At 35.8% G+C, this 57415-nt stretch carries 56 protein-coding genes (2 of these 56 only partly in view); 17 read left to right on the top strand and 39 right to left on the bottom strand.

The window, feature by feature from the left end; all coding sequences use genetic code 11:
* Positions 1-1496 carry the 3' portion of an ArnT family glycosyltransferase gene (locus tag GQR60_RS06320; protein ID WP_124992128.1) on the top strand. The gene continues 76 nt to the left of window position 1, outside the view, so only the last 1496 of its 1572 coding nucleotides appear in the window; its start codon lies beyond the left edge, outside the window; its stop codon occupies positions 1494-1496.
* A 194-nt stretch (positions 1497-1690) separates the two neighbouring features.
* Here GQR60_RS06320 and GQR60_RS06315 read toward each other — a convergent pair whose 3' ends face one another.
* Positions 1691-2152: a PaaI family thioesterase gene (locus GQR60_RS06315; RefSeq protein ID WP_124992127.1), complete on the bottom strand. Its 462-nt coding sequence runs from the start codon at positions 2150-2152 to the stop codon at positions 1691-1693.
* A 189-nt stretch (positions 2153-2341) separates the two neighbouring features.
* A complete protein-coding gene (locus tag GQR60_RS06310) occupies positions 2342-2812 on the bottom strand; it encodes a PPC domain-containing DNA-binding protein (RefSeq protein WP_124992126.1) in 471 nt (156 codons plus the stop codon).
* Between the two features lie 41 nt (positions 2813-2853).
* Between GQR60_RS06310 and GQR60_RS20190 the strand changes: the two genes are divergently transcribed.
* Positions 2854-2982 (top strand): hypothetical protein, encoded by a 129-nt coding sequence (locus GQR60_RS20190; RefSeq protein WP_262885094.1) that lies wholly within the window; start codon positions 2854-2856, stop codon positions 2980-2982.
* Between the two features lie 60 nt (positions 2983-3042).
* Here the strand turns inward: GQR60_RS20190 and GQR60_RS06305 are convergent, their stop codons facing one another.
* Genes GQR60_RS06305 through GQR60_RS06295 form a run of 3 tightly spaced genes read right to left on the bottom strand, consistent with a single transcriptional unit; the run spans position 3043 to position 6278 of the window.
* Positions 3043-3996, bottom strand: a complete 954-nt coding sequence (locus GQR60_RS06305; protein ID WP_124992125.1) for a glycosyltransferase family 2 protein — start codon at positions 3994-3996, stop codon at positions 3043-3045.
* 4 nt (positions 3997-4000) lie between these two features.
* Positions 4001-5584, bottom strand: a complete 1584-nt coding sequence (locus tag GQR60_RS06300) for an ArnT family glycosyltransferase (RefSeq protein WP_124992124.1) — start codon at positions 5582-5584, stop codon at positions 4001-4003.
* The gene (locus GQR60_RS06295) at positions 5547-6278 is read right to left on the bottom strand and encodes a phosphatase PAP2 family protein (RefSeq protein ID WP_124992123.1); all 732 of its coding nucleotides are present in this window, start codon (positions 6276-6278) and stop codon (positions 5547-5549) included. Before GQR60_RS06295 ends, GQR60_RS06300 begins: the two co-directional genes overlap by 38 nt.
* A 388-nt stretch (positions 6279-6666) precedes the next feature.
* Here GQR60_RS06295 and GQR60_RS06290 point away from each other — a divergent pair, with 388 nt between their 5' ends.
* Complete coding sequence (locus GQR60_RS06290; protein ID WP_124992122.1) at positions 6667-7416, top strand: phosphatase PAP2 family protein; 750 nt, start codon at positions 6667-6669, stop codon at positions 7414-7416.
* Between the two features lie 204 nt (positions 7417-7620).
* Here the strand turns inward: GQR60_RS06290 and GQR60_RS06285 are convergent, their stop codons facing one another.
* The 10 genes from GQR60_RS06285 to GQR60_RS06235 all read right to left on the bottom strand — a co-directional run bounded on the left by GQR60_RS06285 (position 7621) and on the right by GQR60_RS06235 (position 16829).
* Positions 7621-7890 carry a sodium ion-translocating decarboxylase subunit beta gene (locus GQR60_RS06285; protein ID WP_124992121.1) on the bottom strand — a complete coding sequence of 90 codons (270 nt, stop codon included), beginning with the start codon at positions 7888-7890 and terminating at the stop codon, positions 7621-7623.
* Between the two features lie 225 nt (positions 7891-8115).
* Positions 8116-9453: a DUF1593 domain-containing protein gene (locus GQR60_RS06280; protein ID WP_124992120.1), complete on the bottom strand. Its 1338-nt coding sequence runs from the start codon at positions 9451-9453 to the stop codon at positions 8116-8118.
* A gap of 438 nt (positions 9454-9891) precedes the next feature.
* Positions 9892-10860: a toll/interleukin-1 receptor domain-containing protein gene (locus GQR60_RS06270; RefSeq protein ID WP_124992119.1), complete on the bottom strand. Its 969-nt coding sequence runs from the start codon at positions 10858-10860 to the stop codon at positions 9892-9894.
* A gap of 9 nt (positions 10861-10869) precedes the next feature.
* Complete coding sequence (locus tag GQR60_RS06265) at positions 10870-11094, bottom strand: hypothetical protein (RefSeq protein ID WP_124992118.1); 225 nt, start codon at positions 11092-11094, stop codon at positions 10870-10872.
* 2 nt (positions 11095-11096) lie between these two features.
* A complete protein-coding gene (locus tag GQR60_RS06260) occupies positions 11097-12194 on the bottom strand; it encodes a radical SAM/SPASM domain-containing protein (RefSeq protein WP_124992117.1) in 1098 nt (365 codons plus the stop codon).
* 43 nt (positions 12195-12237) lie between these two features.
* Positions 12238-12420: a hypothetical protein gene (locus GQR60_RS06255; RefSeq protein ID WP_124992116.1), complete on the bottom strand. Its 183-nt coding sequence runs from the start codon at positions 12418-12420 to the stop codon at positions 12238-12240.
* 81 nt (positions 12421-12501) lie between these two features.
* On the bottom strand, positions 12502-13050 hold the full coding sequence (locus GQR60_RS06250) for a toll/interleukin-1 receptor domain-containing protein (protein ID WP_124992115.1): 549 nt from the start codon (positions 13048-13050) through the stop codon (positions 12502-12504).
* Position 13051: 1 nt separating this feature from the next.
* Positions 13052-13951, bottom strand: a complete 900-nt coding sequence (locus GQR60_RS06245; RefSeq protein WP_124992114.1) for an SLATT domain-containing protein — start codon at positions 13949-13951, stop codon at positions 13052-13054.
* Positions 13948-14340 carry a TIR domain-containing protein gene (locus GQR60_RS06240; RefSeq protein WP_124992113.1) on the bottom strand — a complete coding sequence of 131 codons (393 nt, stop codon included), beginning with the start codon at positions 14338-14340 and terminating at the stop codon, positions 13948-13950. Before GQR60_RS06240 ends, GQR60_RS06245 begins: the two co-directional genes overlap by 4 nt.
* Positions 14341-14696: 356 nt before the next feature.
* Positions 14697-16829 (bottom strand): KAP family P-loop NTPase fold protein, encoded by a 2133-nt coding sequence (locus GQR60_RS06235; protein ID WP_124992112.1) that lies wholly within the window; start codon positions 16827-16829, stop codon positions 14697-14699.
* 714 nt (positions 16830-17543) lie between these two features.
* Here GQR60_RS06235 and GQR60_RS06230 point away from each other — a divergent pair.
* Positions 17544-18254: a DNA-binding domain-containing protein gene (locus GQR60_RS06230; RefSeq protein ID WP_124992111.1), complete on the top strand. Its 711-nt coding sequence runs from the start codon at positions 17544-17546 to the stop codon at positions 18252-18254.
* On the opposite strand, the gene GQR60_RS06225 is transcribed toward GQR60_RS06230, so the two are convergent.
* The 3 genes from GQR60_RS06225 to GQR60_RS06215 form a co-directional block, all read right to left on the bottom strand.
* Complete coding sequence (locus tag GQR60_RS06225) at positions 18219-18485, bottom strand: hypothetical protein (protein WP_124992110.1); 267 nt, start codon at positions 18483-18485, stop codon at positions 18219-18221. The genes GQR60_RS06230 and GQR60_RS06225 overlap by 36 nt on opposite strands.
* Positions 18486-18666: 181 nt before the next feature.
* Positions 18667-19914 carry a 2-oxoglutarate dehydrogenase complex dihydrolipoyllysine-residue succinyltransferase gene (gene odhB, locus GQR60_RS06220; RefSeq protein WP_191991594.1) on the bottom strand — a complete coding sequence of 416 codons (1248 nt, stop codon included), beginning with the start codon at positions 19912-19914 and terminating at the stop codon, positions 18667-18669.
* A gap of 91 nt (positions 19915-20005) precedes the next feature.
* Positions 20006-22861, bottom strand: a complete 2856-nt coding sequence (locus GQR60_RS06215) for a 2-oxoglutarate dehydrogenase E1 component (RefSeq protein WP_124992108.1) — start codon at positions 22859-22861, stop codon at positions 20006-20008.
* A gap of 248 nt (positions 22862-23109) precedes the next feature.
* On the opposite strand from GQR60_RS06215, the gene GQR60_RS06210 reads away from it, so the two are divergent.
* Genes GQR60_RS06210 through GQR60_RS06195 form a run of 4 tightly spaced genes read left to right on the top strand, consistent with a single transcriptional unit; the run spans position 23110 to position 29854 of the window.
* Positions 23110-23778 carry a YiiX/YebB-like N1pC/P60 family cysteine hydrolase gene (locus tag GQR60_RS06210; RefSeq protein ID WP_160463429.1) on the top strand — a complete coding sequence of 223 codons (669 nt, stop codon included), beginning with the start codon at positions 23110-23112 and terminating at the stop codon, positions 23776-23778.
* 41 nt (positions 23779-23819) lie between these two features.
* On the top strand, positions 23820-26690 hold the full coding sequence (locus tag GQR60_RS06205; protein ID WP_124992106.1) for a PD-(D/E)XK nuclease family protein: 2871 nt from the start codon (positions 23820-23822) through the stop codon (positions 26688-26690).
* A 45-nt stretch (positions 26691-26735) separates the two neighbouring features.
* Complete coding sequence (locus GQR60_RS06200; RefSeq protein WP_124992105.1) at positions 26736-28682, top strand: OmpA family protein; 1947 nt, start codon at positions 26736-26738, stop codon at positions 28680-28682.
* Between the two features lie 11 nt (positions 28683-28693).
* Positions 28694-29854: a cysteine desulfurase family protein gene (locus GQR60_RS06195; protein ID WP_124992104.1), complete on the top strand. Its 1161-nt coding sequence runs from the start codon at positions 28694-28696 to the stop codon at positions 29852-29854.
* Positions 29855-29968: 114 nt separating this feature from the next.
* Here GQR60_RS06195 and GQR60_RS06190 read toward each other — a convergent pair whose 3' ends face one another.
* On the bottom strand, positions 29969-30511 hold the full coding sequence (locus GQR60_RS06190) for a hypothetical protein (protein ID WP_124992103.1): 543 nt from the start codon (positions 30509-30511) through the stop codon (positions 29969-29971).
* Positions 30512-30984: 473 nt separating this feature from the next.
* Between GQR60_RS06190 and GQR60_RS06185 the strand changes: the two genes are divergently transcribed.
* Positions 30985-34095: a glycoside hydrolase family 3 N-terminal domain-containing protein gene (locus GQR60_RS06185; protein WP_124992102.1), complete on the top strand. Its 3111-nt coding sequence runs from the start codon at positions 30985-30987 to the stop codon at positions 34093-34095.
* On the opposite strand, the gene GQR60_RS06180 is transcribed toward GQR60_RS06185, so the two are convergent.
* From GQR60_RS06180 to GQR60_RS06170, 3 genes are read right to left on the bottom strand one after another with little or no spacing between them, the layout of a single operon-like run.
* Positions 34066-34524: a CYTH domain-containing protein gene (locus tag GQR60_RS06180; RefSeq protein WP_124992101.1), complete on the bottom strand. Its 459-nt coding sequence runs from the start codon at positions 34522-34524 to the stop codon at positions 34066-34068. The two genes, GQR60_RS06185 and GQR60_RS06180, sit on opposite strands and share 30 nt — an antisense overlap.
* 18 nt (positions 34525-34542) lie before the next feature.
* Entirely contained in the window at positions 34543-35310 is a 768-nt protein-coding gene (locus GQR60_RS06175) for a type III pantothenate kinase (RefSeq protein ID WP_124992100.1), read from the bottom strand.
* 51 nt (positions 35311-35361) lie between these two features.
* Entirely contained in the window at positions 35362-36324 is a 963-nt protein-coding gene (locus tag GQR60_RS06170; RefSeq protein WP_124992099.1) for an NAD(P)-dependent oxidoreductase, read from the bottom strand.
* Positions 36325-36523: 199 nt separating this feature from the next.
* Between GQR60_RS06170 and GQR60_RS06165 the strand changes: the two genes are divergently transcribed.
* On the top strand, positions 36524-37693 hold the full coding sequence (locus GQR60_RS06165; RefSeq protein ID WP_124992098.1) for an ATP-grasp domain-containing protein: 1170 nt from the start codon (positions 36524-36526) through the stop codon (positions 37691-37693).
* Positions 37694-37825: 132 nt separating this feature from the next.
* The gene (locus GQR60_RS06160; RefSeq protein ID WP_124992097.1) at positions 37826-38224 is read left to right on the top strand and encodes a GNAT family N-acetyltransferase; all 399 of its coding nucleotides are present in this window, start codon (positions 37826-37828) and stop codon (positions 38222-38224) included.
* A gap of 14 nt (positions 38225-38238) precedes the next feature.
* Here GQR60_RS06160 and GQR60_RS06155 read toward each other — a convergent pair whose 3' ends face one another.
* Entirely contained in the window at positions 38239-38790 is a 552-nt protein-coding gene (locus GQR60_RS06155; RefSeq protein ID WP_124992096.1) for a GNAT family N-acetyltransferase, read from the bottom strand.
* A gap of 289 nt (positions 38791-39079) precedes the next feature.
* Between GQR60_RS06155 and GQR60_RS06150 the strand changes: the two genes are divergently transcribed.
* Positions 39080-39535 (top strand): cold-shock protein, encoded by a 456-nt coding sequence (locus tag GQR60_RS06150; RefSeq protein ID WP_124992095.1) that lies wholly within the window; start codon positions 39080-39082, stop codon positions 39533-39535.
* 85 nt (positions 39536-39620) lie between these two features.
* Here GQR60_RS06150 and GQR60_RS06145 read toward each other — a convergent pair whose 3' ends face one another.
* The 4 genes from GQR60_RS06145 to GQR60_RS06130 form a co-directional block, all read right to left on the bottom strand.
* Positions 39621-39812 (bottom strand): cold-shock protein, encoded by a 192-nt coding sequence (locus tag GQR60_RS06145; protein WP_101260024.1) that lies wholly within the window; start codon positions 39810-39812, stop codon positions 39621-39623.
* Between the two features lie 466 nt (positions 39813-40278).
* Positions 40279-40470 (bottom strand): cold-shock protein, encoded by a 192-nt coding sequence (locus GQR60_RS06140; RefSeq protein WP_101260022.1) that lies wholly within the window; start codon positions 40468-40470, stop codon positions 40279-40281.
* Positions 40471-40824: 354 nt separating this feature from the next.
* Positions 40825-41580 carry a DUF4197 domain-containing protein gene (locus GQR60_RS06135; protein WP_124992094.1) on the bottom strand — a complete coding sequence of 252 codons (756 nt, stop codon included), beginning with the start codon at positions 41578-41580 and terminating at the stop codon, positions 40825-40827.
* 120 nt (positions 41581-41700) lie between these two features.
* Positions 41701-42588: a hypothetical protein gene (locus GQR60_RS06130; protein WP_124992093.1), complete on the bottom strand. Its 888-nt coding sequence runs from the start codon at positions 42586-42588 to the stop codon at positions 41701-41703.
* A gap of 360 nt (positions 42589-42948) precedes the next feature.
* Between GQR60_RS06130 and trhA the strand changes: the two genes are divergently transcribed.
* Positions 42949-43632 (top strand): PAQR family membrane homeostasis protein TrhA, encoded by a 684-nt coding sequence (trhA, locus tag GQR60_RS06125; RefSeq protein ID WP_124992092.1) that lies wholly within the window; start codon positions 42949-42951, stop codon positions 43630-43632.
* A 113-nt stretch (positions 43633-43745) separates the two neighbouring features.
* Here trhA and GQR60_RS06120 read toward each other — a convergent pair whose 3' ends face one another.
* Both GQR60_RS06120 and GQR60_RS06115 read right to left on the bottom strand, forming a co-directional pair.
* On the bottom strand, positions 43746-44072 hold the full coding sequence (locus GQR60_RS06120) for a hypothetical protein (protein ID WP_101309332.1): 327 nt from the start codon (positions 44070-44072) through the stop codon (positions 43746-43748).
* Between the two features lie 222 nt (positions 44073-44294).
* Positions 44295-45674, bottom strand: a complete 1380-nt coding sequence (locus GQR60_RS06115) for a tryptophanase (RefSeq protein ID WP_124992091.1) — start codon at positions 45672-45674, stop codon at positions 44295-44297.
* A 484-nt stretch (positions 45675-46158) separates the two neighbouring features.
* Between GQR60_RS06115 and GQR60_RS06110 the strand changes: the two genes are divergently transcribed.
* The 3 genes from GQR60_RS06110 (at position 46159) to GQR60_RS06100 (ending at position 48907) form a co-directional block, all read left to right on the top strand.
* Positions 46159-47796: a DUF3078 domain-containing protein gene (locus tag GQR60_RS06110; RefSeq protein WP_124992090.1), complete on the top strand. Its 1638-nt coding sequence runs from the start codon at positions 46159-46161 to the stop codon at positions 47794-47796.
* Positions 47797-47910: 114 nt separating this feature from the next.
* Positions 47911-48378, top strand: a complete 468-nt coding sequence (locus tag GQR60_RS06105; RefSeq protein ID WP_101309329.1) for an HAD family hydrolase — start codon at positions 47911-47913, stop codon at positions 48376-48378.
* Positions 48379-48472: 94 nt separating this feature from the next.
* On the top strand, positions 48473-48907 hold the full coding sequence (locus GQR60_RS06100; RefSeq protein WP_124992089.1) for a rhodanese-like domain-containing protein: 435 nt from the start codon (positions 48473-48475) through the stop codon (positions 48905-48907).
* On the opposite strand, the gene GQR60_RS06095 is transcribed toward GQR60_RS06100, so the two are convergent.
* Positions 48904-49401: an O-acetyl-ADP-ribose deacetylase gene (locus tag GQR60_RS06095; RefSeq protein WP_124992088.1), complete on the bottom strand. Its 498-nt coding sequence runs from the start codon at positions 49399-49401 to the stop codon at positions 48904-48906. The two genes, GQR60_RS06100 and GQR60_RS06095, sit on opposite strands and share 4 nt — an antisense overlap.
* 239 nt (positions 49402-49640) lie before the next feature.
* On the opposite strand from GQR60_RS06095, the gene GQR60_RS06090 reads away from it, so the two are divergent.
* A complete protein-coding gene (locus GQR60_RS06090) occupies positions 49641-50735 on the top strand; it encodes a 6-phosphofructokinase (RefSeq protein ID WP_124992087.1) in 1095 nt (364 codons plus the stop codon).
* Positions 50736-50807: 72 nt separating this feature from the next.
* Here GQR60_RS06090 and GQR60_RS06085 read toward each other — a convergent pair whose 3' ends face one another.
* From GQR60_RS06085 to pheT, 9 genes are all read right to left on the bottom strand, one after another.
* Complete coding sequence (locus GQR60_RS06085; protein ID WP_124992086.1) at positions 50808-51230, bottom strand: thiol-disulfide oxidoreductase DCC family protein; 423 nt, start codon at positions 51228-51230, stop codon at positions 50808-50810.
* Positions 51231-51273: 43 nt separating this feature from the next.
* Positions 51274-52311: a permease gene (locus GQR60_RS06080; protein WP_124992085.1), complete on the bottom strand. Its 1038-nt coding sequence runs from the start codon at positions 52309-52311 to the stop codon at positions 51274-51276.
* Positions 52312-52326: 15 nt separating this feature from the next.
* On the bottom strand, positions 52327-53031 hold the full coding sequence (locus GQR60_RS06075) for an aromatic aminobenezylarsenical efflux permease ArsG family transporter (RefSeq protein WP_124992084.1): 705 nt from the start codon (positions 53029-53031) through the stop codon (positions 52327-52329).
* 109 nt (positions 53032-53140) lie between these two features.
* Positions 53141-53608 (bottom strand): nitrophenyl compound nitroreductase subunit ArsF family protein, encoded by a 468-nt coding sequence (locus GQR60_RS06070; protein ID WP_124992083.1) that lies wholly within the window; start codon positions 53606-53608, stop codon positions 53141-53143.
* Positions 53609-53619: 11 nt separating this feature from the next.
* Positions 53620-53856 (bottom strand): thioredoxin family protein, encoded by a 237-nt coding sequence (locus GQR60_RS06065; protein WP_124992082.1) that lies wholly within the window; start codon positions 53854-53856, stop codon positions 53620-53622.
* A 93-nt stretch (positions 53857-53949) separates the two neighbouring features.
* On the bottom strand, positions 53950-54246 hold the full coding sequence (locus GQR60_RS06060; protein ID WP_124992081.1) for an ArsR/SmtB family transcription factor: 297 nt from the start codon (positions 54244-54246) through the stop codon (positions 53950-53952).
* Between the two features lie 334 nt (positions 54247-54580).
* Complete coding sequence (locus GQR60_RS06055; protein ID WP_124992080.1) at positions 54581-55324, bottom strand: hypothetical protein; 744 nt, start codon at positions 55322-55324, stop codon at positions 54581-54583.
* 680 nt (positions 55325-56004) lie between these two features.
* The gene (locus GQR60_RS06050; protein WP_124992079.1) at positions 56005-56550 is read right to left on the bottom strand and encodes a DUF4395 domain-containing protein; all 546 of its coding nucleotides are present in this window, start codon (positions 56548-56550) and stop codon (positions 56005-56007) included.
* Between the two features lie 211 nt (positions 56551-56761).
* Positions 56762-57415 carry the 3' end of a phenylalanine--tRNA ligase subunit beta gene (pheT, locus tag GQR60_RS06045; protein WP_124992078.1) on the bottom strand. It continues 1797 nt past the right edge of the window, so the window shows 654 of its 2451 coding nt (coding positions 1798-2451); its start codon lies off the right edge, out of view — the gene reads right to left on this strand; its stop codon occupies positions 56762-56764.

Below are 57415 nucleotides of genomic sequence, written 5' to 3'. Positions count from 1 at the left end.
CGGTATATTCCAGATTCACCATCCTGCTTGCCTTTCACCTTTTAATAGTCATACTCAGGATTTTATACGTGCAGTTGAGTTCTTTGGAAATTTATTCAGAAGAAGCACAATATTGGATCTGGTCTCGTCATCTGCAGCTGTCCTACTACTCCAAACCACCTTTAATAGCTTATTTAAACTGGTTCTCCACTTCACTTTTGGGGAATACTCCTTTAGGCATTCGGATCAATGCCATTCTTATTGGATTCGGCATTGCAATGACTTGCTATTATCTTACTTTGGAACTCTTTCACAATCGCAGGACAGCCGCAATCGCATCTTTTCTAAGTTATGTTCTGCCCTTTATTTGGCTTCCCTCATCTTTCTTTACAACCGATAGCCCTCTTCTGCTGTTTTGGCTTCTCTCTCTTTTTTTATTTTGGAGAGCTGTAAATAACAATTTCATGAAAAATTGGATTTATTTTGGCATCTGCCTTGGGTTGGGCATCATTTCAAAGTATTCCATTCTTTTAATACTGCCTTGTTTATTTGTATTTTTATTGCGAAGTCATTCTCATGTTTTTCGAAGCCGAAAGCTCTATGTTGGAGTGAGTATAGGCTTACTGTTTTTTTTGCCTGTTGTTATTTGGAATATAAAAAATGACTTTGTAGGTCTGCGTCACGTTCAATATCTTGCGGGAAATACGAAAGAAGCTGTCCAAATAGAGAAGCTGGCTTTTAATTTTTTGGAATATATTTTCGGGCAGATTGTCATTTTATCTCCATTCTTTATAGGTTTTTATATTAAAATCCTAAAATCATGGATCCATAAGCAGCTTTCAGATGAAATGGTATATCTTATCCTTCCGGGTATCATGGTATTCTTTGTTTTTATGCCCATTGCATTCGTCAGAAGATCGGGCGTTGAAGTAAACTGGCCCATGTTTGCCTACGCCACAATTCCGGTTGCTTTGGCTCATTGGGCTGTAACGGGAAAAAAAACCGGCAGATTAGGGGCGGGTGCTGCAGCAACTTTTATGCTGGTGTTACTCATTACCAATCTATCCGTTCTTGATAAAGTGGAAATTCAGAAAATCATCCCCGTTAAATTCGATCCGACAAGTAGGTTAGCAGGCTGGAAAAGCCTTGCCCAACATGTTGATTCATTGAAAAGAAGGATTCCTTCTACGAACTGTTTTGTATTTTCGAATAACTATCACATTAGCTCCGAGATGCAATTTTATCTTGAAGAACAACCAGCAACTTATTTTTTAAATTACAACAACCGCATGAATCAATTCAGCCTTTGGCCGGGACTGGAACAGTTTGTCAACAAAAAATATTATGGAATTTTCATCAGTACAACACCAATAAAGGACAAATTAAAAGATAGTTTTGAGGAGATGGGCTCCTTTACTACCCGAAAAACTCTCTATCGCGGAACAGAAATCAATAATTTCAATATCTATGTTTTAAAAGATTTCAAGGGATTTGAGGAGAACAACAGTCACTACTAACTCTTTGGCTCAGTTTTATTAGGCGGATGAATCTATTAAACGCTTTTAAAAGCGTGATTTTATGCCTTGCAGTCATCCCTGCTTTTTCGAAAAAATTTAAACTGTAATCAGCTTGCTTATCAGCCTGTTCAAAATTTGTTTAGCAATACGATTTTAAACTCCCTGTTAAAAAGTTTCTTTTCGGACAGTATTTTTTACTGCCCAAAATGATCGGGAACTAAAACTGAAACAACCTCGCCAACTACGCAAAGCACCCCGTTTGCAAACAGTTCCGCTTCCACAATTACTTTTCGCGCCCCAACTTCCTTAATTTTCCCTTTAATTACTATTTCGCCGCCAATGGGTGTGGGTTTTAAATATTTTACCTGCAACGAGGCCGTAACGCAACGGGGAGCGTTGGTTTCCGAAAGCTCAATTCCCTGTGCTTTAGCCAAGGCCAATGCCGCTGAGCCGGTTCCGTGGCAATCTATCAGCGAGGCCAGCAGTCCGCCGTATACAAAACCGGGAATAGCCGTGTGATATTCTTTGGGCACAAAGCGGGTAAGCGTTCCTTCACCCTCCCAAAAAGTTTTAATCTGATGTCCGTGTTCATTTAACCTGCCGCAACCGTAACAATGCGCAAAATGGTCCGGATAGTAATCCTGTATTCCTTTCATTGTAACTATTTTTAAAAACTTTTTTTGTTATCTGACATGAAGATACCAATAAGATCGGTATGCTGAAAAATTTGTTGGGAAATCCATGCCGTCACATGGTGATTAACACTGTATGCAAGCCTTTTTGGTCAGGGTATGACTTGATTCTAATCACTATTTTATAAGATGAGTTTTGATCTTAATTCGGTATTAGTTTCCCACAACTTCTAATTCGTAAAATGTTGTTTCAGGATCAACAACACGTGTAAAATTCAGGCCTTTATTATTGAGAAGCACGATTTCTGCAGTCGTGTAAATGATATTGCCATCTACCAGATGACCACCAATCGTATTGCCTGTGCTATCCGATACCGAGATATGAATATGATTGTTTTTACCATGGTCTGCAAATGTTCCGGTCAAAGAAACAATTTCGTAATGACCCTTTAAATGCAAAAGCTCTTTCTGATTTGCCGGCCGAATAATCAGTTCTCTCAAACTTCCCACACAAGTAGAAACCGATGCCGATTGCAGCTGATTGGTTTCAACAAATTGTGCCATTTCCTGTTTCAGATCCATCCCCGGTTTTAAGCGCAGGGCATACATTTCAACATTATTTTGCTGGCAGGAAACCAAACTGATAAAACCTGCAAGAAGGATAAAGGCATTTAATTTCAACATAGACATATTTTTAGGAAAATGTAAAATTAGAAAATATAAAAATGGTAAGAGCCAACAGGGAACTAAAAGTTTTCGCAAAAAAAGAGGGGGCAATGCCAATTGAAGAGAAGAATTTGCCAATGGAAGGGGCACCTAGGCCAATTGGAGGGTGGTACATGCCTGGGGGATAGTGTTTACAGGCATTTTGGTGAGAGTGTTCATATAATGGTGTCATTTTTTTTGTTCTCTTTCTATTTTACAAGCGAATTTGCTTTGCTTGAAACGATTCTTTTAATTTTAAAGGGACTTTTTTGCTGCGATTCGTAGTAGGTCCGCATTTGTATTTCGGATATGATACCAATGGTAATCAGTTGAATTCCCCCAAGCACCATAAGCAAGGCTAAAATAAGGATGGGTTTCCCCCAAATGTCTTCTCCCATTATTTTAAGGCTTAACAAATAAATATTTAGAATGGCTCCGATTGTAAATATCAGAATGCCCAAACCGCCGAAAATATGCATGGGTTTTTGCATGTATCTGGTAAGAAAAACCATTAAAATAAGATCGCTTGCAACTTTAAAGGTTCTTGATAAATTGTACTTTGTTTTTCCAAATTGCCGGGCATGATGCTTCACCGGTAGTTGAGTAATACTTGCCCCGTTCGAGCTGGCAAGAATAGGAATAAACCGGTGCAGTTCTCCATAAAGTCCAAGTTCTTTGGCAATTTCATTTCTGTAAACTTTAAGCGTACAGCCATAGTCCTTTATATTCACTTTAGTGAACAAACGAATTAGGTAATTGGCAATTTTGCTGGGAATTAAACGCAAAAGCAAGCCATCTTTTCTATTGCTTCGAATTCCTGCTACCAAATCCCAGTCTCCGTATTCGGCCAATTGCACCATCATGGGAATATCTGCCGGATCGTTTTGCAAATCCCCGTCAAGGGTGACAATGTATTCTCCCGTGGCCACCGAAATTCCGGCCGCCAATGCTGAGCTTTGTCCGTAATTTTTTCGAAGTTGAACCATTACAAAGCGTTCATCATTAATATTCAGAATGTTGTTTCGGGTTGCATCTGTTGAGCCGTCATCTACGAAAATAACTTCATATTCGTAATCGGTTAATGATTGAATAATTTTCTCGCTTAAAGGAGCAATATTTAGTTCTTCATTGTAAACACAGATAACAAGACTGAGTTTTTTCATGCTTTTAGTTCTTTGTGAGTTTATTCTTTAAGAGTACAGTGGTTCTGTTCTCGAAAACATCTTTTTGTTCAAATATTTTTACGGCAAATTCAGAGTAGTTTGCATCCTGCAGACTTTTACTTGTACTGATAACACAAGCATTAGGATGATTCTGCAGGAAATCTTTAATGCTTTCAATACTTTCCAGCTTTATAATTTTTTGCTTTAGATAAAAAGGATAGGAAGGATTGAATTTTTTATAGCAGGCAATGGGTTCATCTTTATTGATGTATGGCAGCGACAGGGTGACCGGGTTTTGTTTGGCAATTTGAAAAAAAACAATCTCCGAAAGGAAAAAGGAGAGAAGAATAAAAGAATAGCTGATTAGATGAATCGTGAAATTTAACGCTCTTTTTTTATGGAGTTTCAAAGCAAATACAGCTCCAATGATTCCGGGCAAAAGCAGTAATAGTTGTGGTTTTAAAAAAGTGTATTGTTTCTCAATATTAAGAGCGAAATAACCTGCTGTAACAATCAGAATGGCAACAATAAACAGCACAATGAGCTCCCACCTGTATACAGGCTGTTTTTGTTTGGCGAGCAAAGAACTAATAAGAATTGCAAAAAACGGGTAGGCAGGTGCAGTATAGTTTGGCAATCGAGTTGACGACAGACTAAAAAACAGGGTGACTGTAAGTCCGGCAACAAGAGCAAACAGCAATACATCCTTCTTTTTATTTCGATAAGCATGCGATAGGGCACGAACCAGAAATATTGAAAAAGGAAACAAACCCATCAGTACAAAACCAGATGCCATTAAAAAGCTTCCTCCATGACCTTCTTTGGTGCTGGCAAAGCGTTCCAGATTGTGTTCAAAGAAAAATCCATACGTCCATTCTCCATGAGTTTCCCGATGGACCAAAAGGTACCAGGGTAAAGCTATTGCAGCAAAAATGAGAAGTCCGGATATGGGTTTTAATCCCCAAATAGTAGAGAATTGTAATTTTTTGCTGAGCAGTAAATAGAGGAGCATAATGAATACGGGCAGTAAAACCGCAATAGGGCCTTTCGATAAAGCGCCCAGAGCCAAGCAAATATACATGCCCATTGCAGTAAATCTGTTTTTTTCCTGAAGAGATTCAAAAAACAGGAATAAGGAAGCGGTAAAGAAAAACAGGAGGTACGGATCGGGTACTGCCATGTGAAAGAAAACTCCAAAATGAAGGGAAGATATCAGAACCAATGAACTGAAGTAGGCTGATTTAATGCCCAGCCATTTTTTCACAAAAAAGTATGTGATTAGTAAGCTTAAGGCTCCAAAAACGATCGAAAAAAAACGTGCTGACCAGGATGAAACACCAAAAATTTTGTACGATAAAAGCATGAAAAAGTAGTGTAGCGGAGGTTTATCGGTGCGCAATTCATAATTGAACCCGGGAACAATATAATTTCCGCTTTCCATCATTTCGCGGGCACACTCAGCATTTTTGGCCTCGTCTAAAATATAAATTGAGCCGCTAATTCCAGCTGTTGCAACAATAACATACAAAAGCAGAATAAGAACAGGGATTTTAATTTTTGGGTGGATACTTATAAGGAAGCTTCTCATTACTTTTAGGATTTATGGATGGCAATGGAATTTTAGTTTTTGTGATAAGAAATGAATATAAGGATGAATTTAATTTGGTGTTTTGAAGCCGGTTTAATTTGGTTTCTACTATCCAAATGAAAAGAGCCGATTCAAGAACACCCAGAATAGCCCCAAAATACACATCGATAAAAAAATGCTGCAAAAGATAGACTCGTGAGATACAAACCAGACTTGCTATGGTTAAGGACATGTAACTAAGAAGGAATTTCCGATAAATCCAGATGATTAGGGTGGTTGCAGCAAATACGGTCATTGCATGACCCGAAGGGAATGAATTTTTATAGTAAAAATGAATTCCTTCGGGGATGTGAATTTCACTTTTCGACAAGTAAAACAATGGCCGCATTGAATTTACAAATATCATTTTTTTAAACAGATAGGAAATCAGACCTGAGGATATCAATAGCAGCACGCTAAGTATTGCGTAATAGTATTTTTTGAAAAGGAAAACAAAGGCAAGAACCAGAAGAAAGCTGCCATCTCCAAGCAGGGTGATCCAGAAAAAAAACTGATCGAGAAAAGGAGTATGGAGCGCATTAATAAATAAGGAGAATTCAATTTCGGAAAAGGCCAATAGAATATAGCCTCCGGATACAAGTAAGAGGCAGAAAATAAGCATGCTGTAAATTAGCTGTTTTGAAATAATCCTCATAAGATAAAGTGTTTTTCTACTTATGATATAAGCTGTTTGTTAGCGTTATTGAAGTAGCAATTGCACAAGTTTTTCGTTTTTATTCAAACGAACATGGCTTGAAATGCATTTATTTACATACAAGTTATTGTTTTTATTTGTTAAATAATCTAACTTGAAATTACTTTTTTCTATCTAATTTATTTTCTGTCATTTTGTTTGGTTCCAAATAAACAAGTAATTTCCAGATGCTTGGATGAAAAATACGACTGTAGGAATAAGATAAGCTTCAATCTTTCTTTAGATTTTTGGATTACATTTAGTTCCTAAATTGAGCAATTGGAATCTGCACTCTTAAAATAGTTGAGTTGGAGTAGAAGGATTCATTAACCTAAATTATAAAAGAATTATGCGATTCTATTTCCTTATTATTTTTCTTCTTCCTCTTCAGGTTCTGGCCAACTCTTCGGCAATAGATTCTTTGAATGCAAAGTCCGATGATAAATATGAGTACGGCTTGAACATTAAAAAAACAATTATCCCTATTTCCCTAATCTCTGTTGGTATAATTGGTTTTGAAAATAATGGTTTTGAGATCTTTAATGAGGAGATTCAGGAGGAAGTGGCCGAGAATATTGACAGGCGTTTTACGATTGATGATTTTATGCAGTATGCTCCGGCAGGTGTGGTTTATGCGAATAACTTACTGGGAGTAAAAGGAAAACACAGCTTTTCAAATCAGTTGTTAATACAAGGAACTTCTTTATTTATTATGGGAGCGGTAGTTAATACTTTAAAATATTCAGCCAAAGAGGAGAGGCCTGATCATTCCGGATTTACATCTTTTCCGTCGGGACATACTGCTATGGCTTTTGTGAATGCAGAACTCCTTTGGCAGGAATATAAAGATGTTTCAGTTTGGTATGGAATTGCGGGATATTCTATGGCAGCTTCAGTTGGGATATTTAGAGTTGTGAATAACAAACATTGGGTGACTGATATTGCTGCAGGAGCAGGAATTGGAATACTAAGCACAAAAATATCCTATCTGATTTATGAAAAAATACTTACCAGAAAAAAGAACAGAAAACAAACTGCTCTGATGATACCATTTTACAATACAAAGCAACTTGGTCTTAGCTGTTCAATTACATTTTAAGAATTTAAACAATGATTAAATTCTAAATTTCCTGTAAAATTTACAGATGTCCTCCTGGTGGCATCTCTGTCCATTGTACGATGTTCAAGTTTTTTTCTGCCCATTCTTTTGGAGGGTAATAATATGTCTTCTCAAAGTTTAATTCCAAATTTTTCATTGATTGTAGTTGTAACCGGCAAGCTTGTCGCTGCTATTCAGCGGAGTTTATTTTTTCTTCAAATGAGTCAGTAACAAGTATATTCCAGATATTATCTCCAGAGCAACCAAAACAACTATATACCAATTAATTTGTGATGATATAAATATTGCGGTTGGTCCATCTATTCCTCCAATAATTCCAATTGCTCCTGCTTCTTGTTTTATAAATAAATCAATCATATCTCGAAAAGGAAAAATATATGATATGATTAATAGCGAATTAATAATGAACAATATCCAAATAACATTTCCTATTTTAAAGTGTATTTTATTCATATTCTGTCTTGTTTCATATTTGTTTTTTGCTATTCTCAGAGTTTAATTCCAAATCTGTCATATGTAAACGTTCCGCTTCCGTGTTTTAATTTTCCGTTTTCGTACAATTACTCTTTCGGATAACTTAAATTCTTATCTAATTTAATAATGTAAATATAAAGGTGGTGTGAGAGGTGTATCCCGGCTATTCTAGTCGGGACCATCTACTCGATTGTGTGCTAGCATTTATTCTTCTTTATCTACATTTATTACAATTCGTCTATAACCAGTCAAAGCCGGAATACCTTTGTCTGTTATTTCTAAAATAAGATGAATTGTCTTTCCTGAAGCATCAGAAGGTACAAGTATTTTACATTTAGGGGAAGAATTCTCTTCTATAGTTATTGCACCTTTATATGTACTTGGTTCATTATAAACAAACCATTTATAATCTAATTGATTTCCATCAGGGTCTTTTGATTCAGTGGCATCAAAAATCAAAGCATTTCCAGCTTTAGCTCTTTTATATAAACATTTTAAAGAATTATCACCATCTACAATGGGTACAGGGTGATGGTTTACAGCAGAATAATCATCTGTAGTAGTCCATATCATACGAGCTGCAAAATTATTCCAGATATGTTGTTTCCATTTGTTTATGGCTTCAATTCCCTCTTCTGTACTGCCATACATGTAATAAGGGTCATATTGAGTTTCATCTTTACCACTTTTGACAATGAAACTCATGCCTCGAATTTCACTTTCTTTATTAGTGGAGAATCGTCCGCCCCAGCCACCATAGTCGATGTGGTCCGGAACGTTTAAACCATTGGCGTAAACATAAAGAAAAGAAGGAGAGTCGCCTTCTGTTGCCCAAATTCTATTTGGGTAATGCACACCAAAGGGCTTGATGTTCTGAATATTGTTCTTCGCCCAATCGTCAGATGGTGCCCATCCATAGATTTTTTTGTTGCGTATATATACAATGTCAGGAAAGTTTTTCGCAATCCAAGCACCCGCATCATCTTGCCCAAGCACGTCATAAAGTCGTATTTTCTTTACGAATGCGTTTAATGCTTTTTTGTTTCGGGTATTTTTTACTTTCCAGAGTGCTTGTGCAACAGTATTCATGCCACCCCATCCGGCAATCCATACCGTGCGGTTATCCCCTTTCTTGTCTACCGCTGAAATAATTAATTCTGACCCCTGAGAATCTTTACCCTCTCCCACGCCGGACATATTGGATTTTGCCTGCCCTTGCATTGTGATTGACCTTAAATAGTCGGCTTCCGGATAACCGGTTGCTTGTTTCTTCAAACAAGGTAACACTTCTTCATACCAATTGACAACTTCAATTATCTTTGCGGTTTTGTCTGGGTCGTCTACCCAAACCTGTGAACTTACAAGCCCTTCAATGTCAATCGCATTGGAACAGACCAAAAGGTGAATCATGGATTGGATATCATCGGGGTCACTACCACCAAGGTCTGTAGTGACAATGAGTCTTTGTTTGTCGCTCTTATTTACTTGCGCAGAAGAAAATTCTACGCATAAAAGAAATGTAAAAATTAGAATGTATTTCATTTTTTTAACTGTATAAAATTTTATTTACTCTCTTATTCGCTGTTGCTCTACTGACCATCTTGTGTAATGCTTGCACACAACGGCAGTCTGTCTAAAAACGAATCAAACTGTTCAATCGAATTTTAAATATAGCAGTTTTAAGGATACATAAAAATTGAAAATGCTTTAAGCGTAGCAAGGTGAAAGCTGTGAGATGGTTAAGGCGTATCTGTAATTGTTATCCCAATCTATTTTATCATTGGACATTAGGCTATCAGTTGACCTAAGATTGAATTGACTGCATAATAAGAGCCGTATGAAACGAAGTTCGGCGAAGCCAATTGAGAGATTTATTGCCTGTCCCGATTTTTTTCGGGATACGGTTCTGTGAGAAGTTAGGGGGGAATTGAAAATCGACGAAGTCAAATTCCCCTAGCTTACTCGACTACAGTGCGTTTTTTATGGTTTTATTTCATTTCCCAAACTATCAATTGCATGAATATAACAATTGAAGCTATTTTTTTTCCACCACTTAGAATCATTACCAAATTTGAGAAATGTTTTGCCCGGTTCAACAGGATTATCTTTTTTTAATAGATACTGACTGTAATCACCATTCTCTCCTGGAGCTTTAAGCCACTCCATACTGACAAAAAAATCACCTTCTGAGATGAAAATTTTATGCTCTGAAATATCAATTTCAACCCATTTATTACCATTGCCATCTTTACCTATAATATCAAATTTATTTAATTTTTCCCCTGGTCTATTATGAGAAACCTCATAAATATTTACTTTGAATTCGGTATTAGGTTCCTCATCATCAGTAACAAAGAATTTAACTTTTTTCAAATAGGCTGGTCGAACTATGGGACTTAGAAGTACAGCTATCTCACTACCTGCATAATTTGACCATGGAGCAATTCCATCAATGCAATTGTGATTGAGAGTTTCATTTAAACTTGAAAGTAGAATATAACTTTCCGAAGTTTTTGAGAATCTATTTTCTGATAGTGAATTTAAAGTCTTAAGAAGTTTGTTAAAACCATCTTTCTCAAAATATCTGATACAATGAAATCTTTCAAGTTCTTGCGGAATAGAACACTCTTCCAACATAACAGGAATAATATATGTTGCTCCAAAGGGTTTTTCTTTAGCACATTCAAGTGCATGCTTTATTTCTCTTTGGTAGAAACCTTCTTTATCTACAGATTTTTTTGAAAGACAGATAATTACCGCTTTAGAATTTTTGATTACTCTTGCGATTTTATCAGACCATTCTTGACCGCCGGTTAAACTTTCTCTATCAAACCAAACGCTTTGATTTTTTGCTTTTAATTTGTCGTATAACGTTTTAACAACAGATATGTCTTCTATAGCATAGCTTAGAAAGAATGCCTCATTTTTATTTTGGTTAGTTGAATTCATGAGAATTAATTAGTCTTTACATATTTTCAAGAATATATCATGTTTTAAAAATTCGTCTATAATTTCTTTTTCGTCAATTGGAAGAAAGGAATATTGTTTAAAGCCTTTAAACTCTGAAAGTAATTTGAATTGTACCTTATTTAAATAAAATAATTGTGAGTTATATTGAGCTATTCCCCCAAACAACTCTTCTCTAAAAATTACTTTTGTATTTTTAAACACTACATCAACCATCTTTAGCTCATTAATGGGTCAATCGCATTTATCTTGCCATAATAGCTGTACGCAGAAGCACGACATCCTCCTCGACAAATATGTACATATTTGCAATTTCTACACTCGTTCGGTAATAATTCTAATTTGCGTAAATTATCTAGGAAACTATTATTGTTCCAGACGCTTTTCAAGTCGTCACATAATAAATTTCCAAGTTTTTGGTTAAGGCAAACGCATGGTCGGATATCCCCATTTGGTTCAATAACTAATTGGTTTAATCCGGCATCACAATAGTTATTAATCATTCCAATAGTATCTTCATTAATTTTAGGTAAAACACACAAAGGGAACCCTCCGGTTAAAGAAGTACTTATACTAAAATCAGATTTTGCATTTAACAATTGTTGGAAGACTTGTTCAAATTCTTTTTTATTTATGACAAGACTTTTGTCTTTTGACATTTCTCCAGTTGCAGATGGCATTCCGATACTGAAATGTTTTAGATGAAGGGATTTTAAATATTTAGCCATTTTATAAACATCTGGAACGGTGCTTGGCAAAACTACCATGTTAACATTTACTGCTTCATCTCCAAATATTTCCAAAGCATTTCGAATTCCATTAACTGTACTTTTAAAAGCATTTTCATTAACTAAAGAATTATTGGTTGATTCATGGTAGTGATGTAAAGAAATTTGAATTGAATTCAATCCATTTTCTTTAAGAGTTTCTGCTTTTTTCTTTGTTAGAAGGATACCGTTTGTTATTAGTGAAGTCTCTATCTTTTTTTTAGACGCCTTTGAGATAAGGTCTTCTAACCAGCTGACGAGTAAAGGTTCTCCGCCTGAAAAAATTATGCTGAATATTTCATTGCTGATAATCTTATCAAGAATTTTAATTTGTACATCCTTTGTTGGGGGGCTTAATTTGGAGTTGGTTTCTTTCCAGACATTGTAACAAAATATACATTTTTGATTACATCCACTTGTTAATTCAAATTGTACAAAAAGTGGAGCTTTTAATTTTAAATACTTAACATCAGCCAAGATTGTCTTGACATAAGCAGAGTTATTTTTATTTGGGAATGACAAACTATCGTTTGATGCTTTTAAATTCATGGTAATTATTATTTCTAAGTTTGCGGGATTTTGGAAATGAGAATCAAATTTCCGCTTTCACTGTTTCAAACATCTTTTCAACTTCCTCTTTTTTTAGAGGTTGATGCTTGATTGAAATGTTATTACAAGCTTGACATTTACAAAATACCGTGGTCTCGGCGAAATCAACACCATTAGAGTTTTTCATCATTTTGATGCTTTTCAATTCATTTTTTAGATTTTTCATTTTGATAAAATTTGAATAATTAAAAGTTTATTGTCGGTTTCTTGTTTTCAAATGCACTATACCGCGTGTTACCACACGTTATTACTTTCTCATCCATTCATCTAACCAGAAGGCATTACCATTGGGGAAAAAAATACCCCAATCATTTCTTGTTTTATCTTTACTAGAACCTTCTTTAATATGTCCATATATTTCATAATATTCTTGTTCGTCCCAGGAGCTTGAATAATTTGTTACTGGGAGAATTGCAACGTTTTCATATTTTAGAAACCCATCGCCTAAACCGAGTTCCCATGGAATCCACTTGGATTCTTTACTATTGGGTGTTGCAAATAAAATCAGCTTATCAGACTGATTTATTCTTTGCCTTAGTATCCCTGCTGTTTCTGGACTTGGAGTATCAGGTAAAGACTCATCTAAATAATCGATGTAGACATTAACACCACGTTTCTTTAAAAAATCAACTAATGGAGCTACATATTTCTTATCTTTTCTTCGATAGGATAGAAATATTCGTTTTTCATATGAAGCAGAAATTCCACTAAGAGATTCATTTAGATTCTGAGCTTTACTGAAATATTCTGTAGACCTGTGTGTACTTGATAAATCATTAAAAGTTAAATATGCCATATTAATCTCCTATTTTTGAAACCCAAAGCTTATGCTCCCGACTAATTGATTTTTCTGTATCGTAAATTATTTCTTTAACTCGCACTTCGGAATTATCTAATAATAATTTTTTCTTAAAATCTTTTAACTCTTCAACTGCAACACTATATGTAGAGCTTAATTCTTCAAAGCGCTTTGTTTGCTTCCATGAAAACAAACTAGCGGATATTGTAGTAAATAGACCTAAATATGAAAATTCAGGAATAATGTTAGCTATTGTCAAAACTGTCAATAAAGCTCCTAAGCCCATAGCACCCACTCCGAACCAGAAATAGTTTAAACTTTGTCGGGTATTGTATTTAGTCTTTTTATAATAATATGCTTCTTGGTCGTTAATTCGTTCTCTAATATAAAATTCAACCTTGTCTTTTATTTCGATATCAAAATTATCCTTTATCCAAATCGGAGAATCATTATCATTAGATTTTTGAGTTACGAATTTTAGATAATCATCTACAGTAATTTCAGATTTCATTTCTTGAATTCTTTTATGAAATAAAGTCAAGGCATTATTCCAAGTACTATCATATATATCAATCTTAAATAAAAGTAACCATGAGCTACTCAAGATACTCTCCGCTAAAAATCTGGATTTTTGCCAACCATCCATATAATTTGACTTATACTGTACAATCATGAGTATTAACACTGTAAGAATAAGAACTAATTCTATAAGGTGTTTTATTTTAGTATAAATTTCAGGCAGTTCGGGTATTGAGGAAATGATTGCAATCGAAAGTAAAAGTATCAATTGCCATTTTAATATTAATAAATATCTAGCTTGACATAGTTTAGATAAATCATTGAAATATTCATAAGAATCTGGTCCTACTAATTTTCTATCGTAAGTTGTTTTTTTCATTTTGTTGCCAATTCTTGAAATCTTGCTTCGCTCCAATTATAGACTGATATTTTATTCTCTGTTAGCACCGCTGGTATTATTCCATTTGTGCCATTTAACCTAATAGCATAAACAGTTTTTTTGTTCGCAAGTGTCATTTCGACTTCTTCACGCACCCATCTGCTTAAGTATGTTCTTTCTCCAACGAAAACAATAGTCCTTGATGTACCTTGCATTGATGTTGTTATAGCTCTACGGATAACGCCAGAATCTTCAGTATTCCATCTTTTTAATAAGTCTTTAACACGGAAATTTAAATTGTAATAAAGAGAATTTACAGCTCTTCCTTTAGTTGTTAGAACAACTCCACGGTCAGCTTCAGTAAAGCTGAAAAATACTACATTAGGCATAATCTTTTGATTTTTAATTTGGTTAATAATTTAATTAATGAATTCAACAATTGTTGTCTTGTCTTTTTTAATTCTGACTAACGTCAAATTTTGTTATTAATATTCAGTGTTTTAAAAAATCTGCAAACTCATAATTTCAGCTTCTTTTTTCCTCACTATTTTTGACGTTAGCAACAGTAATTAATTGGTTACGCTGATGTGGTGAATGTGTGGTAACGGTAAATTGTATGAGTAGTGGCAGATTGCGTGGTACTTTCCTGTCAAACCGCTACGCAGTTTGAGCGAGTTACAAACCTTGATATTTGCCACATCACCTGCCATTACTTATACAAAATGTTAGCGTGTCGTTATTTATTTTAGAATTCAATTTCTTTGAGTTCAGTTGTGTAGTGATACCTTGGATTAAAAGCCTTTTCCTTTAGTTTTAAGAATATTGCTAAAAACTCTTTATTCGAGCCTTCATACTCATCAAGTACTGCATGACCTAAAGCTTTATCTAGCTTTTCAATAGTTAATTCAGGTAAGATGTATTTATCATTTTGAATTGAAAATGATACACCACCTGTTCCGGTTAAAATTGTTACCGAACAACGCAATAGAATTAAAGCTGTCTCAACATTAAGTAAATATTTTTCAATTACCTGCCTATATTTTTCTGCATCTTCTTCTTGAGTCAATCGCAATAAATTATTGATAACGTTTATGTCAATTTCTAACGGCCGTTCAAAATAATCATTTGAAAAATGGTCTAATGACAATTTAAATGATTTCAATACTTCATCTTTTTTCTCAGTTATAAGTTCTTCTGGAAAGAATTTAACTACCTCGATATTTGAACTACCGTTAACTCTATTTCTTAAAAACCCTTGTAAATAAAATCTTGAATAGCTTGTATTGCTCGACAATACTTCGTCTAAAAAGGTATTAAACCCAAATTTATTACCAATATCGTTTAGAAATGAAATTACAGTGTAAAGACCATTAAAACCTCTTTCATCTTGAATTAAATGCAATTCTTCCGAGTCAGCGTAATTGAGAATAAATTCGATTTGTTCATATGCCTTTTCTTCACTGCTCAAGCTGTAAAATACTCGTTTTAGAAAAAGTGATAGTTTAGTTTTCTGATATTCTTTTATTATTTCTAGCTTGTTAGCAGTTTCACTATTTAGAAATTTATTTACTACAATTTGAGGTATGTTGTTGGCGGAAATTTTAAATGAAAAATAGTGTTCAAAAAAGTCTTCGTGTGCAATTCTTTTTTCACTTTCCAGTTTTGCATAGTCAATTTTGTCATCACCAAAAGCGAAGCTAAATTCAGGGAAATGAATTGACTTAAAAATAAAATTAATTAGATGTTTTGTGCTAAGTTTGGAATTAAGTTCTTTATTCTCTAGAATATAATCAAGAAGACTTTGTTTTTCTTCACTTTCAATTCCCATTGGCAACAGAACCTCTACGTCTTTTATTAAGCTTTCTTTATTCTTATAAATCCATTCAAATGCATTATAGTCAAATATTCTGATAGCTTCAATAACGGAAAAATCAACGATATTTACATCGTCTTTGATTGCAGGAAACCTAATATCTAAAGCATTAAAATAACGATATATATGTCGCAAATTTGTGAAATACTCATTTAGTCCAGCATTCCAGACTCTATTAAATTCTTGATTAGAAAAATCAGACTTTTGTTTTACTGCCAACTGATTATAATTTTCCAAAAACAAGTTTTCCAAAATTTCAGATGATAATTTGGGGATAGAGTAATCAAGTTGTATAATTTTTTCAAGATACTGCTCTCCGTTAATTTTAAATTCTGTTTCTAATGCCTTTGTAACAACTTCTTTGTCATATGAAAGGAAGAAAAAAGTATTCTTAAAATTAGCGTTCAAATTAACAAGCCTAAAAATGTTTGCAATTTCACTTGGAATCAGCCTATCAATATCATCTATTACAACAAACACCTTTATGCTTGAATTTTCCAGAACATCATCAATACGTTTCTTTAGGTTTTGTAGAGATGGTTCATCACCTATTCGTTTCGCTATTTTTTGAATTATTTTACTACCACTTGAGATGAATTTTCTAGAAATTATATCAGGGTTGAGAACATTTGCGATTTCAATAATCGAAGAGATTAAAATTATATCCTCACCTAGTTTTTTTAATTCTGGATTTATAGACCGAAGATGTATTCCTAGTTGTGTCAAAAATGATTTTTGCAAATCAGCCTGCCCTGTAAATAACCATGGATTAAAGCGAAAAATAATATTTCGTGTTGTTTCACTAGCCGTCTGAAGCTCAAGTTCTGTTTCGATGAATTCTAAAATTGAAGATTTACCAGAGCCCCATTCTCCATTAATTCCAATTGCGATACTTTCTTGACCAGTATTAAAAGTGTTTAATAATCCTTTAACTATATCAATCGCAAAATCATAGCGTTCTAGTAAGTCATCTTCCTTTTTTTTGATTGGACTATCTGTTCTCATTTTTAATTAATTTACATGGTCATGGTTTTGTAATGCACGCTAACTTATTATATGTGCACCGGTGCACTTATTTCTACTATATCAAATGAAAAGGTGCACAATACATACCTATATGGGGTGTATTGTGCACCTTTTGGTTAAGTCTTGTTCCATAGTTCATCAAGAGGATTCACATTTTGTAGTTTTTCACAGTCACCTCTAAAAGTAAGCATAAAATATAAACAGAAAAGTAGCTTCGCTTATTAATTATCAATATAAATAGTGAAGAAAGGATTCGCAGTCAGGGGTTTGTGTCTTGTGTTGCCAGCTTGGCTTTATTAAGGAAAATTGATTTATTGAGGATTTAGTGTTGTTAGTCAGGAATAAATGTCTGTTTATGTGCTGTGAGCTGTTGTGGTGAATTTTTTAGAATCTGATAAATTTAACATTTTTTACAGTTTCCCTCAAAAGCCCTGCAAACAGAAAGTGTGCCGCGGGTTGAAGTATTTTATTAGCATAAAAATGGATCTGTTTTACCAATTATGGTTTTGATATGTGGGGATAATTAAATAGTTTCAGTCTGTTTTTGTTAAGAGGGGAGGGAGTTTGGCAACAAATAGCCGCCTTTTAACAATGCAAAAAAAACAGGCAACCCATTGGCCGAGCATCTTCAACTTTTGCGGGTAGGAAATGCAGCCAACGGACCCTGTCCCTTTTATATAATTTTTTCAAATTATGGCACTAAGGTATGGATTAATTCCCAATCATCTAACTGATGATCCTGATGATTACATGGGCATGGTAACCGATAACGAAACCATTGGCACAGAGCAAATTGTTGAGCAAATGATTGGCAAAGGCTCTACCGTAACCAAGGCTGAGGCCTTATCGGTAATCGAAGAATTTAATTACGCTGTGGTGCAGGCCGTGGCCAGTGGCAACAATGTAAACACCGAGCTGTTTAAGGTGTATCCGAGTATTTCGGGGGTGTTTGTTAACCAGAGCGATAGTTTCGATAAAACACGCCATTCTATTCGTTTGAAGCTGAATGCCGGCCATCGTTTGTCCGAAGCGATTGGAAATATCGAATTGCGTAAGGTGGAAATATCTGTAGTACAGCCAGTGATTCAACAGTTCACCGATTTAAAAACCAAAGCCGTAAACGAGACCTTTAGTCCGGGTCAGATTGCTTCCCTAAAAGGATCGCTTTTAAAATTTGATGAGGAAGATGCTGATCAGGGAATCTTTTTTATTGCCGGTGATGGTGCGGCAACCAAAGTAGTGAATGTGGTGAAAAACAAACCCTCTGAATTGTTGTTTTTTGTGCCTGAAGCCTTGAAAACAGGAAGTTTTCAGGTAGAGGTGAGAACAATTTTTAAGAACTATAAAAGTATGAGAGCAGGTCGTTTTTTAATAGATTTGGTTCCTGTAGGTTCGGGAGATTAAGTTGTACAATTTTACGGTGAAATTGTATTCAGGAGTCGATTCAAACGAATCGGCTCTTGTTTTTTCACGACTGTTGCAGTCGCAGTACCACGACCGTTGCAGTCGCAGCACCACGACTGTTGTAGTCGCAGCACCACGACCGTTGTGGTCGTAGTAGCACGACCGTTGTGGTCGTGGATATAGAAAAGGAAATGTTGGTTTGCGATCCTGACCAGAGGTTAGAAACTGCATAATGTTTCGATGTAGAGTGGGGTGGCATTGTTCCTGCGATTCTTACATCGCAGATATTCTTATAAAAGTGGAGAGTCCGACCTTAAAAATAAATTTGATCCCGATCACATTCACATCTTATAAATTTTCACACAAAAAAGGACACGCCATGGCGTGTCCCTGCGGTAAGGTATATTGTATTTTATATCTCCAATAACAATGAATCCGGATCTTTGCCTCCGAACAGCATTTTCTGAGGATTCTCAATCATCTCTTTAATCTTCACCAAAAATCCAACGGAATCTTTTCCATCAATTACCCGGTGATCGTAGGATAGAGCGATGTACATCATCGGGCGGATTTCTACCTTGCCGTTTACAGCAACCGGTCGTTCCACAATATTGTGCATGCCCAAAATACCCGATTGCGGCGGATTGATAATTGGAGTACTCAACAGCGAACCAAACACGCCGCCATTGGTAATGGTAAAAGTGCCGCCGGTCATTTCGTCCAGACTAATTTTACCCGAACGGGCTTTGTTGGCCAAATTCATCAGTTCCTTTTCTATTTCGGCTAAGCCCAAGGTTTCGATGTTTCGGATGACCGGAACCATCAAACCTTTTGGTGTTTGCACCGCAATGGCAATATCTGTGTATTCAGGACTTACAATTTCGTCACCATCCATCATCGAATTTACCGCAGGGTGTAGTTGTAAAGCCTCCGAAGCTGCTTTGGTAAAGAAGGACATAAAACCCAGTTTAATATCGTGGGTTTCTACAAATTTCTTTTGATACTTGCTGCGCAGTGCCATTACTGCACTCATGTCAACTTCATTAAAAGTAGTCAGCATGGCCGTTTCATTTTTTACGGAAACCAAACGGGTGGCCAGCTTTTTCCGAAGATTCGACATTTTTGTGCGTTTCACTTCTCTCGAAATGCTTTTGCTTTGCGCTGGAATTGCTGCCTGACTGCCCGGATTACTGACCACCGCCTGAATGTCTTTTTTCGACAAACGTTGAATGCCGGCAATTACATCATCAACCGAAAGGTGATTTTCTTCCATTAGTTTTTTAGCAATGGGCGAAATCTTAACATCCTTGTACGTTTCAGAATTTGTTGACTTAGATGCAGTAACAACTGCAGGAGCTGTTTTTTCAGCAGGAACTTCTTCTTTTTTTGCTTCTTTAGGAGCAGAGGAAGCAGATGCTTCTCCGGCAAAACTGGTGTCTATGCTGCAGGCAACCGATCCAACAGCAACTGTATCGCCTTCCTGCGCCATAATCTGAATTTTACCACCTTCATCAGCAATAAGAGTCAGAGTGGCTTTATCCGATTCAATTTCTGCAATTTCCTGATCCTTTTCAACAATATCACCATCTGCTACAAACCAGTTGGCTATTTCTACTTCGGAAATGGATTCTCCGGGACTAGGTATTTTTATTTCGATCATCTTTATTGTATTATTGTTTTATCATCGGGTAAAAGCAACTAAACCTGTTGCATGTCTTGATATTTTGTACTTTTTACTTGGGTCTTTTGATTTACATCAGCAATTTACTTTTCTTCTCTTCGAAATATTCGTGCTGAACGAGGATGTCTGCATGAGAACTGCCTTCCACACATTGTAATCCGCAATATTTCAATTTTCGATCGCAATTGCATTTTCGAAATACTTTGTTAATGATTTCGTTTTGCCCTGCCAGATGAATTTTATTCAATCCGGTTGCCGGACTGCCACTGGCCTGGCGTGCTACAGGAACCAATTTAATATCTTTGTTTTTAAAGTTGTAGTTGATAAACTGCCAGGCTCCCATGTTTTCCGGTTCTTCCTGAACCCATAAATGAAGAAGGGCATTTGGATATCGATTCAAAATCTGATCAATCTGCTTATCAGGAAACGGATACAGCTGTTCTACCCGAACCAAGGCAATATCCTGAGCAAACAGTTCCTCTTTTCGGGCCAGTAAATCGTAATAGATCTTTCCGGAACAGAATACAACGCGGCGAACTTCTTCTGCAATTATATTGTTGTCGTCAATCACTTCCTGAAACTGACCTTTGGCCATGTCATCAATTTTCGAAACACATTTTGCATGACGAAGCAGACTTTTTGGCGTAAAGCAAATTAACGGAACCCGTATGTCACGTTTCACTTGTCTTCGTAACATGTGAAACAGGTTGGCAGGTGTAGTCGGGTTGGTAATCTGCATGTTGTTGTTGGCACATAGGGTAAGGAAACGTTCCATTCTTGCGCTCGAATGTTCTGCGCCTTGTCCTTCATATCCATGAGGCAGATACATCACCAAGCCATTTTTTATGCCCCATTTGTCTTCGGCAGCACTGATGTACTGGTCGATAACTGCCTGAGCAACATTGTGAAAATCTCCAAACTGAGCCTCCCAAATGGTAAGGCCGGAAGGGTGTGCCAAGGCATATCCGTATTCAAATGCAAGTACACCATATTCACTAAGCAATGAATTGTAGATATGGAAAGGGGCTTGCTTGCTGCTGATGTTTTTCAGCGGGAAATATTTCTCGTCTGAGTTCTCAATCACCAAAGCTGCATGCCGGTGCGAAAAAGTACCTCTTTCCGAATCCTGTCCGCTTACACGAACACTGTTTCCTTCTTCCAGCAGACTGGAATAGGCAAGCAGTTCTCCCATGGCCCAATCCAACTCATCATTCGCGATCATGTTTTTGCGATCGGTCATTAACTTCCCAATCTTTTTGAAGAAAGTAAGGTCGCCGGGCAAATTGGTAATGTTTCCGGCCAGCTCAAGCAAAGTCTTTTTTGCAACTCCTGTTTTAGGAGAAGACTCAAAATCTTCCTGAGTTGAGTATCGGATGTCTTTATAGTAATCCTCCAGAAAAGGCTGTATAATTACCTTCTTAAATGTTTTAGATAATTCAAAATCTTTATCTAAAAGTTTGTTGTATTCGGAGTTAATCGCTGCAACTTCTTCTTTGGTATAAATTCCTTTTCCAATCAGGAATTCGGCATAAATATCCCGTGGATTTTTATGTTTGGCGATTTCTTTGTACAGAATTGGTTGGGTAAAACGGGGTTCATCTCCTTCGTTATGACCAAATTTCCGGTACGAAAGAATATCTATGAAAACATCAGAATTAAATTCCTGACGGTATTCCATAGCCAGCTTGATCGTGAAAATCAAAGCTTCCACATCATCACCATTTACATGAAACACAGGAGAACGGGTTACCTTTGCAACATCGGTACAATATGTACTCGACCGGGCATCCAGATAATTGGTTGTGAAACCTACCTGATTGTTGATGACCAAATGGATGGTTCCTCCGGTTTTATATCCTTTCAATTGCGACATTTGAATTGTTTCGTACACAATTCCCTGTCCGGCAACAGCAGCATCACCATGAATGATAACAGGAACCAATTTGTCCTGATCGCCGGTGTAGTCGTTATCAATTTTCGAGCGTGAAATTCCTTCAACAACAGCACCAACGGTCTCCAAATGCGAAGGGTTGGGTGCCAAATGAAGTTTTACTTTACTGCCATCATCTGTTTTTACCGTATTTCCATATCCCAGGTGGTATTTTACATCCCCCAAAGCAATGTCTTCTTCGAACTCTTCGCCCATAAATTCTTTGAAAATATTGGCGTAAGGTTTCTCTAAGATATTGGCCAGTACATTTAATCTTCCCCGGTGAGCCATCCCGAAAATAAATTCCTGAACACCAAGCTCAGCACCACGTTCAATCATGGCATCCAAAGCAGGAATTAAGGTTTCTGTTCCTTCGAGGGAAAAGCGTTTTTGACCGACAAATTTTTTGTGGATATAGTTTTCGAAACCAACGGCAAGCTTTAAATGATAGTAGATGTGTTTGCGTTGCTCATCGTTAAAGTCAGGAGTGTTTTTAGTGCCTTCCATCTTGTTCTGCAGCCATCGCATCATCTGAGGATGACGTACAAAAACATATTCTGCACCTATCGATTTGCAGTAGGTTTCCTGCAAATGGGAGACAATATCTTTTAATTTGGAAGCACCCAATCCTATTTCTGTGCCGGCATGGAAAACAGTTTCCAAATCTGATTCTGAAAGATCAAAGTTTTCGACGTCGAGTGTAGGGAAATATTTCCGTCGGGTCCGAACCGGATTTGTCTTGGTAAAAAGATGTCCGCGCTGACGATAGGCATGAATCAGATTCATAACATTGAATTCTTTACTCGTCGGACTTGCGGCTGGAATATTTTCGTTGGCCGTTTGTTCCTTAATTGGAAATTTGGCTGTTGCAAAATCAAATCCCTGGAAAAATTGTCTCCAACTTTCTTCAATGGATTCAGGATCATTCTTATAGGATTGGTAAAGTTGGTCGATAGATTCGATTTCACTGTTACCTAAAAAGCTAAATTTATCCATATAATTGTTCGTTGTACTTAGTCTGATTATCGTTGTTACTTAAACAAATGTATTAATTTTTAAGCCTTATGGTGATATCAAAAACAAATAATAGATAAAAAGATCATTTTTTTTACAGATATAGATATAGAGTTTTTCTATAAGATGTTTTGGTTTAACATTACTAAAAATAAACAGCACAATTCTTTTATTTGATGCCTGTTCGAATTACTTTAGTTTTTTTAAGACAAACATGTAAAATCTCACAGATGTATTTTCTCCGTATTTTAATTGTTTTGGCACTTGGTGCTCAATTCACGGCCTGTCATAATTTACAAAAAAAACCTCGGTTTACTCTCGAAAAAGGAGATCTTCTTTTTCAGGATCTGGATGCGGATTCTATTTCAGATGCGATAGAATCAGTAACAGGAGGAGCTAAGAATTTGAGCTTTTCGCATGTTGGGATTGTTGATATTCATAAAAACGGGGATACTATGGTTTTAGAAGCCATCTCAAAAGGAGTTACCTACACCAAACTCACTGATTTTTTGCAGCGAAGCACAACTGCTGACCAAAAGCCAAAAGTTGAGGTGGGAAGGCTAAAGCCTGAATTTACTGCTTTTATTGATAAGGCTCTGGAGTCGGGAGGGAAGCTGATTGGAAAACCATACGATGATATTTACATCATGGGAGACTCAACTTACTATTGCTCTGAGCTGATTTATGACCTATTTGCAAATGCCGGAGATTCTATTGAAATCTTCCGGTTAAACCCGATGACTTTTAAGGATGCTAAAACCGGTGATTTTCTTCCTTTTTGGATTGAATATTACAAAAACTTAGGGGTAGATATCCCGGAAGGAAAACCGGGTTTGAATCCCAATGGGATGCACGGGTCTCCGAATATCGAGATTGTATTTTCCTACTTGCGGCAATAATCTCACATCTTTCATCTCATATTTCAAATCATACTTAAACAATGAATTCATTCTTACGCGAATTAACCAGCGAACTGTACGAAAAATACGGCAGTAATTTATCCAATTGCATGTTGGTGTTTCCAAATCGCCGTGCAGGTTTATTCTTTTCAAAATATTTAAATGAATTGATTGAAAAACCTGTTTGGGCACCCAGAATTTTAACCATTAATGATTTTTTTAAAACTCATTCTCAGTTGCAGACCGAGGATAATCTGGGTTTGCTTTTCCGTTTGTATAAAATCTACATTCAAAAAATGGATGTGTCGGAAAGTTTCGATGAGTTTTACCATTGGGGAGAAATGCTTTTGGGCGATTTCGACGATTTGGACAAGTACCGGGTGAATGCAAAGCATTTGTTTCAGAATTTAGCGGAGGAAAAAGAGATTGATAATCTGTTCGATTACTTAACGGAAGAACAGATTGCTGCTATACAATCATTTTGGAGTACATTCCGTCCCGAGAAATATTCGGAGCATCAAAAGGAGTTTGTGAAACTATGGGAAAATCTGTATCCTATTTATTCTGATTTTCGGGATGTATTACAATCTGAAGGATTGGCATACGAAGGAATGGCTTCCCGAAAATTGGTTGATGAGTTGGAATCGGGGAAGATTGAAATCAAAGAAGATCGGGTCATTTTTATAGGTTTTAATGCATTAAACCGTTGCGAACAGAATTTGTTTGATGAATTGAAGAAGCAGGATAAAGCCGATTTTTATTGGGATTACGATGAATCCTATCTTCAGAATCCTTTTCATGAGGCGGGTTTGTTTTTACGCGAAAATATCAAACGGTTTCCGTCGCCAAAAACGAATATCAGGTTCGATAATATCAAGAATAATCAAACCAAAGTTGAATTTGTTTCACTTTCCTCGGAAGTGGGACAGGCGAAGTATGCCCACGCAGTGGTTGAAGAATTCTGCAGGAATTCGGAGGATGCCTTAGAGGAAACGGCTATTGTTTTGGCCGATGAGGAGTTGCTTCTTCCGGTATTGCATTCCATTCCTAAAATTGCAAAGAATGTGAATGTAACCATGGGATATCCAGCCAAAAATACGCCTGTGGCAAGTTTGCTGCGTTTGGTGATCGATCTGCAGAAAAGTGTGAAAAAATCCAATGGAGAGGTGTCGTTTCACCACAAACAGGTATTGTCTCTTCTAAATCACCAATATTTGAATTCTGTGAATCCTGAATTGGCACATTCTATAACACAGGATATTCTAACAACCAATAGAATTGAAGTTCCACAACGTTTAATTAAGGGTGATCCCGTTTTGGAAAAGCTTTTTTCTCCGGTGAGTAGTGTAGAGCAATTTTCAATATATCTGCTTGAATTGCTTCAGGGAATTTATCAGAAACTAGAAACTACTGATGAGGAAAAAACCTTGGTTGATAAAATTGAACAGGAATACATCTATCATTTGTTTTTGGCCATAAAGCGTCTCAATTCTTTACTGAATCAGCACAAAATTGAACTAAAGCAGGATACTTTTTATAAGATTCTGGATAAAATGATTCAGAGTTTGAGTATTCCATTCGAAGGAGAACCTTTGGCAGGTTTGCAGGTAATGGGAATTTTGGAAACACGATTGCTCGATTTCAAAAAGATTGTCGTGCTTTCGATGAACGAAGGGAAATTGCCTAAAACAGGAGCTGCAAATTCTTTTGTTCCCTATCATTTGCGTAAAGGCTTTGGAATGCCGACAATCGATCATCAGGATGCGATTTTCGCTTACTATTTTTACCGGTTGATTCAGCGTGTTGAAGATCTTAAATTGTTGTACAGCACTCAAAGTGACGGGATTCGCACTGGTGAAATGAGTCGTTTTTTGTATCAGCTGAAATACGAATCAGATTTTGAGATTGTTGAGAACAGTCCGTCCTACAATATTTCTTTGCAGGAAACCAAGCCGATTAGCGTGGCTAAAAACGAGCGAATTCAAACCTACCTAAGCGGGTATTGCGGTGATGGGATAAAGAGTTTTTCGCCGTCGGCCTTAAATACTTATATGAATTGCAGCCTGAGCTTTTATTTTAAATATTTAGCTGGTTTAAAAGAACCCGATGTGGTTTTGGAAGAGATCGATCCGCCAACTTTCGGGAATTTATTTCACTCGGTTTTGGAAGAATTGTACAAGCCTTTTAGTGGCAATACAATTCGGAAAGAAGATTTGGAGGGCTTGCGGAAAAACAAAGTTTTACTGGATCAGGTTTTAAAGGATGCTTTTCGAAACATCTACTTTCAGCTGAAAAAGGAGCAACCAATGGAAATTGGTGGAAGAAATCTTCTTGTTTTCGATATCCTGAAGAAGTTTATTGATCGGATATTGATTTTGGATCAGAAATTTGCACCCTTTGAAATTGTTTCTTTGGAGGGGAAATATAAAATTCAAATGCCAATAGGAGAGAAAGCCGATCGAAAGGTAAACATTAGCGGGTTGATTGACAGAGTAGACAAATTGAATGATACCATTCGTATTTTAGATTACAAAACAGGCAAGGCCGATCTGATTTTTAAGGATATCGCTTCTCTTTTCGAAAAAGAAGGGAAGAATAAAAATAAAGCGGCATTTCAAACTTTGCTTTATTGCTTGTTTTACGATGAAAATTACAATCCAGGTGCAGCAATTTCCCCAGGAATATACAGTCTGAAAGAGTTTTTTAACGATGGGTTTGATTGCACCTTAGCTCAAAAAGAGGGGCGCGGAAATGCCGTTCGTGTTGATGATTACAGAATGTTTAAAGCTGAATTTGTTGAAGGCCTGCAAGAATTACTGGAAGAGATTTTTAATCAGGATATTCCTTTTTATCAGGTAGAAAATAAAGATATTTGCCGAACTTGTGTGTATGCCGAAATTTGCCATCGGTAAGTTGTGGCTCATTTTGCACCTTAGAAATTGAATAATATCAATAAAATGTATCGATCAGTTATCTTATTCTTGTGTTGTTTGTTGTTTGGATTTACTTCCAATGCACAAAAAAAATACAGTATCAAGTCGAAGAGAGCCATCAAAAATTATGAGTTGGCTTCAGAGGCTTATCGGCAGATGGATAATTCCAAAGCTCTGAAATATTTAGATGTCGCAATTGAGCAAAGCCCTGATTTTATTGAAGCATGGCTTTTTAAAGCTGATGTTTTGCACGAAACGGGCAAGACTGAATCTGAAATTGAAGCTTATTTGGGGGCGATAAATATTGATGCCAATTTTTTTCCGAATGTGCATTTTAATCTCGGGAATGCTTACCTGAAAATAGGAGAATATCAAAAGGCATTAACGAAATATGAAGAGTTTCTATCCCTTTCAAATAGTTCCGACAGAAATAGAAGGTTGGCAGAAAAAAGACTGGAAAGTTGCCGGTTTGCGATCAAGTCGATGGCAAATCCTGTCGATTTTAAACCGGTAAACCTTGGTGATAATGTGAATTCCGAATTTGATGAGTATTGGCCCAGCCTTACTGCCGATGAGGAATTGCTTGTGTTCACCAGATTGCTGACAGAGAAGAAAGAAGGAACTGAAGTGAAAATCAAAAGACAAGAGGATTTTTATGTATCTCACCAAGAAGATAGTTTGTGGATGCCGTCTGAACCATTATCCTTAGTTATCAATACGGAAAAGAACGAAGGAGCACAAAGCATTACGGCAGATGGCAAATACATGTATTTTACGGCTTGCAATCGTACTAACGGATATGGCCGCTGCGATATTTACTATTCAGTTCGGGAAGGAGATGTTTGGTCGGCACCAATAAATGTTGGCAAACCAATTAATTCGAAAGCTTGGGAAGCTCAGCCAAGTATATCTGCTGACGGACGGGAACTGTATTTTGTGAGCAACCGAAAATCAGGAAAAGGGAAAATGGACATTTGGCATTCCAGATTAATTGAAACTTTGGAAGATGGAAAACAACGCTGGACGCAGCCAACTAATCTTGCTGTTAATACAGCAGACAATGAAATGTCACCATTTATTCATGCCGGAAACCGGTATCTGGTATTTTCTTCAGATGGTTTAACCGGAATGGGTGGATATGATTTGTTTAAGACAGAACGCGATAAAGATGGGAAATGGAGTGATCCTGAAAATTTGGGTTCCCCAATTAATACATTTAACGATGAAATAGGATTGATTATCAATGCGAAAGGTGATAAAGCTTATTTTTCTTCGGATCGCCTAAAAGGCAAAGGAAAAGATATTTTTAGTTTTGAGATGCCTGTAGATTTGCAGCCACAGTCTGTGTCGTGGTTAAAAGGCAATGTGTTGGATGCTAAATCTAAAAGTCCCGTGCTAGCTTCGCTTTTATTAATTGATTTGATGAGCAATGATACAATTATTCAGATAAAATCAGATCGGACGGATGGCAGCTATTTGGTTTGTTTGCCTTCGGATAGAGAATATCTTTTTTCGGCTGAGGCCGGTGACTATCTTTTTTATTCCAAACATTTCGAGATGTTGGATGATCAGAAGAAATCGAATCCCCAACAATTAGATATCCTTTTAGATAAAATTGAAAAAGGAAAAGAAATCGTACTTAGGAATGTATTTTTTGATGTCGACTCCTGGGATATTTTGTCGAAATCTGAAATTGAATTGACCCGCTTGTATGATCTGTTGGCAGCTTATCCTAAATTAAAAATTGAAATTGCCGGTCATACCGATAATACCGGAACTGAAGATTACAATCTGAATCTTTCCAATAACCGGGCAAAGGCGGTTTGCGATTATTTAATTTCAAAAGGAATAGAAGCAAAACGGCTAAGCTTTAAAGGATATGGTGCTTCACATCCTATTGCAGCCAATGAAACCGAAGAGGGAAGAAGTTTAAATCGAAGAACAGAATTCAAAGTTGTTGAAAATCAATAATAACCAATAAAATGAAACCGATATATCTTGATTACAATGCGACTACACCTATCGCACCGGAAGTTGCTGATGCGATGATTCCTTACTTAAAAGGTTTTTTTGGCAATCCGTCAAGCTCACATTTTTATGGACGGCAATGCAAAGAGGCTGTGGATAAGGCAAGAAATCAGGTAGCTTCATTGCTGAATTGTGATGCTGAAGAATTGATATTTACCAGTGGCGGATCTGAATCAAATAATTATGCATTAAAGGGCTATGCTTTTGCAAATCAGGATAAAGGCAAACATATTATCACTTCTTCTATCGAGCATCCTGCGGTTACAGAGGTTTGTAAATTTTTGGAAACAGAGGGCTTCGAGGTTACCTATCTGCCTGTTGATGAAACAGGACGAGTACAATTGTCTGATGTGAAAAAGGCCATTCGACCAGATACTATTTTAATTTCGATCATGTATGCGAATAACGAGGTGGGAACTTTACAGCCAATTTCTGAAATTTCGAAATTAGCGCAGCAGAATAATATTATTGTCCATACTGATTGTGCTCAGGCTGTGGGTAAAGTACCTGTTAATGTTCAGGAACTGGGTGTTGATTTACTGACTCTTGCAGGTCATAAATTTTATGGGCCGAAAGGAATTGGAGCCTTGTACATTCGCGAGGGAATTAAATTGCAGAAATTGATTCATGGTGCAGATCATGAAAGGAATTTACGGGCGGGAACCGAAAATGTATTGGAAATTGTTGGTTTGGGAAAAGCTGCCGAATTGGCCATGGAGGAGGAAGACAAACGAATGAGGCATGAAATGAATTTGATTCGGATTTTACGCAGGAACTTATCTAAACTTTCAGATGTTCAGTTTAATGGGAATAATGATTTTTGTTTGCCAAATACCTTAAGTGTCTCCTTTAAGAAAATTCCGGTAAACGAGATTTTAAGTCGGTTGAAACATGTGGCGGCATCAGCGGGTGCCGCATGTCACACTGATTGTGTAAGTGTTTCTGCAACCCTGGATGCTATGAAAGTTCCTTTGGAATATGCAATGGGCACAATTCGTTTTTCTGTAGGTAGATATACCACTAAAACTGAAATCGATTTAGCTTCAAATGAAATAATTGAGGTGATTAAAAGTTTACGCAGAGATGCCAATCAAAAGAAAAGTAAGTTGATGTAAAGTATTTGAAACGACCAATGACAAATATATTTTGATACACAAGAACAAGCTTATTGGTTCATGGTAATCCCGAAAGTTTTCGGGACCATACAGCAACTAAAAAATAAATTATAATCAGATGAAAAACTCATTTCCACCTGCCAGCAATTCTTCAGCTTTGGAAATGGTGTTTTCTTTAACCAAACTGTTTAGCCAAGGCAGATTGCCTGTTTTTTTGCGCAATTTTGCTTTGGAGTACCAATCTTTAGGATAGGAAATTATGGCTGGAGTTCCTTGTTTCCCATATTCCGGATAGGATTGATAATAAATATCACCAATGGTAACAATTAATTGGTCTTTCGCACTGTGGATTGAAAGTGTGAAATGCATTTCAATCTGGAAAACGGAAGGTCTTTCGCTTAAAGAAATAGGAACGTGGCCTTTGTATCGAAATTCGCCTGAATTTGAATTAATATATTCAATCTTACCATTTACTTGATCAGGAAATGAGGAAATCCATTCTCGAATTTGCTGATCTGTTATTGCTGTTTGCAGATATTTTGTTTCCAAACTAATATTTCCGTCATCATCTAAAAATAAGTCGATGTTCTTTGTCTGTTGGGCAACTATGAATGAGCTAAAAGTAAAGGACAGTAGAACAATGAAGATTTTTTTCATAATGGGTAGCTTAAGAATTGAACATATGATTTGGCATCATCTCAATTTTTAATTTAATCCTTTTTATCGATTTTTCAAAAAGAATAGTTTTCCTTACAATTAAGTTGTAAGCCCTTTTTTGCGGGTAATCAGATAAATAAGAGCCTATTGTTATGTTCAATGTGAAGAAAATGGCACATTTGACACTTGTTTTATCATACCTATTGCAATATTTTTACTTGTGTAGTGAAGGTTTAAATTCCTTCAATTTTCATATTTGACTTGATAAGTTTCAGCTCTTTTTAAGTTTTAAGTATGGTTTTAGTTGTTAGTAATTAAAAGAGGGGCTTTGCCCCTTTTTTATATCACCATAAGTATTCTCTCCTAAATAATTTATTAATTCTTCATTTTAAGTGATGAATCATTCTGTTAATTGACAGGGTATTTATAATTTTGTTGCACTTCACTGTTTTTATAGCCAAAGAAAGATTTTCATGACACATATATATTCTCTGAACAGATTGTTTATTATTCTTATTTTTCTTGTAAGTCATTTTTTTGTGTCTGCACAAAATATTGATTTAGAAGATGATAGGTTAGTTTATGGATTGTCTCAACCCAATATCTGGGCAGATTCCATTCTGTCGACTTTAAGTGATGACGAGAGAATTGCTCAATTGTTTATGCTTGCAGCATATTCGAATAAAGGAGATGAAGAATCTGAGAGGATTGCCGGCTTAGTGAGTAAATATCAAATCGGAGGAATTATATTTTTTCAAGGAGAACCGGGTAAGCAAGCCGAGTTGACAAATAGGTATCAAGCTTTGGCAAAGGTTCCTCTTTGGATTGGAATGGATGCAGAGATTGGACTCGGATCCAGATTAAAACAAACGATAAGTTACCCAAGGCAAATTATGCTGGGTGCAATTCAGGATAATGAATTGATTTTTCAGTTGGGGAAACAGATTGGGAAAGAGTGTAACAGGCTTGGTGTTCATGTGAATTTCTCACCCGTAATGGATGTGAATAATAATCCTCGAAATCCGGTAATTAACAGCCGTTCCTTTGGCGAGGATCGTTACAATGTAACCAACAAATCGTACGCTTTTGCTTCAGGAATGCAGAAATCAGGAATTATTGCTGTAGGCAAACATTTTCCGGGTCACGGAGATACCGAAACCGATTCGCATTTTGATCTTCCTTTGGTAGATCATCCTATTGAAAGACTTGATTCTATTGAACTATTTCCTTTCCGTCGTTTAATAAATAATGGTTTGGGGGGGATTATGGTTTCTCATTTAAATGTACCGGCGCTTGATCCTTTGCAAAAAGTAGCGACACTTTCCCGCCCGATCGTTTCTCAATTGCTGAAAGGGGAAATGGGTTTTAAAGGTTTGGTATTTACGGATGCTTTAAATATGGAAGGCGTTCGTAAATTTTATCCGAAGGGTGTGGTTGATGCTAAAGCTTTGGTTGCGGGCAATGATGTTCTTCTTTTTACTGAAGACGTTGCAATAGCAATTAAAGAAATTAAATTGGCGCTAAAAAGCGGTGAGCTTTTCTGGGATGATATCAACGAGAAGTGTTTGAAAATTTTGAAAGCAAAGTATTGGCTCAATTTGAATGAGTACAAGCCAATTGATCAGAATAGACTGTGGTCTGGATTAAATACACAGCAAGGATTTATTTTAAGACGAAAGTTGACCGAGAAGGCAATTACATTGGTGAAAAATGATGAGCAGTTGTTGCCGTTAAAAAGATTAGATACCCTGAAAATTGCTTCTGTTGCTATGGGTGTCCCTATCCGAAACAGATTTCAGGAATATCTTGGCAGGTATGCAGATATAGATTTTTTTCAGATCGGGAAAAGTGCTTCGATTGAAAGTTATTATCAATTATTGAAAAAACTTGATAAATACAATTTGGTGATTGTAAGTAAGCACGACAATGATATGCGGGCATCAAAGAATTTTGGAATTACGAGTCAGACTATTGAGTTTCTTTCTGAGCTTTCAAAAAACAAGAAGGTGATTTTTGATCTGTTTGCAAACCCTTATGGATTGGATTTATATGAAGGGACTGATCGGCTAAAAGGGATTTTGGTTTCGTATGAGGATAATATTGAAACTCAGATGGCTTCTGCTCAAATAATTTTTGGAGGGTTGGCTTCTCAAGGGCACTTACCGGTTACGGTTAATGGACATTTTCCGGTTGGTACTGGTTTTGAAACCAAACACAACCGTCTGGGATTTTCTTTGCCCGAACAAGTTGAATTAAATACACTTAAATTGAATGTTATTGATTCGATAGTAAATGATGCCATTAAAAAAAAAGCAACCCCAGGCTGTCAAATCCTGGTAGCTAGAAAAGGAAAGGTTGTATTTCATAAATCATACGGTCATTATACCTACAAAGGAAAAGTAGAAGTTCGTAATCCTGATATTTACGATTTAGCATCACTTACAAAGATTACAGCTGCACTTCCGGCAATAATGCAGTTAAGTGACGAAGGGTGGATTAATGTGGATCATACATTGGGTGAGTATTTTTCAAAAGCCAAAGGCACCAATAAGGATACTCTTATTTTAAAGAAAATTTTAGCTCATGAAGCGAGATTGTTGAGTTATAAACCATTTCAATGGGAGGCTGTTGATTCGGCGAGCTTCGATGGAGATTTATTCAGTCGGAACTATTCGAAACGTTATAGTTTAAAAGTGGCTGATAAATTGTATCTGGATCGAAATTATAAATTTAGAGAGGGGATTTTTTCCAATCAAAGCTCTGAAGAATACCCGGTTCAAATTGCGGATAACCTTTTTATACATAAAGGTTATCACGATACGATAATCAATCAGATATTGGCAACCGAATTTAGAGAATCAAATGGTTATAAATACAGCGATCTTGGTTTTATAATGATGGGAGAGATGATTAAGGATATTTCCGGCGAAAGTTTGGATGGCTATGTGAAAAGACATTTGTACGACATGTTGGGAGCCTCCAGTCTGGGGTATCATCCTTTGAAACGCTTTAGTGCCGATCGGATTGTACCAACACAGGATGATAAGTTTTTTCGAAAACAATGGCTTAAAGCTTATGTGCACGATCCAACTGCAGCAATGCTTGGCGGCGTTTCGGGACATGCAGGAATGTTTGGTAATGCTGGCGATCTGGCAAAATTAGCTCAGATGTATCTTCAGGAAGGAACTTATGGCGGTGAAACCTACATAAGTGCTGAAACGATGAATCGATTTACTGGACGTGCCTACCCAAATTCAGAAAACAGAAGAGGAATTGGCTTTGATAAACCTTTTTACGATCCCGAAGAAAAAGGTGGTCCAACATGCAGTGAGGCTTCCGAATTAAGTTATGGACACACTGGTTTTACCGGCACTATGATTTGGATTGATCCCAAATATGATTTGCTGTATATTTTTCTGTCGAACCGAATTTGTCCTGATGAGTCGAATACCAAATTGATAGAAATGGATGTACGAACTAAAATTCAGGAACAAATATATAAATCAATAATTAGAGAGGAAAAAGTTGATCCTGAATTCATAAGCCTTCCTTTTTCACCATTTGGAAAAGGGATGTTTTATTAGTTCCACATTTAAAAATTTACTTTCATTTGTGACTTCCCGATCAATCCATTGTGGCAGTTCAAAGTTTTCATTTTCAGAGCTAAGCTCAATTTCGGCTACAATTAAACCCTTGTTGTCGCCTTCAAATACGTCTATTTCCCAGAATAAATTATTTTGAGGAATCACGAATCGTGTTTTTTCAATCTTCGAATCACAAAGAACTAAAAGATTCTGAGCATCTTTCATCGGAATTTCGTATTCAAATTCAGACCTGCTCAGCGGATTATTTCCGGTTTTAATGGTTAAAAAAGATTGATCTCCCGCAATTCTAATTCGTAAACTTTTATCCGGATCACTCCAAATGTATCCTTGAATAAGTTTCTTTCCCTCTTGAGGAAGATCCAGTAAATTTGATTTTATGAGGAATTTTCTTTCTATTTCTAGAGGCATATATTGCTGAGGTTTGTCTTATTTGTAAAATTTATTTCCAACGATTTTAAGTCCGTCGAGGGTTAACATTGGTTCATGATGATCGAAACTGTTAAGAATAGGAAGCATCACAGTGGCCAATCCACCAGTGGCAATTACAGTAGTTTTTCCTTCCATTTCCTTTTTCATTTCAGTCAGAAGTGATTCAACAAGACCTTTGTAACCGATTACAATACCAGCCTGCATTGCATGAACCGTATTTTTTCCAATGCAGGAGGGAGGAACAACCAAATCGACATTTGGTAATTGAGCTGTTTTTTGAGAAAGCGATGCCATGGCAGTTTTAAGCCCGGGAGCAATCGTCACTCCCAGCAAATTTCCATCTGCTTTTATCACAGTAAAAGTAAGAGCAGTACCAAAATCAACAACAATGCAATTGCCCGAATATTTGTTGTGAGCAGCAACGGCATTGGCAACCAAATCTGTTCCTATTTCATAAGGATTGCTTATTCCAATATCCAAGCGCGGATACAATTCCGGACCGAGAACTAAAGGCTCTTGGTTGAACAGTTTTCGAATCATCTCACGGATAGGAAGTATCAGCGAGGGAACTACACTGCTCAGAACTACCCGGTTAATCTCTTTCAAATCGATATTCCGACTCGCAAGTAAAGTTCTGTAAATGACTTCGTATTCATCAGATGTTTTGTTGGCAACTGTATGAATTCTAAATTGTTCGGCCCAATGATTATTGCTGGATAAACCGCAGACCACATTTGAATTTCCTATGTCGATGGCTAAAAGCATATGTTGGCTTGTATTTATTGCTTAAACTAAAGATAAAGATCGGCAAAAGCTTTAAAAAAAAGCCTGATTAACCCTGTTTTTTGTAATTCCATTTTTTAAGTACTCAATAATATTCTGACAGGCTTCCCGGCTCATTTCAATTCTGGTTTCGATTGTTGCAGTGCCAATATGTGGTACTACAAGAGCTGTTTTCTGCGTTAATAATTTTGGATGAATAATGGGTTCGTTCTCAAAAACATCCAGTGCGGCACCGGCAATTTCACCTTGTTCCAAAGCTATGGCCAAGTCAGCTTCATTAATAACTGCACCCCGGGATGTATTAATTAAAAAGGCCGTTTTTTTCATTTTCAGGAACTCCTTTTCATTTAATAAATGATGCGTTTCAGGGGTTAAGGGGCAGTGCAGGGAAATTACATCCGATTTTTCAAGCAGATCCGGCAAATGCATATAAACTGCATCCTTCCATTTAATCTCAGAAATGGGTTTTCTATTGTGATAAGCGATATTCATACCAAAAACCATTGCCTTTTCGGCAACCGATTTACCAATATTGCCCATGCCTACAATTCCTAAGGTCTTTCCTCGCAGTGTGCTTCCTAAATTTTTCATTACTCCCCATTCAAATTCGGGATTTGTTTTTAATCCATAATTGCACAACGAAATTTGTCTGCTCAGCGATAATAAAAGTCCCATACACAATTCGGCAGTTGGTTCGCAAACAGCTTCAGGAGTATTGCATACAATAATTTCTTGCTCATTTGCAGCATTCATATCGATATTATTAAAACCAACTCCGTAATTGCTGATAATTTTCAGATTTTTTCCAGCTTTTATTATATCTGCAGAGACTTCTCGGTTAAAAATAGACAGCAAACCAATACAGTGCGGAATCAGTTCAATTAATTCTTCTTTTGTGAAGAATTCCTTTTCGGGGTAAATCAAATCAAAATGAGTTTCCAATTCGGTAAGTCCCTCTTTTGGAATAGAATAGGTGATAAGTATTTTATTTTTCACAGAATTAACAGTATTAATTTTTATAGCCTAAAAGGTAGGGATTTAATAAAAATGAGCATTATTAAAAGCTTTGGAATTTAGCAAACTTTTTAATTGCTTATTTGATTTGTTGAGTTTCCTCCATTCTTTTATATTAATAGATTACTATAAACATATTTTGTAGCTTTGTGCAAGATTTGATACTTAACATTACTATTGCATGATTTTATTAGACAAACCTTACGTTTCCAAGTTTCTTAAAGAGACAATTGAAAAATATAATTTTCCAACTATGGATACGGGTAATGTTACCGAAAAGGGGGAGCTTGCATTGATTAGTTCAGAGCAGATTGTTCAACATTTTCGTGATAATACAAATAGTCGAATTTATACTAATTCCGAGAATTCTATCAATTGGGTACTGAACCATTTAAGTTTCACCAAACTACCTGAATACATTAATGTGTTTAAAAATAAAATTGAGTTCCGAAAATTGATTCAGGGAATGTATCCTGATTTCTATTATAAGGAAGTGCTCCTTAAAGATTTGGATAAAATTCAATTGGACGAATTACCAATGCCGTTTATAATTAAGCCGGCAGTAGGTTTTTTAAGTCTTGGAGTTCATAAGGTTGTAGATGAGAATGATTGGTCACGAGTGAAGCAATTAATTCGCAAGGAATTTACAAATGCTCAGGCTTTATTTCCTATTGAGGTAGTAAACGCATCTTCCTTTTTAATTGAGGAAGTAATTGCTGGAGAAGAGTTTGCTTTTGATGCTTATTTTGATGAGAATGGCGAAGCGGTTGTGTTGGGAGTATTAAAGCACCTTTTTGCTTCCGAAAAGGATGTCAGTGATCGGGTTTATTACACTTCAAAGGAATTGATTAGGGCATACCTTCCACAATTTAAGCAGTTTGTGCAGGATCTCGGAGAGCAGGTTGAATTGAAAAATTTTCCTGTTCACATCGAAGTTCGTGTGGATGAAGCGGGTAAATTAGTCCCTATTGAAGTGAATCCAATGAGGTTTGGTGGCTGGTGTACTACGGCAGATTTAACTTATTTGGCCACGAAATTGAATCCGTATCATTGTTTTTTAAGCAATATTAAACCCGATTGGAATCAGATCTTAAAAGAAATGGATGATGAGATTTATTCTTTGATTATTTTGGACAATTCGACTAAAATACCATCTGGTAAAATTACACATTTTGATTATGAAAAATTATTGACGCAATTTTGTAATCCACTGGAATTACGTAAAATTGATTATAAAATGTACTCTATTTTTGGGATGCTGTTTACCAAAACTCCAAAAGATAAGTTCCGTGAAATTGAAGAGATATTAGTTTCTGATTTATGTGATCTTGTCATTGAAGAGTCTCATTAAAATATCATTGCATCGATATGATTACCGATTTTATTATTCGTAGAGCCGAAACTTCAGATGCTCTTTGTATTGCGATGTTTAAAATTCAAGTTTGGCTTGATACCTATGCTGCGGGAGGAGTAAATAACGAATATGCGGAATATTTGGCTTCTGAAATTACCAAAGAAAAAACGGAAACTATACTTCGAAATCCAATTTTTGGTCGAGAAGGATTCGTGCTTAATTGCGTGTTCTCAACTGGATTACGATACTTCTTGTCCTGTAAAAGATATTACAGATCCAGAACTATCCGTATTATACGTGTCAAGACATTTTCATGGACAGGGAGTTGGTTATAAACTTTTGCTGCATGCTGAAAATGAGGTGAGAAAAAATAATGGTTCAGGTTTATGGCTCACTGCTTATTACAAAAACCAAAATGCTCTTGATTTTTATCATCGCCGGAATTATTTGGTGGCCGGCAAGTGCTTTTTCGAAATGGGTGAAAATCAATACGAAAATTGGGTGTTCTATAAAGAGATAGGAGCTTAGAAAAAGTGGAGAAATTAATCATTTTGGATTTTATTGATCCACTCGTCTTTAAGAATTGCATAAATTACATCATCAATCCATTCTCCATCTACAAAGATGCTTTTTATAAAATGAGCTTCTTTTCGAAAGTCTAAACGTTCAAGCATAGCTATCGATTTTATATTTGCCGGATCGACCGAAGCAGTAATACGATGTTTGTTTAAATCAGTAAAAAGAAATTTAATTACTTCTGATAAAGCTTCGTTAGCAAAGCCTTTTCCATGATAAGATTTTGCCAGGGTACAACCCAATTCGACCTGTTTTTTGTTTTCATCTAAAAAGTGAATTCCAATATCACCAATCACTTTCTGATCTTCTCTGCAGATAATTACGAATTGATGCCATGTGTCAATCTGGTCGATGCTTTTGGAAACTTTATTGTTGATGAAATCATAAACATCATCAATGTTTTTTGGGATCCAGCCTTGGTACTGATTGGTCTTAGCATCTGAACGATAATCAAATACTTCTTTAGCATGTTTATTTTGGATTGTTTGTAGGCATAATCTTTTAGAGTGTAATTCCATAATAAATCTATTTGTTTCGAATACAGGAAAGATATTTTTTCTGGGTGGATTTTACAAATATGAGTTTAAATCTTATAAATTTGTTTTTTTATATAAAATAGATGATTGGAATTACAGCTTAAATTTGTCATATTCAGGTGCATATTATACCCTTAAGGATAAATAATTAGCAATTTGTTGAGAATAATTCCGTACATTGCAGAACCTTTAAGAAATGATCAGATAGTAGTATTAATTATCGTGTTTATTTTTTGAAGGATTATAATGAATTTCGAATCTTAAAAAAGCTATGGCAAGACCAAAAGAAACTTACAACAAAAAAGAGAAAGAGAAGCAAAAACTCCAGAAAAGAAAAGAAAAAGAAGCGCGTAAAGAAGAACGTAAATCCAGTCCAGGTCGTACTTTCGAAGAAATGCTTGCCTATACAGATGAGTTTGGCAATTTGAGTGATACGCCACCAGATCCAACCAAAAAGAAGAAAGAGATTAACGAAGAAGACATTGTTCTTGGTGCACGAAATAGTGATGACGGTAATTTTGAACAACCTTTAAGAGAGGGTATTGTATCTTTTTTCAATACTAGTAAAGGATATGGATTTATTAAGGATTTAGAAACCAAGGAGAGTATTTTTGTGCATATCAATGGTCTTGTAGATTCAGTAAGTGAAAATGATAAAGTTAACTTTGAAACTGAGCGTGGTCCTAAAGGGATGAATGCTGTAAATGTTACTTTAGTTAAAAAATAAACAGCCTTTTCGGTTGTTACAATTTTAAGAAATAAAAAACCACCCCAAAAGGGTGGTTTTTTATTTTGTATGAAAGTAATATGAACTAGTCGATTACTCTTACATTTACTGCGTTCATACCTTTTCTTCCTTTTTCCATATCGTACTCAACTTTATCGTTTTCACGAATTTCGTCGATAAGACCCGATGAGTGTACGAAGATGTCTTCACTTGAATCTGCTGGTTTAATGAATCCAAAACCTTTAGATTCGTTAAAGAATTTTACTGTTCCTTCCATTGTAATGTTTTTTAAAATAATAAGATGTTTGTTTAAAGTCTGTATTCTTATTTAATTGCCAGTAACAGTTCTATTATTTTTATTCCTAAATGGAATGAATAGTAATAAATGATATTGAAATTATTATTTAATAAGACTTTCGAACAAAACAAATATAAAAAAAACAATTTTTCAATCCAAAAATAACCGGCAAAGTTTTGAGTTCTGTAATGATACTTGTTGTGAGGTGATTATGGATTTAGTTTGGTTGGATTTTCACAGTTTGGTTTATGTAGATTATTCGGGAGAAGGAGTGAGTTGATATGGAGAAGAGATGGTATTTATTCTTGCTGAGTTAATTCTATAGCATAGAAATGCAAAGCTGATATTTATAAAGAAGAGCTATTTAGACGTATTTACCGATTTACAGACACAAAAAAAACCATCCTGTTGGATGGTTTTCTATTTTGTATAAAAGTAATACGAATTAGTCGATAACTCTTACGTTAACGGCATTCATACCTTTTTTTCCACGTTCTGAATCGTACTCAACTTTATCGTTTTCACGAATTTCGTCAATAAGACCTGTTGAATGTACAAAGATGTCTTCACTTGAATCGTCTGGTTTAATGAATCCAAAACCTTTAGATTCGTTAAAGAATTTTACTGTTCCTTCCATTGTAATGTTTTTTAAAAATAATAAATTAAACGTTTAAAGACTCTAATTTAGTAATTAACAGTAACAAACCTATTATTTTTATTCAAAAAGAAACAAATAGTAATGAATGATATTGAAATTATTGGTGGAGATAAATCTCCCTTAGTACTTTTAAACACTGCAAATTTATATAAAACTTTTATTCTATCCTAACTTCAGGCAAAATAGTTTTAGTTTGTGGCCTATAATTAACGAATATATCTTTTAAATAATCATATACTTGTATAATGTGTCTGATTATTAGCCATATATGTGTTTGTTTGAAAAAAGATGTTTGTTAAATTAGTTGTGTTTAGATACGAGAAATCTGTATTATTATTTATCCAGTTCACCAAATACTCTTTTTAAGAGATCATTAACCCTCTTTAAAGGGTCTTTTCTGATTAGTTTTTCTTCATCTGCAACTTTAAGAAATAAAGCACTAAGCGCTTTTTCGGTCACATATGCATCAAGCTTGGTATTTATTGGCTCTAAACTGGCTAACTTTCCGGCAAAGCTTCCGGCCACCGCATTGTAATTTTTGGTTAATAAACTCCACGATTCATTCGTAGATAAATTTGCAACCAGTTTTTTATCTAAGGACGCCTTTACTTTGGGCATAAACAGCTCCTGTAGTTTATTTTGAGTTTTGTTTTGAAGATATATGGTTGCCGCATTATTCCCTCCTTTAAGAATACCGAATGCATCTGCAATTGTCATTTCTGTAATAGCAGAAACAAATATTGGTGTTGCTTCAGAAACCGCATCTTCAGCAGCACGGTTAAGTCTAAGAACTACTTTATCTACTAATTCTGCACCTCCTGGTATCAGATTGATGTTCTTTGTAATGCTTTGTGCCTCCGGAGGCAGCAATATTTTAATTAACTCGTCTTTGTAGAAACCATCCTTCTTGGATAGCAGGCTTGACGCATTCTTACTGCCAATTTTTAATGCCTCTTTTAATCCGGAACTTACTTCAGTGCTGGATAAAGGTTTTGGTTGTGAGAGTGCATACTGATCCATGAAAGGCTGCAGCTCAGCGCAAGAAGCAATTAGGAAATAAATTAATAGGATTGAGATCGTCTTATTCATAAATTGTTGCTTTAATGAAGCTGTTTGTTTTTAAACGCAACAAGGTATCAAAAAATGATAGGAAATTCAATAATAAAAGCCTGCAGAAAATTATGCAGGCTTTACAATTTATAGTTGTATTTACTCAGTTATTGCTTTCATAAAATCTTCCACATCCCCAGGGGTGCTCATTATTCTCATAAATGTTCCCATAGTTAGTTCCGGCCAATACAAGGCAAAACGATATTTACCATGCAGCATACTTGCCTCTTTTCCTTGCAGGATAATTTCATATGGCATGGCAGCAATATGATCTTCTCCAATTATTGGAAGGAATTGATTTTCCCCATCTTCAGGATCTAATAAACCAATTCCAAACACGGCTATGTTTTTGTCTTCAAATACTTGTTCGTAAATTAAATTGGCATTTCCTTTTTTTGCTTTTAAATTTTTACGGATAGTTGTTAGTCCTGCTTCGAATGATTCGAACTCACTTAAATCAACAGGATCACTGAAATATGGCATCATCATTTTGTAATGATACTTTTTTAGTGAACTTTCTTTTACTTCTCCGCCAAATGGAGCGAATTCATCACCTATTGCTGATAAGGATTTTTTCACATCAGAAGTAATCTTTGAAAGTAAAGGTTTGTCCGTTTCGTAGTTACTTAAATAGGCGCAAAAAACATAGTCTGGGTTAAGCATACTTACTATAGTGCTTTCTCCTTTTTTAACCAAACCTATTTTAAGCACACTGGCCAAAGTACCTCTGTCTGCTGATTTTAGACACAATTCCCTTAGATCATTTCGCGTGAAACAAATTACGTAGAGTTCTTGGCTGGCTTCAGGCTGGTATTCTCCTATTATTGAAAATTGATTTGTTTCAAGATTTTGTTTTATGCTTGAAATCAGTAAACTGATATCCGTTTGTGTTGTTCCGGCTTTAAAGAACGGAGACATTTTATTTTCTTGTGCAATGCTAATCTGGATCCAGGCAAAGCAAATCAGAATTAGGACTATTTTCTTCATAGTAATATTAGTTTGTAGTTATTAAGATGTTTAGAACTCCTAATATATAAATATGAAAATAGATAGACTATATTATAGGAATTGTTTTCTGTCTGAATTTTTTGGACTAAAGGCATTTGCGATCCGAAGCTTCAATCAATACAGCACTTTTTATTCTATTTTAAATGATTGTAAATTGTGGTATTATTAATTTTGCGGCGTCGAATCTTTTCCTGAAATTTGATTTTCTTTCCAAAAGGAAGTAGGAAGCGGATATTTAAACTGAATGATATGAAAAAGACCATGTAAAAAGTGTTGCATACAGGAGAATGAGTGTAATTTGGGAGTTATATCTGACCTTAATCAAAAAATTATAAACAGATGAAATGGATTTTATTGCTGGCGAGTTGGACTAAAGAGGAGAAGAAAAGATTTTCATCCGATAAGGAAGCAATTCATGAGTTTGCCAACTGGCTTTCTCATGGGCTGGGATTGATTTTTGGTATTCCGGCAGGCTTGTGGTTGTTAAGTATAGCCTACGAAACGCAGAATATTTACGGATTTACAGCATGCTTACTCTTTGTGGCCGCATTTAATTTGCTCTATGCTTCATCAACTGTTTACCATTATATGGTAGGAAGTCCAAATCGTAAATTGTTTCGAAAGTTCGATCATATCAGCATTTTCTTTATGATAGCAGGAACTTATACGCCTTTTCTGGTTATTTATTTGAATAATCAGGTTGGCAGACTTTATTTGATGATTTTGTGGGGATTGGTAGTTGTTGGAATATTTTATAAAATATTTTTGCTGGGCAGATACCGCTGGATCTCTCTCATGTTATACATATTTATGGGCTGGATTCTGTTTTTTAATTTCTCTGCATTTAGTTCATCTCTGCCTGCTTTGTGTTTGCAGTGGATAATTGCAGGTGGCATCTTTTATATGTTGGGTGTGGTTTTTTACATGTGGAGAAAGTTGCCGTTCAATCATTTTATATGGCATTTATTTGTGTTTGCAGGTAGTATTTCTCACTTTATTGCAGTGTATTATTGCATTATATAGCAGAGGCTGACTCAAAATAAGAAGGGGCATCTTTGATATACAGATGTTTCTATTTTTTGAATCAAAAAATGGTTTGTGCTTGAGACAGCCTCAGGATAATTTTATTTCTGTTGCTAACAAATTCTGCAGTTCTTAACATACCAGGAAACAGAATGCTCATTGTTGTCAACCAATTCTTTTATAATTTTTCGATCATCCCAAACAGCACAACAAGAGGTTGATTGATTTAGGGCCTTAGTCAATTTTGACCAACGATCCATGATTTCCATGGTTAGAAAACTTTCGTACTCTTTGAATACTTCGATAGCACATGAACCACAAAAATGTAATTGATCTTCAAGCGGTTTAAGATTTTCATTTTTTGTAAAAATGTGTTCGCCTACCTTAAAAAATTCATTCTCTTTTAATTGAAGAGTTAATTTTAAATCAATTGTAGTCATAGGTTTGGAGATTAGGGGTTGCTTCTTTTTTTCTCTATTTAAATATTTATGGTTTTTCTTTTATAGTCTGATAATCTGCTGATTCTAATGCACAATTAAAAATACGCAATTTTGAAGTCCCGAAAAAATAAAAAATCATTAAGGATAGAATTCTTTATTTAGATCAAAAAAAAAAAGCTCCCCGAAGGAAGCTTTACGTTCTGATGTTTTTTTGATTTTTTATTAGTCTATTTTTTGCAGTTGAACAGTGAAATGTCTCATAATTGGAGCTTCGTCAATAATTTTAAACCCATGTTTAATTTCATTTCTTCGATCATAAACATTTTTCAGAGCTACTGCAACAACATCCATATGGTTGTTGGTATAGGTTCTTCTGGGAATTGCCAAACGCAGCAACTCTAAGGCAGGATAACGGTTTTCTCTGGTTTCAGGATCTCTATCCGCTAAAATTGCACCAATTTCAACCCCGCGAATTCCTGCTTCCAAGTACAATTCACAACCTAACGTTTGTGCCTGATACTCTTCTTTTGGTATGTGAGCTAAGATTTTTTTGGCGTCAACAAAAATTGCATGTCCTCCAATTGGTTTTTGGAACGGGACACCAAATTCCTCTAATCGGCCACCTAAATATTCTACTTGCTTAATGCGTGTTTCAAGATATTCAAATTCAGTTCCTTCATCAAGGCCTTGTGCCAGTGCATTCATATCACGTCCCGACATACCTCCGTAGGTAACATATCCTTCAAACATGATATTGTAGGTAGATGCTTGTTTCCAAAGGTTTGCATCTTTCATCCCAATGAATCCACCCATGTTTACAATTGCATCTTTTTTGGAACTCATCGTTGCCATATCGGCATAAGTATACATCTCTTTAACAATCTCTTTAATTGTTTTATCCTGATATCCTTCTTCACGAGTTTTAATGAAGTAAGCGTTTTCGGCAAAACGAGCGGAGTCAAAACACACAGGAATTTCATATTTTTCGGCCAATTTTTTAACTGCTTTCATATTAGCCATTGAAACAGGCTGACCACCCGAAGTATTGCAGGTAACAGTCACAATAATCATTGGAACTTGTTCTTTTGGATAAGTAGAAAGAACCGATTCAAGCTTAATAAGGTCAAGGTTTCCTTTAAAAGGATGATCGATTACTGTATCAAAAGCTTCATCAATTGTACAATCAACAGCTTTTGCTTTTCTAAATTCAATGTGTCCTTTTGTTGTGTCAAAATGTGAGTTTCCCGGAACAATATTGCCTTCTTTAACCAATACCGAGAATAATACATTTTCTGCAGCCCGGCCTTGGTGAGTAGGTAGAAAATGATCAAATCCCATGATGTTTTTAATAGCTTCCTTCATTTTGTAGTAGGAGCGTGCACCAGCATAACTTTCATCTCCCAGCATCATTGCCGACCATTGTTTATCACTCATTGCACCTGTACCGGAATCGGTAAGCAAGTCAATAAATACCTGATCGCTTTTTAGATTAAAAAGGTTGTAATTAGCCTCTTTAAGCCATTGTTCCCTTTCTTCGCGAGTACTTCTTTTGATGGTTTCAACCATCTTGATTTTATATGATTCTGCGAATGGTAATTTCATAATGTTTCGTTGTTTGTTTTATTGTGGTATATAGCTGTGTAATTATCTATAGGATATAATTCTCCCATATCAATTATGTGCTCTTTGATAAATGTATACGTAAAAATTTGAGGTAGGATGCCTCAGGCGAATCTAGAAGTGAAACTCGTCTCTGTTTTTAATATTAAGGTAGACCTTGTGTGTCAGTTTTGGAAGTTGATATTTTGTTTCCATAGTTTCTGATTTTCTACTTCTGCCAAAAATAGAATAAATTCTGCTGAATAAAAAGGGAGACAGGACATTTTATGCAAACGTTTGTTTTTGAGAGCAGTTTGTTAGAGCTCCAAAAACTCACAATTTTTAACCTAAATGAACAGCATTATTCTTTTTATAAAGAAATAATTTCAACAAATTTGCATGTGCCGTATTTAGTTGGCATTTTTCTTATTCAATAAGATTTTCCATTAGCCATTTAACTATTTAAAGAAGTAAAGATCATTGCCCTATGATTCGAGTTTTTTTTGTTTTGCTAATTTTGCTTCAGTCATTAATTTCTTTTTCTCAACGAAATGTTAAGAAAGATTTTGTTTTTCCTGACAAAATAAAATTGGATAAATCTGCTTATAGATTGAAGCAAAATAAGGCTGATTCAATCAAGTATTGTTCCAATGATACTGTTTTAAACGGACTCGTTGATCCTTTGCACCATATAGATAATGTGGGTTTTCGATTTATCGTTCGTGAATTGGAAATGAATTATTCAAAAAAGAAACATCAGACTGATTCTGTGCAGGATGCAGTAAATACTTTATTACAATACGTAAAAAATGATAGTATTCGGGATATGGTTTACTACCTGAAGAAATACATTGAAACACGAAAGACTGAAGAAGCACTCCGAAAAGTAAAAAAACAAATGAAGTTGGAGAAGGTGTTGAGTTACCAGCCGGAATTATTAAAACCTGATGAGATGGATACAGATACAGATGATTCTTGGAAGGCTCATGCATTGGAGGAGTTGTTTGAGTATGTTGAAAATGATCCGGTTCATCAATGGATCAGGGAAATCAGCAGAGATTCGGTTCTGTTAGGCGTGAAAAATTATCAGAACGATTCAATTAAATTCTGGATTAATAATGGGAAACAGGATTTTAAACGTTTTTGGTTGAAGAAAAACAAAAGGGACTCTATTGGGATATGGGTTCAGAATACCAAAGATCGATCGGTTCGTATTCTTGTTGATGACGATGTATACCAGCAGTCAGTTCAGAAATCGAAAATGAGAGGAACGAGGGTGAAACTGGAAGAGAAAATTTCAAGCGATCAGTATAGTTTAGCGAAACTAGGTAAGTACAAACGCTATTCGCAAAAATGGAAATTGGGTGCTACTATTGGATTCTATTTTAATCAAGGTCATGTAAGTGATAGTTGGGCCGGAGGAGGCGAAAGTTCAATTGCTACCATATCAACTATAGATGCATTCGCAAACTACAAAAACGGAAATCATACCTGGGACAATAAATTAGCTGTTAAGTATGGTCTTTTAAAGTCGGGAGACAATGGATTTCGAAAAAATGAGGATCGTATTGAATTTGAGACGAAGTATGGTCAAAAGGCTGTTAGGAAATGGTATTATTCAGCACTGTTTAATCTGAAAACCCAGGCAGTAAGAGGATATACATACCCAAATAATGCTGAAAAAATATTAAAATCATCTTTTTTTGCACCTGCTTACATTATCGCATCGATTGGTATGGACTATAAACCAAGTAAAAAATTGTCAGTCTTATTGTCTCCGGTAGCAGCAAAATATACAATTGTAAGAGACACAAGTAATATTGATCAAACGGCCTATGGAGTAGATGCCGATAAAAAAGTTAAAAAAGAAGTCGGATCATATGTTAATGTCTACCACAAGTTTGTATTTTGGGATGAAATGAGTGTTGAAAATAAACTGACCTTATATTCTAATTACTCGGATAAGCCTAAGAATATTGATGTGGACTGGGAGATGATTCTGGTAATGCCAATTAATCAATACATATCTACAAAATTATCAACTCATTTGATATCAGATGATGATACAGGTTCAAAAGTCCAGTTCAAAGAAAATCTTGAAGTGGGAATCAGCTATCGCTTTTAGGGAAGTAATGTACTGGCAATTAATTTTTTTTATTGATATAAAAGATGTTTTAAAACCTTTTTTACTTACTATAAAAAATACTAATTTTCTGATCTAAATTTAAAGTATAAATCGATGAGTTTAATTTATAGAGTACCTGGTGTTGGAAAGATTGAGATTGACACATTAGTTGTTGATTCGAATGGAACATTAACGGTTAAAGGTGAAATTGTTTCTGGTGTGATTGAAAGAATACAGCGTTTGCAATCCTTTGGAGTAAATGTTGTGATGATTTCTTCTGATCAAAGAGGAAACGCACGTGAATTATCTGATTCTACCGGAATTACCTACTACGAAGCTAATAACTCGAGAGAAAAAGAAGATATATTGCTTTCATTAGGAAGTAACAAGGTTGCTGCAATTGGAAATGCTCGTATTGATATTGGGCTGTTTGTGCAGTCGGTTGTTTCTATTGCTACATTGCAGGGCGAAGGAATTCATAAAGATGTGATTGATCATGTGGATGTAATTGTTCCATCTATTAATGATGCCTTAGACTTCTTTTTGGATGAAGACACATTTATAGCAACCATGAAACGCTAATTGTTTCGTGCTAAAACATTTAGAATCTCCTTATGGGAGATTTTTTTTTGTTTTGCTGAAAATATGGGGTGCTTTTTGCAAAAATGATATTTATATGGATATGTTTTTATTAATTGTTTCAATTGTTGCGATAGTTTTTGGAATCTATTGGTATTTTATTCATACTCCTGATTATACAGGATATATTTCGGTTGATGGTGGAGAATTAAAAAAATACAGCAAAGCTGAAGAATTATTTGCTTTAACTCAAAGTCCTGTTGATGATATTTGGATAGTAGATACCCGGGAGGAAGAATATTTTCTATTGGGACACATTCCCACTGCTCTTAATTATCCTTTTGATGAAATTGAAAATAGATATTCTGAAATACCATTGGGAACCAAACTGATTTTTTACTGCGATTTAACATTGAAATCTCAAAATGTCATCAACTTTTTAGAGGAAAAGGGACATACCCAAATGCTGAATTGGGGCAAATACAAATACTGGACTTATCCTGAAATTGTAGAGGAAGATATATTTGTTTAAAGTAAATTTTGATAGATGTTAAGGTTTTCATCATCGAAAATGCAAAAAATAATTTTGCGAATGGATTTTAGCTGTTTCGCTTCTTCCTTAATTGTTTTAATTGCTATCTCTGCGGCATCTTTTTTCGGGAAACCATAAACTCCAGTGCTGATATTCGGAAATGCAATGCTTTCTAAATTTAAATTTTCGGCCAATCGGATGCTGTTTTTGTAGCAATTCTTGAGGAGTTGTTTTTCATTGCAATTTCCTCCTTTCCAAATTGGGCCAACAGTATGAATAACATGCTTTGCCGGAAGAAGGTATCCTTTTGTTATTTTTGCTTCTCCCGTTGGACAACCATTTAATTTTTTACATTCTTGTAACAATTCAGATCCTGCTGCTCGATGAATAGCTCCATCAACACCACCTCCGCCAAGTAGACTTTCATTAGCTGCATTCACAATTGCATCAACATGTAATTTGGTCAGATCTGATTTTTCAATTAAAATTTCCATAATTGCAGCGGCTTATCGTTTAAATCATGTTTTTTTAGCGTATAATTTCCAAAACAGGCTTTCAATTTTTAAATTTAGAGATTAGCTTAAAATTAATAATTCAAATTCATTATAAAAAATGACCCCGAAATCGATTGCAATTCATTGATTGTGAAATTGTTTGTTCGAGATTGAAAAAATATTTTTACTTTAGCCGAGCTAGCCAAGCAAATTGATTGAAATATATTAAATTGACAATTATGAAAAGAGTATTAGTTGCAACCGGAGGTGGTGATTGCCCAGGGTTGAATGCTGTAATTCGCGCCGTTGTGAAACGTGCAGCTCAGGAAAAAGATTGGGAAGTAGTAGGAAGTATTCAGTCTTTCGATGGAATATTGAAAGAACCAACTGAAATAAAAATATTAGATGATGCTGCTGTAAAAGGAATCCACTACCAAGGTGGTACAATAATTGGAACTACCACAAAGGGTGGTCCATTTGCTTGGCCGGTTAAAAATAAAGATGGCTCTTGGGGTTCTGCCGATCGTTCAGACGAAATGATTCGCAAATTACAATACTTGGGAATCGATGCAGTAATTAGTATTGGTGGTGATGGTTCTCAGAAAATTTCACAAGCTCTTTACGAAAAAGGATTGAACATTATTGGGGTACCTAAAACCATTGATAATGACCTTTCTGCAACAGATTTTACTTTCGGTTACCAAACTGCAGTACAGATTTGTACTGAAGCTGTTGATAAATTAAAAACTACTGCGGCATCTCATAACCGTGTTTTTATTTTGGAAGCTATGGGACGTGATGCGGGATGGATTGCTTTAAGTGCTGCTATTGCTGGTGGTGCAGAAGCTTGTTTGATTCCGGAGGTTCCTTACGATATTAAAAAAGTAAAGGAAAAATTAGATACTCGTTTCCTAAAAGGAAAAGGTTTTGGTATTATCGTTGTTGCTGAAGGTGCTATGCCTATAGGTGGTGCTGCTTTAGCTGCTGAAAGTACTGAAGTTGGAAATCCTAACCTGAAATTAAGCGGTGCTGCTGATCGTTTGTTGGTTGAATTGAAAGAAGCTGGTGTTGAAGCTGATATTCGTACCACAGTATTAGGTCACTTGCAACGTGGTGGTATTCCTTTGGCTTACGATCGTGTTTTAGCAACTCAATTTGGTGTTAAGGCATTCGAGATGGTGTTGGAAGGAAAATTCGGTCAAATGGTGGCGTATCGTCATCCTGAGGTTGTTGGTGTTCCTCTTCCGGAAGCTATCGGAAAACAAAATCTTGTTGATCCAAAAGCTAATTTGGTTAAAACTGCAAAAGGTGTTGGTATCTGTTTCGGAGACTAATTCTTTTGCTAAGATATATAACCGGAGTCCTTATGGATTCCGGTTTTTTTATGCTTTAAGAGTTTTAATTACTCAGAAAAACCGATGTTTCCACTTTGGTTTTGGAATCATACATTGGTTTTTTTTACCAAACCAATTGTATCGGTTTCTTGAAATTAGATTGTATACCCAATCGGTAATTATTCTTGGTACGAACTTAAAGAAGTACAATGCTCTCCAAGGATAAATTAAATGTTTCGTTAGTTCTAAAACGGCGGAGCTTTTTGTGTAAATCTGCTTGTTTTCGATGAAGATTATGGTGCTAAGTTCTTCATTGGTAAGTTTGTATTGAACCAGTAAATCTCTGGCAAAGTCAGACTGAAGTGATGCAAAATGAAGATTTTCTTTTCTGTTACAGGCAAGTAAAAATCGAACGGAAGTAGTACATAAATTGCAAACCCCATCGAAAAGTACGATAGGGTCTGAATAATTTTGATCTGATTTGATATGTTGCATATAACTATTCCTAAAACAGTTTGCAAGACAAATTGTTCATCCCTTAATAGATAAAATTAAAAATAAATCCAACACAAAGAATTCCTGCAGCAACTATTCCTACAAATGCCAATATCAAAGGCATTTTTAATACCTTTTTAAGGATAATAATTTCGGGCAAGGACAAACCAATTACCGACATCATAAAGGCAAGTGAAGTTCCCAGCGAAGCTCCTTTTTCGATTAAAACGCTCACAATTGGAATGATGCCTGCTGCATTTGAATACATGGGAATCCCGATAAGAATAGATAAAGGAACAGAGTACCATGCTGATTTTCCCATTAGTGCAGCCATGTAATCTTCAGGAACGTAACCATGCGCCGCCGCGCCAATTGCAACACCAATAACTATGTAGAGCCAAATTTTACCGACAATTTCTTTAACTGTATCCAAACCAACCTTAATACGATGCGAAAAGTTCATTTTGGTTTCATCTGTACTTGTTTGTCCTGTTTTTACTTCAAAAACCCAGGCTTGTATATATTTTTCAAGCTTTAAAACTCCTATCAGATAGCCGGCAAAAACCGCGATCAATAAACCTGTTAGTGTGTAGATAATTGCAGTTTTCCATCCAAATAAACCAACCAGCATAATAAGCGCTATTTCATTTACCATTGGTGCGGCAATCAAGAAACTGAAGGTAACGCCTAAAGGTACGCCTGCCTCCACAAATCCCAGAAATAAAGGAATTGCAGAACAAGAGCAGAAAGGAGTCAAGATACCAAGCAATGCTGCCAGAATATTTCCCATGAAAGTGGATTTTCCAGCCAAAGCGTTTCTGGTTTTTTCAGGTGAGAAATAGCTGCGGATAATACCTACACCAAAAATAATGAGGACTAATAACAGGAGAACCTTAGGAACTTCGAAAATAAAGAAGCGCAAGGTTTCTGAAAGGTGCGTGCCTTTTTGCATCTGAAAAACGGTATCGATTAAAAAATCGGATATATTTTGCAGATTGGCATACAATAAATACCATACGGGAAGTAAAAGAAAAGCCAGAAGAAGTTGCTTTCTATTTGTGATTTGTATTGATTTAATCATAGTGATTGATAGCCTTTAAGCAATAAAAAAGATGTAAGTGAAATAGAGACCGGATAGAATGAAAATGACAGCAGCCACTTTTCTAAACCAATACTCGAAACTTTTAACCTTGTTGTAAAAACTGCCTACACCCGATAGTGTGAAAGCAAGCAGATAAGCAATTATTATAACCGGAAGACCGGTTGCAATGGCATAGACTATTGGGAGAAACAATCCATCGGGTTGAGAAATGCTTAAAGGAATTAACATTCCGAAGTACAAAATGCCGCTATAAGGGCAGAATGCCAGTGCAAAAACAATACCTAAGAGCAATGCTCCCCAGTAGCTTCCTTTAATTTTTTCACCGTTAATTTTATTCGTTAGTTTTCCAACTCCTGGAAAATTGATCGAAATTATATCGAGCATAAATATTCCAACCAGAATTAAAATCGGACCCAATAATCGTTCTCCATAGGCGTTGAAGAATGAGGATATGTTAAATTTACTGGCCCCAAAATACAAAATGATGCCCAAAACAGTATAGCTAACAGCTCTGCCAAGTGTGTAAATCAGACCACTGATAAAAATCTTTTTCCTGTTCCCCAAATTCTTACTGATATATGCAGTTGCAGTAATATTTGTGGCCAAAGGACATGGACTAATTGCAGTCATAAGGCCAAGCAGGAATGCTGAAAGAACAGGTAAGTTGCTTTGGGATAAAAGTTGATCTAAATATTCCATTTTGCAATTGTTTCTGAAAATAAAAACGGCAATATATCTTAATCACATCACAATTTATATTGCCGTGTGTCATCAATATTTCTTCAATCAAGTCAATATTGAATAGAAATTACATATCGGCTTTTAAGGTAGATTCCAGTTTTTCAACGTAAGCTTTGGTGTCGTTAATAGCAGTACGGAATGCAAAATTGGTTAAGTTTTCAATTTCACCTGATTTGCTGTGCTTAATGAAAAGGGAAGAGCCCGATGCCTGAAATTCTTTAGCCAAAGCTTCATTTCCTTCTTCATCCAGATTAATATCGAAGAATTTTGCATTCATTTTTTCTGCAATCTCCTTTGCTTTTTCGCCTACAGCTTTACACGTTTTGCATTTTCTGTCGCCATGAAAATAATAGATACCTGCGTTTTCAACGTTTTGCGTGGTTAATTTACTTTCTGCAGATTTTTCACATTTACTGCAATCATTAGTGCAGGCAACTTTGGTTTCTGCTTTTGCAGTTTCTTTTTTTGTATTCGATTGACAAGAAGTAAAGCTAATACCAATTGCCAGTAGACTATATAATGCCAGGTTTTTCATTTTATAAATGTTTATGCGTTTTGAATAAATTCTTTGATTTCAGATACTGAAGGGACTTTTCCGCTCACTACCACTTTTTCGTTGATAACAAGAGCCGGAGTTGACATCACACCATAAGATAGAATCTTTACCATATCATCCACTTTCGTGATGTTTGCATCAATTGCAAGTTCTTCTACTGCTTTTTTGGCTGCTTCGGCTAATGTGACGCATTTTTTACAGCCCGGACCTAATACTTTAATTTCCATAATAATATTTTGTTTGTGTTAATCGTAATTTGCTTTGAAGAGAGCGGGAGAGGAGATTGAGTCTGAAATCTCATATCCGGTATCTCACATCTATTACTTGAAAAATTCTTTAAATAATTTTTGAGCCATAGCCCAATTTTCTTTGTTCAGGCAGTATTTAATTTTAGGAGGGGTAATTTCACCCTGAATTAAACCTGCATTTTTTAGTTCTTTTAAATGCTGAGAAAGGGTTGATCTGGCAATGGGAACTTCCTCTGCCAAATCGCCACTGTAGCAGCAGGTTTGTTTCGAAAGTAAATCGCAAATGTAAATGCGCACAGGATGCGACAAGGCTTTGGCAAATCGGGCCAATTGTTTTTCATCGGTGGAATAGAACTCTTTTACTTCCATATGTTTCGTATTTCGTAAAACTACGAAACGAAGGTAAAGGGAAATTTTAAAAGAGCAAAATTTTGATGGGAGAAATTAATGTTTATCTGTTGTTTTTTTTGTCACAGTACTATAATATGTAGAAAATGATTCCAATTGGTTGAATTCATATTTCTGTTGGAGTTTTTGGTATTCCTGATGTAAATTTTAAATATCTATCGGATTTTTTTATATCCCTGATGCTTAAATTGATTCTCCTGATTGTTAAAATTGACTACTGATTCGTATAAATGTGCTTCTGATATTTAAATTATATTCCTGATGTAAATTAGGTCAGCAGATTTAGGCTTTTTAGCTAGTTATTTATTTCAGTTAACTTGTTATTCCTTTTGTTTTTACTTCTTATATACTCACTCGAATATCTCTTTTGTTTTTCTTTGTCGTCCCAGAAAGCATATTTCCCGTAGGCACGAATTTCGTCAACCAATTGTTTCAGATAGGTGTAGGCTTTGTCGCGAAGCTGTTTTTCCGGTCTTTTTTTGCTGTTTTTCACCCCATTAACCCGGTTCATTAGTTCGTGCAGCTCATGCGACAGTTGTTTCGAGCGGTCAATTTTAGTCGTATCAAATAGAATCGTGGCCAAAGGTTCTGGATATTGTTTGGCAAATGCATAGTAGTCGCTCATGTCCTGAATCAAATTCATATGACCACTGCCTCTCAATATATTTTGCAGTTTTTTCAGAATATCCGGGTGGTTTCTGTAGGCAAACTTAAAATCGAACTTTAATTCCCTATGCAATTGGCTGGCTTCATTAATTTTTGCTTCCCATTCTTTGTTGCTGGTTAAGGCTGATTGATAAACTGCAGTCCATATTGATTGCCGTTCTTGTAAAAATTTAGCTCTCAAAGGAAGCTCATTAATTGAATCTTCGCTTACCCCTTTTGCCAAAAGCTCTGCTTTGTCTTCTATTGCATTTTGGTGAAGTATTCCGGCCTCGCCAATGGTAATATCTACAGGAATAGTTGGTGAAATAATCTTGTTTTCAGAAATTTCAAGAACCAATTCATAAATTGTTTTTGTCGTTGTCACGTTTGCCATTTATTAAATTTTTTTCGGGTTGAATTATCAATTGGCTTGTTAAATAAAACATTTTGGTTTTTGAAATTAGAAAAGATATGTTAAAAACAAAAGCTTGTGCCAATAAATTATAGCTTTTTATGATCAGACTTTAAGGCTTTGGTGTTCGCAGGAGGGAGCAGGAGCGAAAAATTATGGGCAGCAAGTGTTTATTGCTCTTCTTTTGAACCCGATTGCCAGTGATTTGTTAAAATTATTGAAATGCACAAGTTTTACTTTGTTTACGTTCTACTGGCTTGATTGAACCTCTATGCGCATCATATTAAATAGGTGTGAGTTTTTGCACAAACTTAAATTTTGAGACGGATTTGCGTGAAGGATTGAAGTGAAAACCACGCAGTTTGACTTGGCCTGATGCGTTGGGACGAGGAGTTGCAACGGAAAGCCTGATCCGAAGAATTGAGAGACACGCCCTTAAATAATTAGCAATAATAGAGGGGTAAGGCAAAATTAATCTGGAAATAAGCTTTTTAAAATGTTTTTGTTCTGTGATATCTTGGTTGAAAAAGATGCGAACTAACTGGTTCTGTTTTACTTTTCAGACTCGATCGTTCTAAAATTTAATTAAAGCGGATTTTGATAATAAACAAAGCCGGTCTCCCCAAAAGGAAACCGGCTTTCTATCGTCGTTTAATTTGTATTTATTCTGCAGTTTGCACTTCGCAGGAATTGCCCATGCAGTTCGGTTTTACATCCGGTTGTTTCATCAATTTTAGTTTAACGGCCAGAAAATAAAGCTGACAGCCAACACAAATACCAAATGCGGTTTCAACAAACATTAAAAGCATGCAGAGCAGGCAAAGCATGCAAACCGATTCAAAAATTGTTGGGTCGCTTTGCAAAGGAATTGATAAAAAGAATACGACCGATGAAATGGCCAATCCTAAACTCCATGCAAATCTTTTTTGCACGGCTCCAATGTATATTGGTTCTTGTTTTAGCACAATCAATCGGGCTATTATATTCGAAGGAGCGTATTTAGGATTAATAAACACGCTTATCAGGAAGCTTAGCATCATAAATCCAGAAACGTAAGGAATTGGCGTATAATTTTGAAAAAATACTCCGGCAACAACAGCAACCAATCCCATTATGAATAGGATACCTGCACTTGCCCGAACTTCTCTCTCGTTTAAAACTTTGTAGCCAATTCCGTCTACATGTTCTCCAAAACTCACTATTGACATCTTCTTGTATTTTTATTTATAATCGATCTGCAAAATAATAAAAATACCTGTAGGTATTAAATGTAAATAGTTAAGCAAATGTTAAAGTAGCTTTTAATTGTCGTGGGATTTATCTTAGAAATAGGAATGAATGCTGCAGATTATAATTCATTTCAGGAATAAAAAAGCCGGCTCCCAAAAGGAAACCGGCTCTATAAATATTTGTGTGAGACTATCTAATCTGAGCTCCCAATTGTTTTTCGTAGCTCTTAATCAGTTTCTGCATAATCTTATCAATCTGCTTGTCTTCCAATGTTTTTACAGTGTCCTGAAGAATGAAACTTACTGCGTACGATTTTTTATCTGCGCCCAGTTTTTCACCTTCGTAAATATCAAACAGAGAAACAGATTTTAATAAGTTTTTCTCGCAGTTGAAAGCGATGGTTTTAATTTCAGCAAAGCTGGTTGATTTGTCAATGAGTAAAGCCAAATCGCGTTTTACGGCAGGATATTTCGGTATCTCGGTGTAAGCAATTTTGTTTTTAGTTGCTTCTCCAATTAAAGTTTCCCAATCGAAATCAGCATAGTAAACAGGAACATCAATGTTCATTTCTTTTAGAATTTTACCGCTTACCATTCCAACTTCAACCAATACCTTTTTCTTAACGCCGTAGCTTAAGCCTTCGGTAAACTGGTCGTTTTCAATCTCGTTAATTCTTAATTTATCAATCTGGAATCCTAAGCGTTTCAGAACATTTTCAGTAAATGCCTTTATGTGGAAGAAGTTAGTTGGCTCTTCTTTTAAATTCCAGTTTGCAGCAGTTTTATTTCCACACATGAAAACACTCAGGTGTTCTTTTTCGAAATAGTTGTCAACCGGATTTTC

The organism is Labilibaculum euxinicum (genome assembly GCF_009795715.1).
Taxonomy (GTDB): Bacteria; Bacteroidota; Bacteroidia; order Bacteroidales; family Marinifilaceae; genus Labilibaculum; species Labilibaculum euxinus.
This window is presented reverse-complemented; position numbering and strand designations above follow the sequence as displayed.

Excerpts from the sequence above, each read along its gene's own strand:
- GQR60_RS06315 (WP_124992127.1), bottom strand. The coding sequence starts at position 2,152 with ATGAAAGGAATACAGGATTACTATCCGGACCATTTTGCGCATTGTTAC.
- GQR60_RS06310 (WP_124992126.1), bottom strand. The coding sequence starts at position 2,812 with ATGTTGAAATTAAATGCCTTTATCCTTCTTGCAGGTTTTATCAGTTTG.
- GQR60_RS20190 (WP_262885094.1), top strand. The coding sequence starts at position 2,854 with ATGGTAAGAGCCAACAGGGAACTAAAAGTTTTCGCAAAAAAAGAGGGG.
- GQR60_RS06305 (WP_124992125.1), bottom strand. The coding sequence starts at position 3,996 with ATGAAAAAACTCAGTCTTGTTATCTGTGTTTACAATGAAGAACTAAAT.
- GQR60_RS06300 (WP_124992124.1), bottom strand. The coding sequence starts at position 5,584 with ATGAGAAGCTTCCTTATAAGTATCCACCCAAAAATTAAAATCCCTGTT.
- GQR60_RS06295 (WP_124992123.1), bottom strand. The coding sequence starts at position 6,278 with ATGAGGATTATTTCAAAACAGCTAATTTACAGCATGCTTATTTTCTGC.
- GQR60_RS06290 (WP_124992122.1), top strand. The coding sequence starts at position 6,667 with ATGCGATTCTATTTCCTTATTATTTTTCTTCTTCCTCTTCAGGTTCTG.
- GQR60_RS06285 (WP_124992121.1), bottom strand. The coding sequence starts at position 7,890 with ATGAATAAAATACACTTTAAAATAGGAAATGTTATTTGGATATTGTTC.
- GQR60_RS06280 (WP_124992120.1), bottom strand. The coding sequence starts at position 9,453 with ATGAAATACATTCTAATTTTTACATTTCTTTTATGCGTAGAATTTTCT.
- GQR60_RS06270 (WP_124992119.1), bottom strand. The coding sequence starts at position 10,860 with ATGAATTCAACTAACCAAAATAAAAATGAGGCATTCTTTCTAAGCTAT.
- GQR60_RS06265 (WP_124992118.1), bottom strand. The coding sequence starts at position 11,094 with ATGGTTGATGTAGTGTTTAAAAATACAAAAGTAATTTTTAGAGAAGAG.
- GQR60_RS06260 (WP_124992117.1), bottom strand. The coding sequence starts at position 12,194 with ATGAATTTAAAAGCATCAAACGATAGTTTGTCATTCCCAAATAAAAAT.
- GQR60_RS06255 (WP_124992116.1), bottom strand. The coding sequence starts at position 12,420 with ATGAAAAATCTAAAAAATGAATTGAAAAGCATCAAAATGATGAAAAAC.
- GQR60_RS06250 (WP_124992115.1), bottom strand. The coding sequence starts at position 13,050 with ATGGCATATTTAACTTTTAATGATTTATCAAGTACACACAGGTCTACA.
- GQR60_RS06245 (WP_124992114.1), bottom strand. The coding sequence starts at position 13,951 with ATGAAAAAAACAACTTACGATAGAAAATTAGTAGGACCAGATTCTTAT.
- GQR60_RS06240 (WP_124992113.1), bottom strand. The coding sequence starts at position 14,340 with ATGCCTAATGTAGTATTTTTCAGCTTTACTGAAGCTGACCGTGGAGTT.
- GQR60_RS06235 (WP_124992112.1), bottom strand. The coding sequence starts at position 16,829 with ATGAGAACAGATAGTCCAATCAAAAAAAAGGAAGATGACTTACTAGAA.
- GQR60_RS06230 (WP_124992111.1), top strand. The coding sequence starts at position 17,544 with ATGGCACTAAGGTATGGATTAATTCCCAATCATCTAACTGATGATCCT.
- GQR60_RS06225 (WP_124992110.1), bottom strand. The coding sequence starts at position 18,485 with ATGCAGTTTCTAACCTCTGGTCAGGATCGCAAACCAACATTTCCTTTT.
- odhB (WP_191991594.1), bottom strand. The coding sequence starts at position 19,914 with ATGATCGAAATAAAAATACCTAGTCCCGGAGAATCCATTTCCGAAGTA.
- GQR60_RS06215 (WP_124992108.1), bottom strand. The coding sequence starts at position 22,861 with ATGGATAAATTTAGCTTTTTAGGTAACAGTGAAATCGAATCTATCGAC.
- GQR60_RS06210 (WP_160463429.1), top strand. The coding sequence starts at position 23,110 with ATGTATTTTCTCCGTATTTTAATTGTTTTGGCACTTGGTGCTCAATTC.
- GQR60_RS06205 (WP_124992106.1), top strand. The coding sequence starts at position 23,820 with ATGAATTCATTCTTACGCGAATTAACCAGCGAACTGTACGAAAAATAC.
- GQR60_RS06200 (WP_124992105.1), top strand. The coding sequence starts at position 26,736 with ATGTATCGATCAGTTATCTTATTCTTGTGTTGTTTGTTGTTTGGATTT.
- GQR60_RS06195 (WP_124992104.1), top strand. The coding sequence starts at position 28,694 with ATGAAACCGATATATCTTGATTACAATGCGACTACACCTATCGCACCG.
- GQR60_RS06190 (WP_124992103.1), bottom strand. The coding sequence starts at position 30,511 with ATGAAAAAAATCTTCATTGTTCTACTGTCCTTTACTTTTAGCTCATTC.
- GQR60_RS06185 (WP_124992102.1), top strand. The coding sequence starts at position 30,985 with ATGACACATATATATTCTCTGAACAGATTGTTTATTATTCTTATTTTT.
- GQR60_RS06180 (WP_124992101.1), bottom strand. The coding sequence starts at position 34,524 with ATGCCTCTAGAAATAGAAAGAAAATTCCTCATAAAATCAAATTTACTG.
- GQR60_RS06175 (WP_124992100.1), bottom strand. The coding sequence starts at position 35,310 with ATGCTTTTAGCCATCGACATAGGAAATTCAAATGTGGTCTGCGGTTTA.
- GQR60_RS06165 (WP_124992098.1), top strand. The coding sequence starts at position 36,524 with ATGATTTTATTAGACAAACCTTACGTTTCCAAGTTTCTTAAAGAGACA.
- GQR60_RS06160 (WP_124992097.1), top strand. The coding sequence starts at position 37,826 with ATGCGGAATATTTGGCTTCTGAAATTACCAAAGAAAAAACGGAAACTA.
- GQR60_RS06155 (WP_124992096.1), bottom strand. The coding sequence starts at position 38,790 with ATGGAATTACACTCTAAAAGATTATGCCTACAAACAATCCAAAATAAA.
- GQR60_RS06150 (WP_124992095.1), top strand. The coding sequence starts at position 39,080 with ATGGCAAGACCAAAAGAAACTTACAACAAAAAAGAGAAAGAGAAGCAA.
- GQR60_RS06145 (WP_101260024.1), bottom strand. The coding sequence starts at position 39,812 with ATGGAAGGAACAGTAAAATTCTTTAACGAATCTAAAGGTTTTGGATTC.
- GQR60_RS06140 (WP_101260022.1), bottom strand. The coding sequence starts at position 40,470 with ATGGAAGGAACAGTAAAATTCTTTAACGAATCTAAAGGTTTTGGATTC.
- GQR60_RS06135 (WP_124992094.1), bottom strand. The coding sequence starts at position 41,580 with ATGAATAAGACGATCTCAATCCTATTAATTTATTTCCTAATTGCTTCT.
- GQR60_RS06130 (WP_124992093.1), bottom strand. The coding sequence starts at position 42,588 with ATGAAGAAAATAGTCCTAATTCTGATTTGCTTTGCCTGGATCCAGATT.
- trhA (WP_124992092.1), top strand. The coding sequence starts at position 42,949 with ATGAAATGGATTTTATTGCTGGCGAGTTGGACTAAAGAGGAGAAGAAA.
- GQR60_RS06120 (WP_101309332.1), bottom strand. The coding sequence starts at position 44,072 with ATGACTACAATTGATTTAAAATTAACTCTTCAATTAAAAGAGAATGAA.
- GQR60_RS06115 (WP_124992091.1), bottom strand. The coding sequence starts at position 45,674 with ATGAAATTACCATTCGCAGAATCATATAAAATCAAGATGGTTGAAACC.
- GQR60_RS06110 (WP_124992090.1), top strand. The coding sequence starts at position 46,159 with ATGATTCGAGTTTTTTTTGTTTTGCTAATTTTGCTTCAGTCATTAATT.
- GQR60_RS06105 (WP_101309329.1), top strand. The coding sequence starts at position 47,911 with ATGAGTTTAATTTATAGAGTACCTGGTGTTGGAAAGATTGAGATTGAC.
- GQR60_RS06100 (WP_124992089.1), top strand. The coding sequence starts at position 48,473 with ATGGATATGTTTTTATTAATTGTTTCAATTGTTGCGATAGTTTTTGGA.
- GQR60_RS06095 (WP_124992088.1), bottom strand. The coding sequence starts at position 49,401 with ATGGAAATTTTAATTGAAAAATCAGATCTGACCAAATTACATGTTGAT.
- GQR60_RS06090 (WP_124992087.1), top strand. The coding sequence starts at position 49,641 with ATGAAAAGAGTATTAGTTGCAACCGGAGGTGGTGATTGCCCAGGGTTG.
- GQR60_RS06085 (WP_124992086.1), bottom strand. The coding sequence starts at position 51,230 with ATGCAACATATCAAATCAGATCAAAATTATTCAGACCCTATCGTACTT.
- GQR60_RS06080 (WP_124992085.1), bottom strand. The coding sequence starts at position 52,311 with ATGATTAAATCAATACAAATCACAAATAGAAAGCAACTTCTTCTGGCT.
- GQR60_RS06075 (WP_124992084.1), bottom strand. The coding sequence starts at position 53,031 with ATGGAATATTTAGATCAACTTTTATCCCAAAGCAACTTACCTGTTCTT.
- GQR60_RS06070 (WP_124992083.1), bottom strand. The coding sequence starts at position 53,608 with ATGAAAAACCTGGCATTATATAGTCTACTGGCAATTGGTATTAGCTTT.
- GQR60_RS06065 (WP_124992082.1), bottom strand. The coding sequence starts at position 53,856 with ATGGAAATTAAAGTATTAGGTCCGGGCTGTAAAAAATGCGTCACATTA.
- GQR60_RS06060 (WP_124992081.1), bottom strand. The coding sequence starts at position 54,246 with ATGGAAGTAAAAGAGTTCTATTCCACCGATGAAAAACAATTGGCCCGA.
- GQR60_RS06055 (WP_124992080.1), bottom strand. The coding sequence starts at position 55,324 with ATGGCAAACGTGACAACGACAAAAACAATTTATGAATTGGTTCTTGAA.
- GQR60_RS06050 (WP_124992079.1), bottom strand. The coding sequence starts at position 56,550 with ATGTCAATAGTGAGTTTTGGAGAACATGTAGACGGAATTGGCTACAAA.